This is a genomic window from Mesorhizobium sp. B2-4-7 (genome assembly GCF_006442685.1).
Classification (GTDB): domain Bacteria; phylum Pseudomonadota; class Alphaproteobacteria; order Rhizobiales; family Rhizobiaceae; genus Mesorhizobium.
Genome location: NZ_VFVH01000015.1, coordinates 57,672 through 115,342, shown reverse-complemented (window position 1 = coordinate 115,342; position 57,671 = coordinate 57,672). Strand labels below are relative to the sequence as shown.

The 57,671-nt window shown below is 59.3% G+C and carries 47 protein-coding genes and 3 pseudogenes (1 of these 50 only partly in view); 23 read left to right on the top strand and 27 right to left on the bottom strand.

The annotated features are described in order from the left end of the window. Positions 1–22: 22 nt before the first annotated feature. From FJ946_RS29050 to FJ946_RS29020, 7 genes and pseudogenes are all read right to left on the bottom strand, one after another. Positions 23–301 (bottom strand): helix-turn-helix domain-containing protein, encoded by a 279-nt coding sequence (locus tag FJ946_RS29050; protein WP_140501090.1) that lies wholly within the window; start codon positions 299–301, stop codon positions 23–25. Beyond that, positions 270–545 carry a BrnT family toxin gene (locus FJ946_RS29045; protein ID WP_140501088.1) on the bottom strand — a complete coding sequence of 92 codons (276 nt, stop codon included), beginning with the start codon at positions 543–545 and terminating at the stop codon, positions 270–272. Before FJ946_RS29045 ends, FJ946_RS29050 begins: the two co-directional genes overlap by 32 nt. Then, a pseudogene (locus FJ946_RS31390) lies at positions 457–832 on the bottom strand (hypothetical protein); the annotation flags it as partial. The gene FJ946_RS29045 and the pseudogene FJ946_RS31390, both read right to left, overlap by 89 nt. Before the next feature lie 40 nt (positions 833–872). Next, on the bottom strand, positions 873–2,552 hold the full coding sequence (locus FJ946_RS29035) for a VWA domain-containing protein (protein ID WP_140568173.1): 1,680 nt from the start codon (positions 2,550–2,552) through the stop codon (positions 873–875). Positions 2,553–2,640: 88 nt separating this feature from the next. Then, on the bottom strand, positions 2,641–3,603 hold the full coding sequence (locus FJ946_RS29030; protein WP_140501084.1) for a GlxA family transcriptional regulator: 963 nt from the start codon (positions 3,601–3,603) through the stop codon (positions 2,641–2,643). Between the two features lie 55 nt (positions 3,604–3,658). Next, complete coding sequence (gene folD, locus FJ946_RS29025) at positions 3,659–4,558, bottom strand: bifunctional methylenetetrahydrofolate dehydrogenase/methenyltetrahydrofolate cyclohydrolase FolD (protein WP_140501082.1); 900 nt, start codon at positions 4,556–4,558, stop codon at positions 3,659–3,661. A gap of 240 nt (positions 4,559–4,798) precedes the next feature. Then, positions 4,799–7,393: a GumC family protein gene (locus tag FJ946_RS29020; protein ID WP_140568172.1), complete on the bottom strand. Its 2,595-nt coding sequence runs from the start codon at positions 7,391–7,393 to the stop codon at positions 4,799–4,801. Between the two features lie 199 nt (positions 7,394–7,592). Between FJ946_RS29020 and FJ946_RS29015 the strand changes: the two genes are divergently transcribed. Further along, on the top strand, positions 7,593–8,888 hold the full coding sequence (locus tag FJ946_RS29015) for a lipopolysaccharide biosynthesis protein (protein WP_140562182.1): 1,296 nt from the start codon (positions 7,593–7,595) through the stop codon (positions 8,886–8,888). Positions 8,889–8,934: 46 nt separating this feature from the next. Here the strand turns inward: FJ946_RS29015 and FJ946_RS29010 are convergent, their stop codons facing one another. Genes FJ946_RS29010 through FJ946_RS29000 form a run of 3 tightly spaced genes read right to left on the bottom strand, consistent with a single transcriptional unit; the run spans position 8,935 to position 11,824 of the window. Then, positions 8,935–9,864, bottom strand: coding sequence for a DUF6492 family protein (locus FJ946_RS29010; protein ID WP_140558574.1), 930 nt, complete (start codon positions 9,862–9,864; stop codon positions 8,935–8,937). After that, positions 9,861–10,655: a WecB/TagA/CpsF family glycosyltransferase gene (locus FJ946_RS29005; RefSeq protein ID WP_140568171.1), complete on the bottom strand. Its 795-nt coding sequence runs from the start codon at positions 10,653–10,655 to the stop codon at positions 9,861–9,863. The genes FJ946_RS29010 and FJ946_RS29005 overlap by 4 nt, the downstream gene beginning before the upstream one ends. Next, positions 10,652–11,824, bottom strand: coding sequence for a glycosyltransferase family 4 protein (locus tag FJ946_RS29000; protein ID WP_140568170.1), 1,173 nt, complete (start codon positions 11,822–11,824; stop codon positions 10,652–10,654). Before FJ946_RS29000 ends, FJ946_RS29005 begins: the two co-directional genes overlap by 4 nt. Before the next feature lie 171 nt (positions 11,825–11,995). Between FJ946_RS29000 and FJ946_RS28995 the strand changes: the two genes are divergently transcribed. Genes FJ946_RS28995 through proC form a run of 3 tightly spaced genes read left to right on the top strand, consistent with a single transcriptional unit; the run spans position 11,996 to position 15,184 of the window. Then, positions 11,996–12,994 carry a glycosyltransferase gene (locus tag FJ946_RS28995; protein WP_140568169.1) on the top strand — a complete coding sequence of 333 codons (999 nt, stop codon included), beginning with the start codon at positions 11,996–11,998 and terminating at the stop codon, positions 12,992–12,994. Then, complete coding sequence (locus FJ946_RS28990) at positions 12,963–14,309, top strand: O-antigen ligase (protein WP_140568168.1); 1,347 nt, start codon at positions 12,963–12,965, stop codon at positions 14,307–14,309. The genes FJ946_RS28995 and FJ946_RS28990 overlap by 32 nt, the downstream gene beginning before the upstream one ends. 59 nt (positions 14,310–14,368) lie before the next feature. After that, positions 14,369–15,184, top strand: a complete 816-nt coding sequence (gene proC / locus FJ946_RS28985) for a pyrroline-5-carboxylate reductase (protein WP_140568167.1) — start codon at positions 14,369–14,371, stop codon at positions 15,182–15,184. Between the two features lie 94 nt (positions 15,185–15,278). On the opposite strand, the gene FJ946_RS28980 is transcribed toward proC, so the two are convergent. Then, positions 15,279–16,592, bottom strand: coding sequence for an NAD(P)H-dependent oxidoreductase (locus tag FJ946_RS28980; protein WP_140568166.1), 1,314 nt, complete (start codon positions 16,590–16,592; stop codon positions 15,279–15,281). Positions 16,593–17,178: 586 nt separating this feature from the next. Between FJ946_RS28980 and FJ946_RS28975 the strand changes: the two genes are divergently transcribed. From FJ946_RS28975 to FJ946_RS28965, 3 genes are all read left to right on the top strand, one after another. Then, positions 17,179–18,585 (top strand): PTS transporter subunit IIC, encoded by a 1,407-nt coding sequence (locus FJ946_RS28975; protein WP_140501059.1) that lies wholly within the window; start codon positions 17,179–17,181, stop codon positions 18,583–18,585. Positions 18,586–18,659: 74 nt separating this feature from the next. Then, positions 18,660–19,121 carry a PTS sugar transporter subunit IIA gene (locus FJ946_RS28970; protein WP_140568165.1) on the top strand — a complete coding sequence of 154 codons (462 nt, stop codon included), beginning with the start codon at positions 18,660–18,662 and terminating at the stop codon, positions 19,119–19,121. Positions 19,122–19,138: 17 nt separating this feature from the next. Continuing rightward, complete coding sequence (locus FJ946_RS28965; RefSeq protein WP_140501055.1) at positions 19,139–19,426, top strand: PTS sugar transporter subunit IIB; 288 nt, start codon at positions 19,139–19,141, stop codon at positions 19,424–19,426. Between the two features lie 20 nt (positions 19,427–19,446). On the opposite strand, the gene FJ946_RS28960 is transcribed toward FJ946_RS28965, so the two are convergent. After that, positions 19,447–20,835: a multicopper oxidase family protein gene (locus FJ946_RS28960; RefSeq protein ID WP_140501053.1), complete on the bottom strand. Its 1,389-nt coding sequence runs from the start codon at positions 20,833–20,835 to the stop codon at positions 19,447–19,449. A gap of 847 nt (positions 20,836–21,682) precedes the next feature. Here FJ946_RS28960 and FJ946_RS28955 point away from each other — a divergent pair. Together FJ946_RS28955 and FJ946_RS28950 are read left to right on the top strand one after the other, a co-directional pair. Then, positions 21,683–22,372 (top strand): hypothetical protein, encoded by a 690-nt coding sequence (locus tag FJ946_RS28955; RefSeq protein WP_140568164.1) that lies wholly within the window; start codon positions 21,683–21,685, stop codon positions 22,370–22,372. Between the two features lie 53 nt (positions 22,373–22,425). Further along, complete coding sequence (locus FJ946_RS28950) at positions 22,426–23,811, top strand: hypothetical protein (RefSeq protein ID WP_140568163.1); 1,386 nt, start codon at positions 22,426–22,428, stop codon at positions 23,809–23,811. 713 nt (positions 23,812–24,524) lie between these two features. Here the strand turns inward: FJ946_RS28950 and FJ946_RS28935 are convergent. Continuing rightward, positions 24,525–24,746, bottom strand: coding sequence for a hypothetical protein (locus FJ946_RS28935; RefSeq protein ID WP_246673022.1), 222 nt, complete (start codon positions 24,744–24,746; stop codon positions 24,525–24,527). Beyond that, a complete protein-coding gene (locus FJ946_RS28930) occupies positions 24,743–24,955 on the bottom strand; it encodes a hypothetical protein (RefSeq protein ID WP_348640510.1) in 213 nt (70 codons plus the stop codon). Before FJ946_RS28930 ends, FJ946_RS28935 begins: the two co-directional genes overlap by 4 nt. Positions 24,956–24,958: 3 nt before the next feature. On the opposite strand from FJ946_RS28930, the gene FJ946_RS30900 reads away from it, so the two are divergent. The 3 genes from FJ946_RS30900 to FJ946_RS28920 all read left to right on the top strand — a co-directional run bounded on the left by FJ946_RS30900 (position 24,959) and on the right by FJ946_RS28920 (position 27,076). Continuing rightward, positions 24,959–25,141, top strand: coding sequence for a hypothetical protein (locus tag FJ946_RS30900; protein WP_181167628.1), 183 nt, complete (start codon positions 24,959–24,961; stop codon positions 25,139–25,141). Positions 25,142–25,405: 264 nt separating this feature from the next. Further along, positions 25,406–25,873 carry a hypothetical protein gene (locus tag FJ946_RS31380; RefSeq protein ID WP_246673023.1) on the top strand — a complete coding sequence of 156 codons (468 nt, stop codon included), beginning with the start codon at positions 25,406–25,408 and terminating at the stop codon, positions 25,871–25,873. Between the two features lie 21 nt (positions 25,874–25,894). Beyond that, positions 25,895–27,076 carry a hypothetical protein gene (locus FJ946_RS28920; protein WP_140568161.1) on the top strand — a complete coding sequence of 394 codons (1,182 nt, stop codon included), beginning with the start codon at positions 25,895–25,897 and terminating at the stop codon, positions 27,074–27,076. 620 nt (positions 27,077–27,696) lie between these two features. Here the strand turns inward: FJ946_RS28920 and FJ946_RS28915 are convergent. Together FJ946_RS28915 and FJ946_RS28910 are read right to left on the bottom strand one after the other, a co-directional pair. Further along, complete coding sequence (locus FJ946_RS28915) at positions 27,697–28,068, bottom strand: hypothetical protein (protein WP_140568160.1); 372 nt, start codon at positions 28,066–28,068, stop codon at positions 27,697–27,699. Continuing rightward, positions 28,065–28,250 carry a hypothetical protein gene (locus FJ946_RS28910; protein WP_140568159.1) on the bottom strand — a complete coding sequence of 62 codons (186 nt, stop codon included), beginning with the start codon at positions 28,248–28,250 and terminating at the stop codon, positions 28,065–28,067. Before FJ946_RS28910 ends, FJ946_RS28915 begins: the two co-directional genes overlap by 4 nt. 294 nt (positions 28,251–28,544) lie before the next feature. On the opposite strand from FJ946_RS28910, the gene FJ946_RS28905 reads away from it, so the two are divergent. From FJ946_RS28905 to FJ946_RS28895, 5 genes are all read left to right on the top strand, one after another. Continuing rightward, positions 28,545–28,937 carry a hypothetical protein gene (locus FJ946_RS28905; RefSeq protein ID WP_140568158.1) on the top strand — a complete coding sequence of 131 codons (393 nt, stop codon included), beginning with the start codon at positions 28,545–28,547 and terminating at the stop codon, positions 28,935–28,937. A 444-nt stretch (positions 28,938–29,381) separates the two neighbouring features. Beyond that, positions 29,382–31,061, top strand: coding sequence for a DUF262 domain-containing protein (locus tag FJ946_RS28900; protein WP_140568157.1), 1,680 nt, complete (start codon positions 29,382–29,384; stop codon positions 31,059–31,061). 362 nt (positions 31,062–31,423) lie between these two features. Further along, the gene (locus FJ946_RS31010) at positions 31,424–31,756 is read left to right on the top strand and encodes a DUF4011 domain-containing protein (protein WP_210240102.1); all 333 of its coding nucleotides are present in this window, start codon (positions 31,424–31,426) and stop codon (positions 31,754–31,756) included. A 125-nt stretch (positions 31,757–31,881) separates the two neighbouring features. Then, positions 31,882–32,226, top strand: coding sequence for a hypothetical protein (locus FJ946_RS31005; RefSeq protein WP_210240101.1), 345 nt, complete (start codon positions 31,882–31,884; stop codon positions 32,224–32,226). Then, positions 32,223–34,112, top strand: coding sequence for a DUF3320 domain-containing protein (locus tag FJ946_RS28895; RefSeq protein ID WP_210240100.1), 1,890 nt, complete (start codon positions 32,223–32,225; stop codon positions 34,110–34,112). The genes FJ946_RS31005 and FJ946_RS28895 overlap by 4 nt, the downstream gene beginning before the upstream one ends. Positions 34,113–34,724: 612 nt before the next feature. Here the strand turns inward: FJ946_RS28895 and FJ946_RS28890 are convergent. Beyond that, the gene (locus FJ946_RS28890) at positions 34,725–35,633 is read right to left on the bottom strand and encodes a hypothetical protein (protein ID WP_140732306.1); all 909 of its coding nucleotides are present in this window, start codon (positions 35,631–35,633) and stop codon (positions 34,725–34,727) included. Positions 35,634–35,916: 283 nt separating this feature from the next. Between FJ946_RS28890 and FJ946_RS28885 the strand changes: the two genes are divergently transcribed. Both FJ946_RS28885 and FJ946_RS28880 read left to right on the top strand, forming a co-directional pair. Then, complete coding sequence (locus tag FJ946_RS28885) at positions 35,917–37,617, top strand: ATP-binding protein (RefSeq protein ID WP_140567801.1); 1,701 nt, start codon at positions 35,917–35,919, stop codon at positions 37,615–37,617. Further along, positions 37,610–39,022 (top strand): UvrD-helicase domain-containing protein, encoded by a 1,413-nt coding sequence (locus FJ946_RS28880; protein WP_140567798.1) that lies wholly within the window; start codon positions 37,610–37,612, stop codon positions 39,020–39,022. Before FJ946_RS28885 ends, FJ946_RS28880 begins: the two co-directional genes overlap by 8 nt. Positions 39,023–39,271: 249 nt before the next feature. Here the strand turns inward: FJ946_RS28880 and FJ946_RS28875 are convergent, their stop codons facing one another. Next, positions 39,272–39,550 carry a hypothetical protein gene (locus tag FJ946_RS28875; protein WP_140567795.1) on the bottom strand — a complete coding sequence of 93 codons (279 nt, stop codon included), beginning with the start codon at positions 39,548–39,550 and terminating at the stop codon, positions 39,272–39,274. A gap of 298 nt (positions 39,551–39,848) precedes the next feature. Continuing rightward, a pseudogene (locus tag FJ946_RS28870) lies at positions 39,849–40,100 on the bottom strand (damage-inducible protein); the annotation flags it as partial. A 272-nt stretch (positions 40,101–40,372) separates the two neighbouring features. Between FJ946_RS28870 and FJ946_RS28865 the strand changes: the two are divergent. Together FJ946_RS28865 and FJ946_RS28860 are read left to right on the top strand one after the other, a co-directional pair. Continuing rightward, entirely contained in the window at positions 40,373–41,617 is a 1,245-nt protein-coding gene (locus FJ946_RS28865) for a PAN domain-containing protein (RefSeq protein WP_246673024.1), read from the top strand. A 173-nt stretch (positions 41,618–41,790) separates the two neighbouring features. Then, a pseudogene (locus FJ946_RS28860) lies at positions 41,791–42,564 on the top strand (NYN domain-containing protein). Between the two features lie 322 nt (positions 42,565–42,886). On the opposite strand, the gene FJ946_RS28855 reads toward FJ946_RS28860, so the two are convergent. The 3 genes from FJ946_RS28855 to FJ946_RS28845 form a co-directional block, all read right to left on the bottom strand. After that, the gene (locus FJ946_RS28855) at positions 42,887–43,156 is read right to left on the bottom strand and encodes a hypothetical protein (protein ID WP_140567793.1); all 270 of its coding nucleotides are present in this window, start codon (positions 43,154–43,156) and stop codon (positions 42,887–42,889) included. Positions 43,157–43,254: 98 nt separating this feature from the next. Beyond that, complete coding sequence (locus tag FJ946_RS28850) at positions 43,255–43,782, bottom strand: hypothetical protein (protein WP_140567790.1); 528 nt, start codon at positions 43,780–43,782, stop codon at positions 43,255–43,257. Positions 43,783–44,286: 504 nt separating this feature from the next. Next, positions 44,287–44,916, bottom strand: a complete 630-nt coding sequence (locus FJ946_RS28845; RefSeq protein ID WP_140567787.1) for a hypothetical protein — start codon at positions 44,914–44,916, stop codon at positions 44,287–44,289. 1,465 nt (positions 44,917–46,381) lie between these two features. Between FJ946_RS28845 and FJ946_RS28840 the strand changes: the two genes are divergently transcribed. Further along, positions 46,382–48,079, top strand: coding sequence for an AAA family ATPase (locus FJ946_RS28840; RefSeq protein WP_181167611.1), 1,698 nt, complete (start codon positions 46,382–46,384; stop codon positions 48,077–48,079). Here FJ946_RS28840 and FJ946_RS28835 read toward each other — a convergent pair. Beyond that, the gene (locus tag FJ946_RS28835; RefSeq protein WP_140567782.1) at positions 48,069–48,545 is read right to left on the bottom strand and encodes a helix-turn-helix transcriptional regulator; all 477 of its coding nucleotides are present in this window, start codon (positions 48,543–48,545) and stop codon (positions 48,069–48,071) included. The genes FJ946_RS28840 and FJ946_RS28835 overlap by 11 nt on opposite strands. Before the next feature lie 216 nt (positions 48,546–48,761). Here FJ946_RS28835 and FJ946_RS28830 point away from each other — a divergent pair, with 216 nt between their 5' ends. After that, positions 48,762–49,922 carry a hypothetical protein gene (locus FJ946_RS28830; protein WP_140567779.1) on the top strand — a complete coding sequence of 387 codons (1,161 nt, stop codon included), beginning with the start codon at positions 48,762–48,764 and terminating at the stop codon, positions 49,920–49,922. A gap of 174 nt (positions 49,923–50,096) precedes the next feature. Here FJ946_RS28830 and FJ946_RS28825 read toward each other — a convergent pair whose 3' ends face one another. The 4 genes in view from FJ946_RS28825 to FJ946_RS28810 are tightly spaced (at most 5 nt apart) and all read right to left on the bottom strand, a layout consistent with a single transcriptional unit that may run on beyond the window. After that, entirely contained in the window at positions 50,097–52,775 is a 2,679-nt protein-coding gene (locus tag FJ946_RS28825) for a DEAD/DEAH box helicase family protein (protein WP_140567776.1), read from the bottom strand. Between the two features lies 1 nt (position 52,776). After that, positions 52,777–54,453: a site-specific DNA-methyltransferase gene (locus tag FJ946_RS28820; protein WP_140567774.1), complete on the bottom strand. Its 1,677-nt coding sequence runs from the start codon at positions 54,451–54,453 to the stop codon at positions 52,777–52,779. Continuing rightward, entirely contained in the window at positions 54,431–55,780 is a 1,350-nt protein-coding gene (locus tag FJ946_RS28815) for a hypothetical protein (protein WP_140567771.1), read from the bottom strand. Before FJ946_RS28815 ends, FJ946_RS28820 begins: the two co-directional genes overlap by 23 nt. A 5-nt stretch (positions 55,781–55,785) precedes the next feature. Then, positions 55,786–57,671, bottom strand: the 3' portion of a protein-coding gene (locus tag FJ946_RS28810; RefSeq protein WP_140567768.1) for an SNF2-related protein. It continues 844 nt past the right edge of the window; the window shows 1,886 of its 2,730 coding nt (coding positions 845–2,730); its start codon lies off the right edge, out of view — the gene reads right to left on this strand; it ends in the stop codon at positions 55,786–55,788.

Sequence of the window (57,671 nt, the reverse complement as noted above, 5' to 3'; positions counted from 1 at the left end):
CGAAACTCCTCGGTGACGCCAGCTATGCGACGGCCTTCGCCACCATGTCCGGATGCTGACCGATCACGCGCACATAGGCGATAGCGAAATCCGGCGCGGTTGCCCGCGCCTGCTCCCAATCGCGTAGCGTGCCGACCGGAACCCGGAAGCGGCTGGCGAACTCGGACTGCGACAGGCCAAGCCCGGTCCTCGTCTTGCGGATCAGGCGGGCGCGCTGGCCCCGGTCCATCGCCCCAGCCGTCACGTCGAAGTCATCGGCGTCAGCCGGGTCAGCAGGTAGCGAGATATGCTCGTTCTTCACCCTTGTTGCTCCTTCTCACTGAGATGAAGCGGGGCTGTTCACCCCGCCAGACGAAGACGCCGGTGAACAGCTTCTCCCCGACGATGCCGACCACCTTGAACCGTTCCTCGCCGTCGATCTCTCGGATGGAGGGGATAATGAGATGGTTGTCGTCCTCAAAAATCCGATCGCCAAAGGCCAGCGGTAATTTGTGCTTTTCGCGATTCGCCGCATCCTTGGCAGAGTCGAACCTGTCCTGCGTCATGGGCTACAATCATACGGGATTTCCGTATAGATCGCAAATCCCTTTTCACTCGTGAAATGTCGAGGGTTTTAGGAGCGCGACAAACCCACAGAGGAAAGGCGCTTAAACCGCTCGGTATGGTAACTGGAGCCGCTGGGTAAACCTTCGCTCGGCCGGCTAAAGCGCCGGCGATTTCGGGCAGCACATTCATCGCATCTCGTCCATGGTCGAGCTTTCAGCACGGCCGGAATGTCGTAGGTGTCGTTGATTGACTTGACGGTTCGCCAATCGAGACCGGCCTGGTAGGCCGGCTCGTGGGCCGCCCCTTCTGTTGCTGACAACCAAACCCTACTGAACCGTGATCTCGGCCCGTTCGCCAGCCTTGACTGTCACCGGCATCTCCTTGTCATGACCCTCATCCGACATATGCCGGACGACGACATAATCGCCGGCGGGGATCGTCTGCTGCCAGTTGTCGCCGTAGTTGAAGCCGAGCGATTTGCGCTTGCCATCGATGTCCTTTTTCGACGAAAACACCTCAATCGAATAAGCGCCGGGCGCCGATATTGCGAGCACGCCCGCATCGAGCACGACCTTCACGTCCTGGCTGTCGCCGGGCTTGATGCTGAAAGGCTGCTCGACGACGGCGAGATCGAGCGTTGTCACCGCCACATAGTCGTCGGGCGGCAGCCAGAACTTGCTGTCGGCCCCATAGGAGTGCTCGACGCTGTCGCGGCTGCCGTCGATCTTCTTCTTCGCCTTGACGATCTCAAAGCCGATGGCCGAATTGTCGGCCTTCTCGCCGCCAGACGTATAGTAGGCATTGAGCATGGCCTGGCCGACGCCGACCACGACGTCCTTTTCTACGGTCTGCCCGGCGGCGAGCTGGATTGTTTCCGTCACCGTGCCGGCACCGATCTGCACCGTCACCTTCTGTTCGCCCGCCGGCACGATGGCCTGGGTGTCGCCGTAATGGGTGGTGCTGCCACCGGGATAGGCGAAATCGACGCGGGCTTCGCTGCTGATCTCGGCACCCTGGCTGGCATGCGGGTGAATGATCAATGTGCCGGCGTTCAGGATAAAGAGCGGTTTTTGGACCTGGCCGGCCTCGATCTTGACCTTCTGCTCGACCTTGGCTTCGTCGTCGCGCGCGACGACGATATAGTCGCCGGGATCGAGTTTGCCGCTATAGCTGCCATATTCGGTGGTGACGGACTCGCCGCGCGAGCCGTCGGGGTTGGCTTTGTAAATCTCCCAGGCATTGCCGTCGGTGATCGGCTCGCCGCCTTCGGCCATCACCACGGTCGGCTGGAAATTGAAAGCAGGCCTTGCAGGCTCCGGCGCAGGCGCTGGCGCTGGCGCCGGTTCGGTTGCCGGCGCCGGCGCGGGGGGCGGTGACGGCGCCGGTGCGGCGACGGTTTCGACCAAAGCTTGCCGCAGCGCCTTCTCGTCGGACGCCTGGATGTACTTGCCGCCGGTGTTGTCGGCGAGGCAAGCGATCTGCTTGCCTTCGTCGGCCGTAAGGCCAAAGCCGACAACGTCGGCTGTGAAATCGACGCCGGACGATTCGAGTTCCTTGCCAAGCGCGCAAGGATCGCCGCCACAGGTCTCGAGCCCGTCGGTGATGAGAACGACGGTCGCCTTGTCCTCGGTGTATTTCAGCGCTTCGGCCGCCTGCTTGACGGCTGATGTCAGCGGCGTCTTGCCGAGGAATTTCATGCTGTCGGCCGCGGCCGAAATCGCGCTCGCCGAGCCGGCCTGCGGCGGTACGATCAGCTGGATGTCCTCGCAACTGCCTTTCTTGCGATGGCCATAGGCCATGAAACCGAGTTCATCGTCGGCGGGAACCGATTGCAGCACGCTTCTCAGCGACTCACGGGCGATTTCGAGCTTGGGCCTGCCGTCGATCTGCGCCCACATCGACCCTGAAGCGTCGAGGATGATGATGACCTTGTTCGCGGCAAAGCCGAATGTCGTCATCGACAAAAGGAGAAACGCCGCAGCGACGCTCCGTGCAAGTCCCGCCATCAAAATCTCCTGAGTAGCCGCCCGTCCGCCGGCTGAAGCTATTTGAGCCCACCCTGGGACACAAGCCCGGACGCGGCTTGTCCGCGGCTTAGTAGGTGGTGCGGCGCTCTTCGGAAGGCGGGCGGCCAAACTGCAGCCGGTAGCTCTGGGCAAAATAGGAATGCGAGGTGAAGCCGGTGGCGATCGCCACATCGAGGATCGGCATGTTGGTCTGGCGCAACAATTCGCGCGCCCGCTCCAACCGCAGCCGCATGTAGTAGCGGCCGGGCGTGACGTTGAGGTGGCGCAGGAACAAACGCTCCACCTGACGCACCGAAAGGCCGGCCGATTTGGCGAGCTGCACCGCCGAGAGCGGCTCGTCGAGATGGTCGGCCATCAGCTCGACGATGCGCCTGAGCTTCTCCGACTTGCCGGTGAGATCGCGCTCCGGCCCGACGCGCTGGCGGTCGCCGGCCGAGCGGATGCGCTCGTGCTGGAACTGGTTGGCGACGCCATTGGCGAGGTTCGAGCCGAAGTCGCCGCGCACGATCTCCAGCATCAGGTCGATCGAGGTGGTGCCGCCGGCGCAGGTGTAGCGCTTGCGGTCGATCTCGAAGACGTTGCCAGTGCAGTTGATGTCGGGAAAGCGCTCGACGAAGCCGGCGCGGTTCTCCCAATGGATGGTGCAGCGATAGCCGTCGAGCTGGCCGGCCTCGGCCAGCAAATAGGATCCGACCGACAGCGCGCCGAGCGCATTGCCGCGCCGGCCCCAGCTGCGCAGCGCCGCCAGAACCTTGCTCTTGCCGGGAAACTCCGTGGTCAGCCCGACCGAGACGAAGAGGATGTCGACCGGCGGAAGGTCGGCAACCGCATAGTCGATCTTGAGCGGCAAGCCGTTGGACGCCATCACCGGATCGCCATCGGCCGATACCGTCGTCCAGCCGTAGAAATCGCGGCCGAGCAGCCGGTTCGCCGAACGGAACGTGTCGATCGCGGCGGCCAGCGAGAACATGGAGAACTTGTCGACCAGCAGGAATGCGAATTGCCGGCCGCCTTGAACGGGATCATTCATGACCGGCCGTTCCAAGGGAATAGTTGGGTTCGGCAAAGCTGCTGCTTTCTGGTGGTCAGAAGGAGGGCCGTTTCAACCCGGCCGCAAGGTAGGCGGAGGCTAACGTATTGGCCATCAGCATGGCAATGGTCATCGGCCCGACGCCGCCGGGCACGGGCGTGATGGCGCCGGCGGCCTTCGCCGCTTCGGCATAGGCGACGTCGCCGACGAGGCGGGATTTGCCCTCCCCCTTCTCCGGGGCCGGGATGCGATTGATGCCGACGTCGATGACGGTTGCGCCGGGCTTCACCCAATCGCCCCTGATCATCTCCGGCCGGCCAACGGCGGCGACGAGAATGTCGGCGGTGCGGGCCAGCCCCGGCAGATCCTTCGTGCGGCTGTGCGCGATGGTGACGGTGCAATTGGCGGCGAGCAGGAGATTGGCCATCGGCTTGCCGACGATGTTGGAACGGCCGACGACGACGGCATTGAGGCCCGACAGATCCTTGCCGCGCACGCGCTCGATCAGGAGCATCGAGCCGGCGGGCGTGCAGGGAACGAAAGCGGTGTCGAGTTCGCCGGTGCCGAGCTTGCCGACATTGATGAAATGGAAGCCGTCGACATCCTTCTGCGGCGCGATCGCCTGGATGACCTTGCCGGCGTCGATGTGGGCGGGAAGCGGAAGCTGCACCAGGATGCCGTTGATGGCGGGATCGGCGTTGAGGTCGGCGATGATCTTGAGCAGCGCCTCCTGGGAGGTGTCCGCCGGCAGCGTGTGCTGGACCGAATGAAAGCCGCATTCCTTGGCGGTGCGGGATTTGGAGGCGACGTAGACCTGGCTCGCCGGATCCTCGCCGACGATAACCACGGCGAGGCCGGGCTGGATCTTGCCCTTGGCGACAAGCTCCGCGGTCAAGGTCTTCACCGTCCGCACCACGTCTTCGGCAACGCTTTTGCCGTCAATCACTTCGGCCATATGAATCACCCCTCGATACGTTCCGCCAAACCGGCCGCGTCTGAAAATGCGGCGCTTTGGATCCTTTTCTCAATCGTGTGCCGAAGCCTGCATGACCCGGCCAGCCGGGCTGCGTCTCCGGCAAGACACCGCGCGGCATTTTGACGAAAATTCGAACACGCAATCCCGTCAAAGCGCCGTCCGATGCCGTTTACGCGAAACCGGCCCGCTTTTGTTCGACACAGGAGACTATCTTGTGGCTCAGAAATAGCGGCGGCCGGCGCGGCTCTCGGTAAGCTCGCGAACAGCCTCGCGAAATTCGCGCAGGCTGGCGCGAATTTCCTCGATCGACGCCTGCTCGGCGCCCTTCTCGGCGGCGGCGGGCTGCTCCAGCGGCGCGGCGGGATAGGCCGACGGCTGAGCCGGAGCGGGTGCGGCCGGGTAGGGCATGGGCGCGCCATAGGGCGCCGCGGCCTGGGGATGGCCTGCCGCCGACCGCGTCTGCCAAGGCTGCATGTGCGGATAGACCAAGGGCTGCGCATAGGGATGGGACGAGGCCGGATACATCGCCTGCTGCGGCACCAGGGGCGACCGCAATGGCGGTCCCATGGGCCGCGTATAGCCGGCGTCCGCGTCTGGCTGAAAAGATGGCCGCGGATAGTCTGGAGCTGGCGGGCGATGTCCAAAGGCGGAATCCGGAGCCGGATAGTCGGGAAATGCCGGAGTGCTCGCCGGCCGGCCCTCTTCGGCGACAGCGGCCGATGCAGATGCACCGGGAAACGCATCGTCCTGCGCCTCGGTGGCGGGCTTGCGGGACACGGCTTTGCGCAGCCTCGACATCAGCAAGCCGATCCGGCTTGGACCCTCGGTGGCAGCGGCTCCGGGCTGCGCGGCAAGCGGCGGCACTGATGCTGGTGGCGGCGGCGGTGATTGCGGCGGCGATGCTTGCGGTATCGGCGGCGCCGGCGGAGGCGGCGCCCGGAATGCCTGGTCATCGAGCGGCGCCCGGCGCTCCTCTATCTTGCGGTCACGGCGGGATCGTGACCTGGCGGTCTCACGCAGGCTTTCATAGGCGCCGCGCATGGCGCCGAGACCGACGCCGGAGGCAAAGCCCAGCAGCAGGCCGGCAAGCGCCACCACGGCGCGCGACGGCCCGTTCGGCTCCAGCGGAATGGAGGCGGGCGAGATTACGCTCATATTGGCGGTGTTGATATTCTTCTGCTCGCCGGTCTCCTTGGCGCGCAGGAGATATTGCTCATAGACCGAGCGCTTGGCCGAGGCCTCGCGTTCCAGTTCGCGCATCGAGACAAGGTCGCTGTTGACGTCGCCGCTGCGCACCTTCATCTGCGCCAGGCGGGAAGCAAGGTCCTGTTCGAGCTGGACCGAGCGTTTCAGGTCAACCTGCAGCGACGACGCGATGCGGCTGAGTTCGGCGAGGATGCGTTCGCGCGCGCCGGTGAGCTGGGCCTCGAGCGCCTGGCGCTCGGGATGGCGCGGTCCGAGCCGGACCGCTGCCCGATCAGCCTCCTGCTTGAGCGTTGCGTATTGCGAGCGCAGATCGCTCATGGAGTTGGAGTTGATCTCTTCCGGCAAGGTGCCGCTGAGCACCGAATTCACGTTGACCTGACGTGCCGAGGCCGCGCGGGCGTTCAGCTCCAGCGTGCGGGCGCGGGCGACGGAAAGCTGCTCGTTGAGCTTGAGCATCTGGTCGTCGCTGATCAGATGGCCCTGCGCGTCGACAAGATCATGGGTGGCCCTGAAATCCTCGACCTTGCGCTCGGCGGCTTCCACGCCCTTGCGCATCTCGTCGAGTTTCGCCGTCAGTTCGTTGTTGGCCCGGCCGGCAGTGTCGGACTGGATTTCACCCGAAGTCTGCAGGAAGACCTTCGTCATCGTTTCGGCGATGAGCGCCGATTTCTGGGCGTCCTGCGTGGTGACGCCGATGGTGATCACGGAGGTCTTGCCGCCGCGCTCGACCGAAACGCTCTCGGCCAGGTTGACGATGGCAAGGGAAAGGCGGCGGGATTGGTCGACACCGCCCGGTCCGTCCTGGCGCAACAGGATCGAGCGGATCAGCGATATGACGCTCAGGCCGCCATTGCCTTGGCCGTTGAACTCGGGGTCGTCGACAAGGTTGAGCTCCTGGACAACCTTGTTCAACACGGTGCCGGAGGTCAGCAACTTGATCTGGTTCTCGACGTTGACGAGCGCCGCGTCGGGCATGACCACCGCCTGGGTGAGATCGCGATCCGTAAGCTTCAGGTCGCGCGGGTCGACGATCAGTTCGGTGGTGGACTCGTATTTCTTCGGCGTCGACAGGGCAATCGCAACGCCGAGCGCCGCGCCCAGTACCGTCGTGGTGATGATCAGCGCTTTGGACCTGGCGACGCCGCGAACCACCTGCATCGGATCGATCAGGGGCTTCCATTGCTGGCTGTCGGCATCCTCGCCAGGAGATGCTCCCGCTTCGCTCGCGCTCAGCGGTTCGGATGTGCTGCGCGGGGAATCAACGCTCGAGGCGATCTCAGGAACCGTCTCTTCATACGGCATCGCCGAGTCCGAACCGCCGATACCGGCCCCATGGTGCGAATGCGAAATGCCGGCGGACGCCGGAGCCGGCTCGTCGCCCGGCTGCAAGCGTTGCGTTGCGGCGGATGCGGAAGGCGCCGGATTCATCTTCGCCTCGCGATGCGAACGCGCCAGGCGATGACGTGTGGCGGCATCCTCGCGCCATGACGGATTTGCCCGATCCCCTAGCGAGACCAGCGATGCCTCGTCCTCACCGCGCACGGCTTGGCCAAGCGCCAGCAAGGATCGCTCGCGCCTCCAGTCCTCACGATTTTCCCTGTCGCCCATTGTCGCGGAGCTTACTTTCAGCCGCCAGACAGCGGCAGTCGGCCATTTGTTAAGCCACGCTAAACAAGCATAGGAAACAAAAGGTTAATTTTAGGCGGCCGAAAGCATTGCTTGATGCCGGCTGCTTGGAATTTCAGCAGATGCAGGAAGATTTCAGAAGGGCACGTTAAACTTTGCCGCCTATGCCTTTCCCTGACCTATGACTGAGGCCAGCGACATACCGCAGAGGCGGCCCCTCGCCCGGATCGGCACCTTCGTGGCCGAAAGACGGGGGATGGTTCGCGACTATTTTTCAGCGATCAGCGGCGCCGGCGGGCGGCTGGTGTTTTCACTCGCCTACTTCATCGCCTTGGCCAATACGCTTTCCATCGCCGAGTTCGGCATGTTCGCCACCGCCTCGGCCGCCGGAGTGATGCTGTCGCGGCTTCTGGCCTTCGGCTTCATCTCGGCACTCTACCGCACCGCCACCATCCGCCCCAACCTGATTGGCACCTTCACCGCAGGCTTCCTGCTGCTGGGCATCGTCTCGTTGCCGCTGCTCGCCGCGGCCTCCTACATCGTCTACCTGATCTTCTTTGCCAGCACCGTGCCGCTGCCGGTGTTCGCGGCAATCGTCTTTGCCGAGGCGCTTCTGTGGCGGCCGGTGGAGGTGGCGCTGATCGTCAACAACGGTCTCGGCAAATTCGGCCGTGCCGCCGTGCTGGCGATCCTGGCGACGGCGTTGCGGGCAGCCGGCGCGGTGCTGTTCATGTTCTGGGCGCAACACAGCGTCTGGGTGTGGTCCTGGTTCTATATCGGCGCGAACGCGGCCTCGCTGCTGGTCGCGTTCGGCCTCTTCTATCCGCGCCAGCGGCTGCGGCTGCGCGGCGAGCTCTATCTCAGGCGGCTCGCCGATTCGATCTACGTCGCCGGCGCCGAGGTGTTGTTCTACCTGCAGATGGAGTTCGACAAGCTTCTGGTGCTGGCGATCGGCGGGCCGCACCTGGCCGGCATCTATGCCATCATCATGCGGCTGGTCGACCTGACGGCGATCCCGATCCGCACCTTCTCCATGATGCTGGTGCAGCGCATGATGCGTGCCCCGGAGCTCTTGTCACGGCTGGCGGTCAAGAGCGGCATCGAAGGCGGCGTGTTCGCGGTCTCGACGCTGGCGCTGCTGGTGCTTGCCGTGGTGCTGCATTTCTTCCCCGGGGCGCTCGGCAAGAACGTCTCGGAGGCCGCTCCCCTTGTGGCGCTTGCGATCGGCGTTCCGGGACTGCGCAATCTGGTCGAATACCAGGCGGAGCTTCTGTTCGCGCGCGGCCAGACGCTGGTGCGGGCGCTCAATCTCGGCCTGCTCGCCGCTCTCAAGGCGCTGCTGCTGACCTATGTGCTGACAACAATTGCCGACACATCGAAGCTGGTGCTGTCGCTCAACGTCGTCTTCCTGCTACTCTATCTCGCGTCGATGCTGCTGACCTATTCGGCGCTACGCAAGCCGGCGAAGGCGATCTGATCCTTCATCCGGGCAGTCTTTCCGAGAACCGGTTCGCTTTTCAGGATCAGGATCGGTCGAGCCCGATCAGCCGGCGGATGCGGCCGGTATCGGTGCCGATGAAGGACTGCATGCCGATCGCCACCTGTTCGGGCGCCATGGCGGCAACGAAGCGACGGAATTCATCATCCGACAGCGCCTCACCGGTCCAGTGGACGCGGCAGAATTCTTCCGAGCCATGGAAGTGGCCAGCGCCGTCCAGCAGATCGTCGACATAGCGGCCATAGATCATGCATTCGGAGAATTTGCGCGCCGAGCCGACGACCTCGACCCAGTTTCGGCCATGCACCTCCTCGATCCGACTGCACATGGCCAGCACGGTGTCGCGGCGCCAGGCGATCAGCGTCGAAATGTAATCGTGAACCGAATTCCTCGACGGATCGATGCCGAGCGCGGAGCCGGCATTGCGCGACCATATGCGATGCTCGTCATGACCGTCCTGCGCAAGCACGCCGTCACGGCGGAACAGCCGCGCCTTGCCGTCGCGCCAGAACGCGCCGCAATCGAAAGGCTTCAGGAAGGCGACGTCGGAATCGCAGAAGACCAGGACGTCCTGGCATGCGTGCGCCGCAACGGCGATGCGGCGCAGTTGCTGCACGTGCCAGCCGCGGAGCGGCTGCGTCTTCAAGCTGAGCCAGACGCGCCGCCGGAACAGGCTGAGCGGATCGTCGAAGACATGCAGCCAGCGCGGCAGCAGCTCACGTTCGTCGACGACGGAACGGTTGGCGCTCTCCAACCGTCGAAACAATTTGACGTCGCGGCCTTCGACCAGAATGTAGTGATGCGCGACGCCCGTGACGTGCCGGTCGAGGGTTTCGCAGAGCAAGCGGCAACGCTCGAAATCCGGCGCATAGCTTGCCGTCACCATGGCTGCCGTCGGCGTTGCCCGAAGCAGTCCGGGTTCGGCGATCGCGCCCGGAACGAACCTCTCGTTCAACGGACGTCTCCGGCGGCTTGGGGCCGGTTCAACAATTTCTGTTTGAGGACCCGCCACAGGAACAAGGGGTTGCCGACCACATAGCGGCGCCAGAGCCGTCCCGGCTCGACCGCCAGCCGAAACAGCCACTCCAGCCTGAGGCGCCGTATCCACAAGGGCGCGCGCGGCACGGCGCCGCTGAGAAAATCCAGCAGCGCGCCGACCGCGACCGGCAGCGTGCAGTGGCGCTCGTCGATGTGCCGTTCGATCCACAATTCCTGGCGCGGCACGCCCATGGCGACCAGCAGCATATCAGGCCGCAGCGCGGCGATGCGTTCGATGATTTCCGGCTCCTGCGCAGCGGAGAAGTAGCCGTCATGGATGACCACGAATCTGTGCTGGACGGCAATCGCCGCGAGCTTCTTCGACGCCGCCTCGGCATTGACGCGCGTCGCGCCGAGCAGCCCCACGGTCAGCGGCCGGGTCACCGACCGCAGAAAGGCCGGCACGAAGTCGGTGCCGTTGAGATTGTCCGGGAACGGCGCGCCATAGAGAAGCTGCGCTGCGAGATCGACGCCGATGCCGTCCGGCAGGATGAGAAAATCGTCGAGCGCCTGGGCGAACACCGGATCGGTGTAGGCGAGATTGGCGTTATGGGCGTTGAGGAAGCTGACCTTGGTGAAGCGTCGTTCCACGATCAGCCGCGTCAGCAGGGCGATCGCGTCGTCCCAGCGAATGGCGAGCACGGAGATGCCGAAGATCGTCTTCAATGTGTCGGGCCCGAACGAGGCGCGGGCGGCGTGCATGTTCATGCAAACGCCTCCTGCATGACCGGACCGAGCTTCTCCAGGCCAAACCGAATGGCGGCGTCCAGCGCCTTGAGCTGCCGGCGGTGGAACGCGCTACCGTCGACGTCCGTAATATCGGCCGCCGCGGCCTCCAGCGCCTTGGCAAAGGCGACCGGATCGTCGGTGACGGCGCAATTGACCGGGCGATGGTCGATGCCGCGCAGCGCGTGGCTGGTGGCAACGGCGGGCAGGCCGAGCTCGAACGTTTCGATCGTCTTCAATTGCACGCCGCTGCCGGCGGTGCTGATGAGCGGGATGACGGCGCCGCCGCGTATGAAAGCCTGGGCGTCCGGCACGCGTCCGACGAAAGCGACGCCGGGATGCGTCGAGGCGATGTCAGACGGGATGCTGCCGGCGATCCTGATGCGGAAGTCTGGGCGCAGATGCGGCACCACCTTGTCCAGGAACCAGCCGAGCCCGATGCGGTTCGGCTGCCAAGTCCAGGTGCCGATCAGCGCCGCGTCGCACTCGATCTTGCGCCGACCGCTGTGCGCCGGTGGCCTGGCGCCCGTCACCAGCGGCAGCACCGCCGAGCGGTCGTCGGAGGCCGCGCCAAGTGCCGAACGGTCTTCCTCGGCCAGCGTGAAGACGAAACGCGCGCGGCGGCACAGACGCTCTTCCACGCTCTCGAGCAGCCTTGCCTCGCGGCGGAACAACAGGCGCTGGAAGATGCCCGGGGCGGCAGCGGCATTTTCCCGCGCCGAAAGATGCTCGACATTGTGGGCGACGAAGATCGAAGGCCGCTCGTCGAAGAGCTTTTCGAAGGCGCCGGCGAACTGCACGGAATTGAGCACATAGCCGTCGAAGGGGCCGGCGCGCTCGATGGCGGCGAGGACTTCGGCATCGGAGACCGCACGCACCTTGGCCGACGCGAAGGTGAGGCCCGAAAGCATCGCCTTGCCGACCCAGGCAAGCTTTTGCAGCGCTGAAGCATTTTCGGTGCGCACGTCGACGGCACCCAGCACGATGGTGTTTTCAGGATCGGCCGCGGCTTTCCCCGGCCAGATGAAGCCGATGACGGTGACGCGCGCGCCGGCGCGCCGCAAGGCAGCGATGATTGCAGCATTGGCGATCTCGTAGCCCGATGCGAGAGCGCCATCGGGCACGATCGATGTGGCGAACAGCAGATGCATCTCACCTATCCTGTGGTGCAGCCGGTAGCAAAGCGCGGTGAACCCTTGATTAAACGCGCGCGCATCGACGACCCAAAACCTCGGCTTGAAGAGCCACTCCGTGAAAGGTGATTAACGAAACGTTATCGTCATGGTGCTAACAGAACTCGACCCACCATGCGGCTGACACGGATGATCCCTTTGCCATCGGACGGTTCGGTATCGATCGCGGGACGATCCCCCCGGCTTGACACGGAGGGCGTCGAAGCCGTCGTCACCTTGCCGACCTTCAAGCGGCCGGACCAGGTCCTGCAAACGCTGGCGTCGCTGCGGGCACAGCAGACCGGCAGGCGCTTTGCCGTCATCGTCATGGAGAACGAGGCCGAGGCGCGTGCCGGCGCCCAGGCGTCGCTGCCGCTGTTCGAGCGCGGCGACATACCGGGCATGGTGATCATCGCGCATCAGCGCGGCAATTGCAGCGCCTACAATGCCGGCTGGCAGACGGCGATCCTGCATTTCCCGAATTTCAGGCACCTGCTGGTCATCGACGATGACGAGATAGCCGATCCGCACTGGCTGGAACGGATGTGCGCGGCGGCCGAGAGCCTTGGCGCCGATGTTGTCGGCGGTCCGCAAGTGCCCGACTTCGCCGATCCCGCCCATGCGCGCTGGGCCAAGCATCCGGTCTTCGCGCCGCCCTACCGCAAGACGGGCCTCGTGCCGGCACTCTATTCGTCCGGCAATCTCCTGGTCGGGCGCAACGTGCTTACCGCCATGGGGCCGCCGTTCCTCGACCTGAGATTCAATTTCATGGGCGGCGGCGATTCCGACTTCCTGAGCCGGGCGGCGCAGCGCGGCTTCGCGCTTGGCTGGTGCGCCGAGGCCAGCGTGACCGAGACCGTCCCGGCCCGGCGGGTCGAGGCCGACTGGATCCGCGCCCGCAGCCTGCGCAACGGCGTGATCTCGACGCTGGTCGAAAAGAAGAAACGCGCCGGCACCCCGCTGGCCGGCGTCAAGGTGTTGCTGAAGAGCCTGGCCCTGCTTGCCGCCTCGCCATTTCGCGGGGCCGCCAGGCTGGCACGGACAGGATCGCCCGCGGCCGCAATCTACCCTGTCCATGTGGCGCTGGGCCGCGTGCTGGCCGAATTCGGATATGCCAATGAGCAATACCGCCAGCCTGAAAAGAACTGAGCGCGCGCCGCTCGGCGCCGCGTTCACGCGCGACGGCGTGGCAACCGCGATCGCGGCGTTGCTGTTCACCGTCGTCATGGTGTCCTTCCGCCCGTTCCAGCCCGCGGGCGCGGAACTCACCGGCGAAGGCGGCGACATCGTCAACCAGCTCGGCTTCGGCTCGCTCGGCGCCGTTTCCGTCTTTTCGCTGATGGCTTTCGCCGACCCGCGCATCGTGCGCTCGCTGCTCAGCCCTTCCTGGATGCTGATGCTGGGCTTCTTCTTCCTGTCGGTGGTGCTGGCGACAGACCCGCCCTCGGCGATGCGCGCCGCCTCCTTCACCATGATCGGCATCCTGACCATGGCGACGATCCTTGTGCTGCCGCGCGACGCGGATTCCTTCTCGAAGGTCATCATCTTCACCGCGGTGGCGGTCATGGGCCTTTCCTACCTCGGCCTCATCGCCTTTCCGCACGAGGCAATGCACACGGCCGATTCGCAGGAACCCGAACATGCCGGCCTGTGGCGCGGCGTCTTCACCCACAAGAACATCGCCGGCCCGGTCATGGCCTGCTTCAGTTTCGCCGGCCTCTATCTCTTCCGGCGCGGGCAGCGGTTCTGGGGCGCCGGAATTTTCTTCGCGGCGATGGTGTTCATGCTGCACACCGGATCCAAGACCACGGCCGGCCTGGTGCCGTTCTCGATCCTGATCGTCATGTTTCCAAGCCTCATGGGCATGCGACTCGGCACGCCGATCCTGTTCGCGCTGGCGATCATCGCTACCGCGGTCGGCACGCTGGGCATCGTTTTCCTGCCGCCGGTGAAACAGCTGGCGGCGATCTATTTTCCCGGCCTGACCTATACCGGGCGCACCACGCTCTGGGAGTTCGCCGGCGAGATGCTGGCGAAGAAACCGTGGACCGGCTACGGTTATGAGAGTTTCTGGGGAACGCCGCTGCTGCTCAACCAGGATCAGCCCTTCGACCGGCCGTGGGATATCAGGACCATCGTGCACGGCCATGACGGTTATCTCGACATCGCGGTGCTGATGGGCATTCCGGCGCTTTGCGTGGCGGTCTACACTTTCCTGATCGCCCCTTTGCGCGACTACATGCGCATTCCCTTGCGCAAGGAAAACATCTATCTCGGCGACTTCTTCATGATGGTGGTGCTGTTCGCCGCGCTCAACGCCTTCCTCGAAAGCTTCTTCTTTCATCGCGGCGATCCGGTGTGGCTGTTCTTCGTGCTCGGTGTGCTTGGGCTCAGACAAGTTTCGCTGCGTCCGGTCGCGCTGCGTAACGCCGGTCGTGGCGCGCGATTGGGCCACTCCACCTGACAGGGCTTCCCCGTTGATCCGCGAGCGTCTATGTGAAGCCTTTCCTCGGAGGGCTTTCGATGACGATCAGGCTTGTTCTCGCCGGCTGCGGCAATATGGGCTACGCCATGCTCTCGGGCTGGCTGAAATCCGGAAAGCTTGCACCGTCGGCCGTTTTCGTGGTCGAGCCCAATGCCGACCTGCGCCAGCGCGCGGCCGCACTGGGATGCGGAACGGCTGCCGACCCCACCGATATTCCGGCCGGTGCCGTGCCTGATCTCATCGTCATCGCCGTGAAGCCGCAGGTGATCCGCGACGTCACCGCCGCCTACAAACGTTTCGGCGATGGGCGCACCACTTTCGTCAGCATTGCCGCGGGCACGCCGGTCGCCACCTTCGAGGAAATCCTGGGCGACCGCGCGCCTGTTGTGCGCTGCATGCCCAACACGCCCGCTGCCATCGGCAAGGGCATGATGGTGGTGTTTTCCAATCCGCTGGTTTCCGACGACACCAAGCGTTTCGTCGCCGACCTCTTGTCGGCCAGCGGCGAAGTGGCCACAATCGACGACGAGGGCCTGATGGATGCCGTGACCGCCGTCTCGGGATCTGGCCCGGCCTATATCTTCCATTTCATCGAAGCGCTGACCGTCGCCGCCGAAAAGGCGGGCCTGCCGGCGGCGACCGCCAAGCTGCTCGCCATGCAGACAGTTTATGGCGCTGCCTCGCTCGCTGCCGAAAGCGGCGAGGAGCCGGGCCTGCTGCGCCAGCAGGTGACCAGCCCCAACGGCACGACGGCGGCCGCGCTGGCAGTGCTGATGGGCGAGGACCGGTTGACCAATCTCCTCACGCAAGCGGTGGAAGCGGCGCGGCTGCGGTCGATCGAACTGGGGAAATAAGGCCGTCTGGTCGCTTCAGCCTTTCGCGGCGCCGATGCGCCGCAACAAGGCTGTGAGCGTCGCGCACTGCGCCGACGTCGATAAACTGGTCGTTTCAGGTGCCCCACAGCATCTCATCCTGCAGCCGGCGCAGAGCGAACAGTCTCGTCGTCCGGTCGGGTGCGGCGTTGTCGGCCGTCAACAGCTCGCCTTTCCTCACCGGTTTCAGCACCTTGCCGCCCTCGAGCAGGCCGACCGGCACGGCACGCCGGGCGCGAGCGTCTTCGACGGTCATCGTCCAGGAGCGATAGCAGGTCTCGCCGATCGCATCGAAGGTTTCGCCGGCGGCCAGATCCCGCTTGGCGACGGCGCATACCTCGGCGACCGGCCTTGGCAGCGGCACCATGTCGGGCTTGCCGAAGAGCACGATGCGGGCCGCCGTCAGCGGCACTTCCAGCGAGGTCAAATGGTAGGGTCGGAACAGGCTGTAATAGGGACCGTGGCCGATATGCAGGTCGTCCATGCGCTCGACGATGCGCGGGTGGGTCGCCTCGACGATGACGAAGACACCGGGTGCGACACCCTTGCCGATGGTGTAGTCGACAACGCCCTTTTTCGTGAGCAGCCCGCCATGCTCGCGCGGAATGAGCACCTTGACGAGGTCGTCGCGGTCGGCCTTCGGGCCGTGCATGCCGGGCACATCGGGCACCAGCCCGGTGGCGTTGGCGATGGCGCACATCTCGACCATGGTTTTCGAACCGTCGACGAACTCGACCAGCATGCGCGGGTTCATGTTGCGGCGGATCGCTTCCTCGCGATAGTCGTCGGGCACGGCATCGTGGTTAAGCGGGTTGTTCTTGCCCTTGCCGGCCGAGACGATGGTCAGGCCCAGTGCGGAGGCGAACTCGATCAGCTCCATGCAGCTCGAGGGCTCGTCTCCGGCGCCGACCGAATAGACGACGCCGAGGCGATCTGCCTGCTGCTTGAGATAGCAGCCGATGGTGACGTCGGCCTCGACATTCATCATCACCAGATGCTTGCCATGCTGCATCGCCATCAGGTCGAAGTCGGCGGCGACGCCGGGCTTGCCGGTGGCGTCGATGACGACGTCGATCAGCGGATTGGTGACCAGCATCTCGTTGGAGGTGATGGCGATCTTTCCCGACTCGATCGCCGCGGTGACTTTCGAAGTGGTATCGGCTTCGACGGCCATCGCTTCGTCACCATAGGCGATGCGGATCGCTTCGCGCGCCGTGTGCGGACGTCTTGTCGAGACCGCGCAGACCGAAATGCCGGGCATCAGCATGCCTTGCGTGACCAGATCGGTGCCCATTTCGCCCGAACCGATGACGCCGATGCGTACCGGGCGGCCCTCGGCGGCACGGCTGGCGAGATCGCGGGCGAGCCCGGTCAAGGCGACATTGGTCATGCGGAGATGTCCACAGCTTCCTGGTTCGCGTCGGATTAGCAGGGAATAGCTCCTCCTTGCCAACGAAACTGGCCTCGGCCCGTCAATTTCCCATGAAATCGCGCAGGACAGATGCGCTCGCCACGGTTCGGTTGGCCCAAAGACTGGGCTCCGAACTCGGCGACAAAGACCTGACGACTGCCAGTCCGCTGTGCCGGCAGTTTCTCCTGATAGGAATTTTTTCCTGACTGGGTGAGGGCAACTATGCTACATATTTGCCCATGGTGCTGAGTTGCGCCAAGGGCCCGCCGCACAGGCGGGTTTTTCCGTTCAATGGTCCGTCAAGAGCGCACAGGCGAAGGCTCCGTCAGCCCGGATGCCTTGGGTTCAAAGACTTGCCAATTGACATTGCCTTGAACTGCCTCAATAAAACATTCGTTCGCCAGCGAAGGCAAATGTTCATCCCGCATCACCGAGCGGGACGCATTCCGCCTCGCGGGCAGAACGGGGAGTGCCTTTGCGCCGAGGTTGGCGGCAAAGGCGTTGGAGGTCAACGGAGCATCATTTCGAACCCGGGGGTCGGGCTCGGTGCTCCAGGGGAGGACAAATGGATACTATTCTTGCGGGCCTCAAAGGGGCCATCGACACGCTCGGCGCAACAGTGCTGCTGCCGATCGTCATTTTCATCATAGCCGTCGTTCTGGGCGCAAAGGTCAGCAAGGCTTTTCGCGCCGCGGTCACCATCGGCGTCGCCTTCATCGGCATCAACCTCGTGCTTGGCCTGATGTTCACGTCGATCGGCGACGTCGCCAAGGCCATCGTCACCAACACCGGCATTCATCGCGACATCATCGATGTCGGCTGGCCGTCGGCGGCCGCCATCGCCTTCGGCTCGTCGGTCGGCCTGTGGGTCATCCCCGTCGGCATCCTGGTCAACATCGTGCTGTTGCTGACGCGCATGACGCGCACGCTCAATGTCGACGTCTGGAACTTCTGGCACTTCGCCTTTGTCGGCTCGCTGGTCGTGGCGGCGACCGACAATCTGGCCTACGGCATCGCCATCGCGGCGTTGGTCGCGGCGCTGTCGCTGCTGTTCGCCGACTGGTCGGCGCGCGCGGTGCAGCAGTTCTATGGCGTGCCCGGCATTTCGGTGCCGCACCTGGCCTCCGCGCAGATCCTGCCGATCGCCATCATCCTGAACTGGATCATGGACCGCATTCCCGGCATCAACCGCATCAACATCAACACCGAGACCATCGAGCGCCGGTTCGGCGTGTTCGGCGAACCTGTCGTGCTCGGCTTGATCATCGGTCTCGTGCTCGGTGCCATCGCCTTCTACAATGCGGGCGATCTCGGCACGGTGCTCGCCAAGGTGCTTGGCACCGGCATGACCCTGGCAGCCGTCATGCTGCTTTTGCCGCGCATGGTGAAGATCCTGATGGAGGGCCTGATCCCGGTCTCCGACGCGGCGCAGGAATTCGTGCGCAAGCGCACCGGCGACCGCGAGCTTCTGGTCGGCCTGGACTCCGCCATCCTGATCGGTCATCCCGCCGCGATCTCGTCATCGCTGATCCTTGTGCCGATCGCGATCATCCTGTCGGTGATCCTGCCGGGCAACCGCGTCATCCTGTTCGCCGACCTGGCGGTCATTCCCTTCATCGTCGCCATGACCGCGCCATTGGTCAAAGGCAATGTGTTCCGCATGGTGGTGATCGGCACGGTGACGCTGGCGATCGGCTTCTACGTCGCCAACGCGCTGGCGCCGCTGTTCACAAGTGCTGCCGTCGCCTCGGGCTTCAAGCTGCCGGCAGACGCGCTGCAGATCACCTCCGTCGTCGACGGCTTCCTGTGGGTGCCCTATGTGATCATCGAGGCGATCCAGGGACTTGGCCTTACCGGCATCGTCGTGATCGCCGTGGTCATCGCCGCACTGTTCGTCCTCTATCGTCGCAACACGCTCGGCTGGGAGCGGGCAGCGGGCGCCGAGGACGAGCCGGCCGAAGGCACGGCCTGAGCCTCGTCGCGCCTGACGTTTGAAATGATCGTGCGCCCTCCCCGGGCGCACGATTTTGCCGACGGAGCAAAAACATGTCTGACAGCCTCATGCAGCTTCTGGACCCCGAAGCGATCGTGCTCGGATCCGATGCCTCGACCAATGAGCAGATCATCCGCATCCTGGCCGGCCGGCTCGAGACGCTCGGCTATGTCAAGAACTCCTATGCCGACGCGGTCGTGCGTCGCGAGTTGACCATCCCGACAGGACTGCCGCTGGAGCGCCCCGACAATGTCGCGGTGCCGCACACCGATCCCGAACATGTCCTGAAGCCCGGGATCGCTTTGGGCACATTGAAGCACCCCGTCGTCTTCGCCAACATGGAAGACCCCGACGAGAAGCTGCCGGTCGGCTTCGTCTTCCTGCTTGCCATCAATGACAAGGACAAGCAGATTGAAGCGCTGCAGGCCGTCATGGCCACCATCCAGAATTCAGATGCATTGGACGGCCTGAGGTCGGCCACGACGCTAGACGACGTTCGGGCCGTGCTCGGCTGAACAAGGAGAAGAAAGAGATGTCCAGACAGAAAACAATTCTCTTTGCCTGCGGCACGGGCATAGCCACCTCGACCGCGGTCAACGTCGCCGTCACCGAGGCGATGAAGCAGCGCGGCCTGACCTTCAACGCCCAGCAGGCGAAGGCGACCGAAGTGCCGGGGCTGGCCGACAGCGTCGACTTCATCGTCGCCACGACGCCGATCTCGGCTTCGGTGACCAAGCCGGTCATCAAGGGCCTCGCCTTCCTCACCGGCATCGGCAAGGACAAGGTGCTCGACGAGATCGAGGTGCAACTGCGCAAGTAGGCCGCGGCACGCGCTCGGTTTCAGGTCACCCTGACGTAGCTCGTCATGCCCGATTTCTGATGCTCGATGATGTGGCAGTGCAGCAGCCAGTCGCCGGGATTGTCGGCGACGAAGCCGAGGCTCACCTTCTCGTTGGGCTGGATGAGATAGGTGTCGGAAACCAGCGGCTGCACGGGCCGAGTCGAGGATGACAGCACTTTGAAGCTCATGCCGTGCAAATGCATCGGATGCGATTGCGGCGTCAGGTTCTCCATGTCGATGACATAGCTCCTGCCAAGCTTCAATTCGGCCAGCGGCGCGGTCGGATCCGGCGTGTCACCCGGCCACGGCACCTTGTTGATGGCCCAGAAACTGTAGCCGAGCGAACCGCATATGCCGTCGCTCGGAATGTTCTCGGCCGTGGCGCTGAGCGCCAGCGAAATATGCTGGGCAGCGGAGAGATCGACCTCCGCCACCGGATTGGCCTCCAGCGGCGCGACATCACGAATGTCGCGCTTCAGCGAGCTGCCAGCCGCACGCAAGGTAGCCAGCACCTTGGGCTTGGTGCCCCTGACGTCCCGCAGGCTCATGACCGCGCCCTCCGCGTCAGGCATGCGGATGGCGAGTTCCATGCGCTGTCCCGGGCCAAGCAGCAAGGCATCGGGCGAAAAACGCTGCGGCACCGGATTGCCATCCAGCGCGATCACCGTCGCCTCCGCGCCGTCGACGCGAAAGGCATGGATGCGCGTCGCGTCGGTGATGGCGACGCGCAGCCGCACCAGCCCGCCGGCTGGCGCGTCATAGTGCGGCTGGTCGAGCCAGTTGGCCGTGCGCACCGTGCCATAGGTGCCGGTTCTCGCGGCATCGCGCGGCCGGAACTGATCGATGAACTGGCCATCGTCGCCGAGGCGCCAGTCGCGCAGATTGAGGACGATTTCGGCATCGAATTTCGGATCACCGGGATTTTCGACCACGATGACGCCGGTCAGGCCGTGCCCCATTTGCTCCAGCGTGTTGCAATGCGGGTGATACCAGAAGGTGCCGGCATCGGGCGGCGTGAAGGCGTAGTCGAAATGATCGCCGGTATAGACGTAGGGCTGGACCAGGAACGGAACGCCGTCCATCTTGTTGGGGACCCGAACGCCGTGCCAGTGGATCGTCGTCGGGTCGTCGATCGCGTTGACGAGCCGGGCGGCGAAGGGCTCGCCCTTTTTCATCCTCAGCACAGGCGGCATCCCGGCGCTGCCATAGGTCAGCACGTCCCGGGTCGGACCGATCTCCATCAGCCTGGCCTGGATCCTGGCCGTCCGCAGCACCACCGGCTCGGGCGTGGCGGCGGCCCAGCCGCCAAGCCTCCCCATCGCGACGAGCCCGCCCGCACCGGCAAACGCTGTCGATTTCAGAAGTCGACGGCGTGTGATCAAGGTCATGCTGCGCTCCAGCGGGAAAGCCCTCGGAATCGCCGACTTGAATCACGATCGGGCGACCAGCGCAAATGGCGATATCGGAATTTGCGTCCCGATGAAGCCGCGGCCAGCGCCGTCTGCGCGGACGGCGCTTCGCCCTGCGACTCTGATCGGGACGACGGCCGCACCAGGTCATGCTTCAAGGCACTGACCGGAGCGGACTCGCCCGGCTCGCCAATGCCGATGTTTTCAACCGTCCGATCGGGCGGGTGGGGGGCGGAAGGGCGCCAAGCGGTCGCCCGCTATGGGCCGGCGCTCGTCGCGGAGGAAAGCAAGCAGGCCGATTTGCTCCCGCCATGAAAGCGCGACGAGAACCAACCTTGCGCGAAATCTCGGATTCAGGTGCCGGATGCGCCTTTTTTTGCCCGTTCGTGCCGCAAGGGCTTAAGAATGGGACGGATGGCGCTGAAAATGTCGGGCAGTCTGGTGCTGCGAGAGAGGATTGAACTCTCGACCGATTTAATTATTTCAATGGCTTACACGGCAATTTGTAACATTGTGCCGGCCGGTGGAATAAGCAAAATTTGTGCCCCGGCAGCACACACAACACCGCAGCGGCCATGCGTATGTGGCCCTCTATGGCCTGAGAGCCCTGCGGTCCTCCTTCATATGCAGGCGGTGTCGCCGGCAACATAGATTGCGTCGACGGCTGTTGTTCCGTCCCTGCCCGCGCTAGGCAATACGATCAGCCCTAATTGGGCTGAACCTACCGGCTTCCTCATCCCAAATCCGACAGATGGACGTGACGATTAGCAATCGCTAAAGTAGCTGTCGCCTGTTTCCAATTATCCGTGCGACAGGAGGCAATTCGATGGCCTTTCACGCAGAGCGACCAAGGGGTGTGTCAGAAACATCTCTCACGATCGAGATGACGAGCGAGTTTTCGCCCGGCTTGCCGAATGCCGGACCTATGCTGAGTGAGGAAGACACCTACTTCAGCATCGAGAGAATGGACGCCTTGGGCAGTTCGTCTCTTTTGGGTGTTGCGGCTATCGGCGTTTTGGCAATTCCGGAGATTGGCGTCGTTCTTGCGTTGACTGCAGGAATGGCTCTTGCCTCGTCGGTGGCTTCTACGATTGTCAACTTGGCCGGATCCGATGACCAACGCCGACAACTCGAACAAGTGAAGGCACTATTCAGCGGACCTTCTGGCCTGACGGGTGGGGTGATCGGCCAAGCGCTCAATGGGGATACAGGAATGATGACGGGAGCCCTGATCGGAGGGTTGGGCGACTTTTGGAATACATTTAATGTAAGTGAAGACACTTGGCTTCTCTATCGCCTAGCGGAAGCTCGCGGCGTTTTCGATGCGGCGTCCGACGTGCGGAAATTGGTAGAACGCTACCGCTTTACCCACGAATCTCCTGACAGCGACTTTGAGCGAAACGTCCCGACCGGCAAAAGCGTAATCTTTGACACGCCGCCCAATTCGAGGAGCAACTACGATACAGATCATGACACAATCCCATACGAAGACCTGCCTGAACATTACATAGCCTAAGTTTCGCATTTTATTGGATTCTGACCGCAACCACTCCGCAAAGGAGAATTTAAATGGATACCTGGCTTGAAACTAAAGCGAGGTTGACAAAGAAGTTTCCCGCTCTTCTTTCGTCGATTGAAACAAAGCAAGGCGGAAATAAGTATGCCGATAACGGAGACCGGATTGTTGATCAAATCATATTTGATGAATTATCTAAGAGGACTGTAATCCCCCCCTATGATCCGTATTTGGTCGAGAATTTGATCAACTCGTCTGTAAAACTACTAGATCGCTGTGCAAACTATAGGACGGCTCTGTATGACATTGAAGGCACTGCATGCAAGCAAGCACTCGACTACCAATTGTTCAATGACCAGCTTCCTTTTCTGGAAACTATAGAACTTGCTGCCTACGTTAGGGACCAGAACGAAAAACTGCATGATGGCAACAAAACGGCATCGACTTTTTTTTCTGGGGAAACTGGTCCCCTGAACAAGGGTTTTTCAGCAGTGGCCAGCGCAACCGCCGACTCTTCCAAAATAGCGTTCGATGGTGAGGCTCTTCGGCAAGAAGCTGTCAAAAAAAAGTGGGAAAAAGCGGTCGCATACCAGAAAGAACTTGAATCAAGGCATAGCGCAAAAGGCCACGCTCTCAATTTTGGCGAACGATTTGACAATATTAGAGTCCTTCTAATTCAGGATATTTGTATGGCATATGACAAGTTGCGCTGTATAGAAGTCGGCGCAAAAGAAATTTTCCGATCTGCTCCTGTCGTCATTACTGCATTGCCGCCGCCTTCTGTTGATGACTATCTAGGAAAAATGGTATATTGGATCAGAGCTCTCATCGATGAGCTGGAAAAGGGCCTGGCAGCCGAGTTCGAGTTCGTTCACGTAGTTCATCTGCGCACACCGAGAACGCCTCACAAAGGAAACGCAAAACAGCGCATCACTACTTCCGATTGGAACAGAATCATGGCTCCAAGAGGAACGGGACTGTTGACATTTAACCTCGCTGATGATCATCCGGAGTTTCCGAGTGCATTCTTCTCGCATTTACGTTTAATTGGAATAGGGGTTGCTTACAGCAAAGACTTTATAGAGGGCGGTCGCATTAACTACAATCGGCTATCTGCTATAGTTTTTCCGCCCACGGGAGCAGAATTCTTTTCGGTTCCTGGTGCTCCGAGGGCACCTATAATCCTAGAGACAGTCTCTACCATTGACAAGGATTTTGCGTCTCGCACAGATACTCCAGATTCAATCCAGAATATCGATCCCAGAGGGACATGGAGTATTCTCGTCAGCCCAAATGTTGGCTTCTGTGATAATCGTCCGCATTTGATCCAGTCGGAGACAGGGACGTTAACCGAGCAGGTGACTGACATCAAGTTGGTGCTCAGGTTGCGGGCGATTGCCTCAAGCGCTGCGGAGCAGTGGTCGGGATTTGACTATTAAGGCGTCCCTAGCTACCGATCCCAGCTCGGCGAGTGGTCTCTGTCTGTCGTTGCCGGCAACGCCAAGGCGATCTTCCACCTGGTCGACCAGGCTGGCCTCGAGGGGACGGTTTCGAAGCGCCAGGATAGCAAATCCGTAGCGGCCCGTCGACGAACTGGCTGAAGGCGAATGCTACACGATCGACGAATATGATCTTCTCGGCGTCAAGCGCGAGGCGGGCAAACCAGCCTTTGCCCTGATGGACGACCGGGCGACAGGCAAGTATGTGGACTCGGCCTTCATCAACTCGCGGGGCGCGATCCGTGACAGGCTTTGGAAACGCGTCCAGGAACACGCCGGACCACAGCCGAAGGGCATGAAGCGGCCGGCGACGCAATGGGTCATGCCGGGGTAGATCGGCCGCGTGAAGCACTTGCGCGGCGAGGAAGACTTGCGGCACGCTTCGCTGCAGGATTTCCGGGAGGAGTAGGGCGGAGCCTGATCATGCCTATTCGACGAAAAGCTACGGAGACCGGTATTTTTGACTCCTCCGAATTGGCCTTGTTAGGACGAGTTTTCGAGCAGCTTAAGGCCGGCGGCCAGCCAACGGATGCCAGGGAAGCACTCGTGTCTCGGATCATCGCGAATTACATGGCCGGCGTGACTGGATGAGGCGGAGTTGATATCGCTTTCCAGGCAGCCTTTGGGCCGCTAGAGCATTCGGCCGGCGCGGATCATGGCGCGAGCGATGGCAAGCTGCGTTTCCGTCCTGGCGTTTCTTTCTGGGTCATGTTGTCGGCGGCGATCATCCGCTTCAGCGCCCGCAAGGTCTCGCCTCGCGTCCAGCCCACCTCAAGCATGCAATCAACTATTGCCTGGAAACCCGGCTCCATCGCCTCCTGCCAGTCGATCTCTCGATCGGAGTAGTCCCGTGTGTGCCTTGGTGGATTGATCATGCAGTTCCGTCCACGCCGCTATCCTCATCGAGCGCATAAGGCACCGGCAAATAGGCGCTGGCAACAAGCCAGTCGCCGATGATCGTCCTGATCAATTCGGGCTTGGGAATGCCTATCTCCGCGGCAAGCCCAGCGAGCGATTCATCGACCTTCGGTTCCAGATCGATTCCCGGAACGTTCCTGAGCATCAGCGCGGCCCGCCGGAGCATGATTTGAACATCCGCGCGCGAGACGTCCGCAATTGCTTCGGCGGCGCTCTCAAGGTCCACTGCAAACTGATGCGGGTAATCGGCCTATCCCTCCTGAAACAACTTGATCGGCTCAATGAGGCCGGCGTGGTCGTTGGGCTGTTTGTTGATGGCTGCGGCATTCACCTCTCGGCCAACACGATCTAGGGCTGCTCGGATTCGGTGGCGATGATCGGCTTCATGGATCATGTCTTCATTTTTCCAACAGTGAACAAAATGCGAACATAAGAGCCAAGGCCTCTTGACGAAACAGGAATATGTTCCTTATTCCTGAATGCCATCTGAGCAGGAAAGGGCTATGGGAAAGCGCCAGAACGCGCCGGCCGGCGAAGCTATGTCCGAATTGGAAAAGGCTGCTCAGCAGGCCATAGCTGCAGCCGGCGGCGACGCCGCCTCCGACGCCGGCCTGGCATGCTGCTGATCCACTACAACAGTCGTCACGTCATAGAAAAGATCATCACGCCCGGCGAAGTGAAGATTTCAGCGCAGACGATTGTCAACGGCAGTGTTCACGCCGGCCTGGACGTTTCCCTAGGTGATCTTCGCGAATGGCACATGCTGCGGGCCTGGTGCAAAAACTGTTCACACCATGCCGAGATTGAGCCAGCCGGTCTAATTCGAAGGCAGAGAGGGCGCTTTTCTGCACGAGTTGCGATAGAGGCGGCCCGGTTCGGCTGGAGATTCACAAGCTGCCCCGGAATTGAAGGCCAAACGAACACATTGATGGCGACACTCACCGATGTGTCGACAGACTTAGCGCTGATGGATTCCCGGGCTTGCCCATTCAGCTGCCGTGAGCGCGGCTTCCTAGCGTTTTCCATCAGACAATCCTGGCACGGTGAAACGACTCGCTTTTTCTCCCTTTCTCAGCTTCACTGAAGAGGGAGCGGGGGATGAGAGATGGCAACAGTAATTAGGCGCGCTTCGTGCGCGCTGTTTTCTGCATTCATCTTCGGCGCTGCATTGTTGATTGCGGGGTGCGCCACCCCTTACATCCCGCCGAAGATTCAAGAGCCGGGTCAGACCAACCCATCCAGCTTTGGCGGCATTATGAGTTTTGCCAAGCAAGAAGACCTGCGGGTAGTCTGGGTGCACGGGATGTGCACTCACGATGAAAGCTGGGCGGATAATCGCCACGCTCTTCTCGAGCGGGCAATCGCTATCGGATCGTCTAGACGAAACACAGTGTATGGTCCCGAGCGCGCTGCCCGCGTCACATTCAACCACAGTGTGAATGGACATTCGCTCGAACTCCGTTTTCTCGTCTGGTCACCGCTCGCGGCCGGCGCAAAAATCGCTATTGGGCTCGACCACAATGATGAACTGAAGCGTGCCAGCCTGAACAAGACCCTCAAGGAAGGCTTGATCGACGACTGCTTTTCCGATGCGGTGATTTACACCGGCGCGTCTGGCGATCCGACCAGATCGTGGATCCGTTCAGAAGTTTGTGACGCTCTGGGCGGCCGTATTTCAGCCGCAGGCCGCTGCCTGATCGACGACAGCAAGCCCAGGCGGAAAACCATCCTGATAGCCGAGAGTTTGGGAAGCAAGATGCTCTCCGATGCGATCGTCTCGATATGGCAAGCCACGCCGGCATCGGAGCAGTCACGGATTGCCCAGCGCCTTGGCGATGTCCAAATGGTCTTTCTGCTCGCAAACCAGATCCCTCTTCTGAACGCCGCAACCTACTCTCAAGGCACAGCCAGGATTGTTTCAGACAAATCGACGGATCGAGCCAACGGATCGCTCCTCGACGTGTTCGCCAGCGCGCGAGCTCGAAAGAACAAGGCGTTCATCGCCGAGCCGGCCGGTCAGATCCGTTTTGTCGCTTTCACGGATCCAAACGACCTGTTGAGCTATCGGCTTTTCCCCAAAGCGTATCTGCCAAAGGACATGAAGATTACCAACGTCATTGTCTCGAACGATCAGATATACCTCGGATTGTTGGAGCGCCCGGACACCGCCCATTGCGGTTACGGCTGGAATCCGGCGGTGATTGCGACGGTCGCACAGGGCTACGATGGCAAACGCCTTGGATCTATCCCGGTCAATGTCCCACACTCATGCGGGCTCGGTGGGTAGCAGGCCGGGGTCGCCAATCGAAGCCTGACCAGACACTGACGGCAATCCACTTCACCGCTCCGCACGCCCAGGAAAGCAGGCCGCCAAGGTCGATAGGTGACAAGATGGGCGGTCACGACGGCGCAGGCCAAGACGATCAAGCTTGCTGGTCTCATCGACAAGACATGCAACAGAATAGCGATCCCGAGTTCTGGCGCGTTTAACGCGTCGAAAAGAAGCGGCGGCTTGAGGTTCAGGAAAGCTGAATCGACGCTGTGGAAGCCGTCGGCCGAATGGGTTTCGATGCCGCTCGATCTCCCAGCGACCCGTGAAACCGGGCTTGTCGTCGAAACCGTCGCTGCGCGAGGATTGAACTCTCGACCTCTATAATGAAATCAACAGCTTATCGTGCATTTTGTAACATTGTGGCGGGCGACAGTATGGACAACCTAAATCACTACCTCGGCTATGTTGCCGGACATTGCTGCATCGGCCTGCTGGTGTGCCTCCACATCTGGGGCTGCGTCGCGGGCCATTAGGATCCTGGCGCCCCAGCCATCGTTATCCTACTGAACAAAATTAATAACTTAGAGAAATTTCAATTTCTTGATGTGGTGTATTCTAGGTCACCTGCTTAGGTGTTACTCGGCCGCGCCAGGATCGATAGGAACGGCCCCAATAAAGTCGCCGTCGAGGGGTTGGAACTGGCGGTGGAACTGGCGAAGCGGCGTGGCCCATACCTTTCCGCTTTTCCAATCCGCAACCCGATAAAGAACAAAAGGGGTGCCGGCAGGATAGCGATATTGGCCAGCCCGTATGATCACCTCGACGCGGACGGCAAGTTGCCCCTCAAGCTTGTCGGCCTGAAAGCTCGACACAAGCCGCGCCTCTAGATCGTCTCGCGTGATGATCAACGCGCCTTCTAACGCGCCAATATCCTCGTAAGTCGGTATGACGCCGGTTACGTGGTAGATCCGTTCGGTCTCCGGGTCGATGAATGCCTTGCCGATCAAGAACGAACCGCCTCCTCAGCTTTCTCTTTGCGGAGACTCTTATTCGTTCTGTTCGCGCCGATCACATTGCCAATTAAACCGCCGAAGATCACCACAATCCCGACACCAAGCCACCAGACGGCGAATGCTGTTCCCATAAGCGCGAGTCCCATTGGAGGAACAAGAATGATCGCGAGGATCACCGCGACTATCGTTCCTCCCGTCGTCCAACGCCGCGTTGTCGTGCTGAGTGTGTGTTTTCTCACCGCGCGACCTAGCTGACGCGACGTAGAAACATAGCGGTTACCCATATGATGCCATACCCCGCCGAGAATTCGGCAAACCCATAGAAGCTATCTAGCCGCCAGAGTCGAGAATGTCGCAAAGGTCGGCACCAAATCTCGTAGCCTGGCCGGTATCCTAAGCGCGCCAGCACTCTTGACACGCGAGCCCGAGACATAGACCGTCCCGCTCGGGCATTACTTAGGGGCGCAATCTTGAAAAAACTAATAGTTGTAGCGGCGGCGCTTGCGCTCGCCGGGTGTCAATCGTCTGCTGAAATGCAAAAGAGCATTGACCAATCCACTGCACCATCAGCCACGCTAAAAGCCGCTATCGTCCACGACGCAAGAGATTTTCTCGCCGACCCGTATTCAATCCGAGACGCTGAAATTTCGGATGTCCAACGAAACCCGAAAACGGGCATCGAATGGGTTTGCGTGAAAGCAAACGCTAAGAATGCCATGGGTGGATATACAGGGAGACAAACAATTGAAGTTGACGCTCGCGGTAGCATGCTCGTCGGCAATCTACCTAATAGCTCAGCCTGCTCCAACCCGTCATTGAAGTGGCAACGCTTCATGGAGCTTGAGGCTCTCAAGAACCTTTAACAAGCAACCATTCGAATGCGCCAAGCCCGAAGATCAGGACGAGAGCAAGCAATGCCAGACCGGGTTTACCCTACGCCTGAGCCCATTCGAAACAGTAAGACATTGTCGCCGAATGTTGATTAGATTCGCGAACGCAATTTATTGGTTTTGCTGCGCCATTGCCGCTTGCTCGCTACTTTTGGCCGTTGTAGCGGCGCTTGGGAGCGGTGGAACGCAGACCAAGATGTAATAGGTGGAATCTCGCTTGCCATCGGAGTTTGGGGATGCGGATGGTTGATCCGCTATGTTGTGACAGGCAATAGAAGCTCACGGTTCTAGAAGATAGGTCAACGAAGCGGACTCTGCGCACTATTTCGGCCCGGCGCCCGGTTGAAATCGTCGTGAACCGAACTCTGAAGTTGTATTAACGGGTGACGAACGCTAATTCCGGGGAGATAAAAAGGCATGACGCGACATACGATAGAGGCCAGCGAAAAGCCTGTCCTCGACATTTTCTGCGACAAATACCTTTTGCGCATACCTTCCTATCAGCGGCCGTATGCCTGGGCGACGGACCAGGCGAGCGAACTGCTTGATGACATCGTGACAGCCTGCGGCGATACAGGCAATGTCGCTGACGCTAGCCCATACTTCCTGGGAAGTATCGTTCTCATCAAAGATCCCCAGAGGCCCGAGGCGGACGTCGTTGACGGCCAGCAGCGCCTGACCACATTGACAATCCTGCTTAGCGTGCTTCGCGATCTTTCGGACCAGAAGATTGCGACTGCCATTCACAATTATGTCTGCCAGACCGGAGATCCCATCAAGGGAACATCGGACGTTTTCCGACTGACACCACGAGAGCGTGACGCCGATTTCTTTCGTGCGACCATCCAGCTCGAGGGCGGGACCAGCTCTTTGCCGGACGGACGCCAGTTCAAGGATGCGCGAGCTCGTATGGTGGAAAACGCGACGTTTCTCAGAGAGCGACTGAAAGACCTCTCAGATGACCAACGGCGCCGGCTGACAATGTATATCGCACAGCGCTGCTACCTCGTAATGGTCGCCGCATCGGACCAGGACTCCGCGTTCCGCATCTTCTCAGTCCTTAACTCTCGCGGTCTCGATCTTTCTCCGGCAGATGTCCTCAAGGCGGAAATCATTGGCGCGCTTCCGGTCGCTACGCAAGAAACTTATACCCAGAAATGGGAAGATCTCGAGGACGAGCTCGGGCGTGCGCGTTTCGCGGAATTGTTCGGACATATCCGCACAATCCATCGCAAACAGAAGATGCAGGGCACTCTAATTGCCGAGTTTCGCGAGTTCGTTCCCACGCGCAAAGAGCCTGCGAAATTCATAGACGCTGAGCTCACCCCCTATGCTGATGCCTATGAGGAGATCACAGATCGTTCGTTCTCCAGTTTCAAAAATGCAGATGAAGTCAACCGGCAACTGACTCATCTTTCCCGTCTCGATAACTTCGACTGGCAACCCCCAGCCATGGAAGTTATCGCTCGCCGTCGGGACAATCCGGACTTCATCCTTCGCTTCTTGTCGGATCTCGAGCGCCTCGCGTATGGCCTATTCCTAATGCGAAGCGATCCGTCAGAGCGCATTCGCCGCTACGGGAGATTGCTTAGCTCGATCCAATCCAGCGAGGATCTGTTTGCCGATAAGTCACCGCTGCAACTTAGTGACTATGAAAGAAAGGAAGTTAGCAAAGCCCTTGGGGAAGATATCTACACAGTAACGCGCATTCGCCTTCCGCTGCTGCTTCGTCTTGACGAGCTCCTGTCCGGAGGAAGTGCCGTTTACAGCTCACCAGTAATCAGTGTGGAGCATGTGCTGCCACAGAATCCGGCGGTCGGAGGCCAGTGGCTATTGGACTTCCCCACCGAGGCCGATCGGCAGCAATGGGTTCACAAGCTGGCAAATCTCGTGCTGCTAACCCGCCGAAAGAACTCACAGGCCAGCAACTTAGAATTTATCGATAAAAAGGAAAAGTATTTTTCAACAAAATCTGGTGTTTCAAACTTCGCTCTGACTAGCAAGGTTCTCGCTGAATCTGTATGGACGCCCGATATCCTCAAGAAACGTCAAGCCGAGCTGATCGGCGCGATTGAAAAACTCTGGCGGTTGGTCTGAGGCCTGAAAAGAACCGCCGCACGCTCATTGCTGAACTTTGGCGCTACACGCACGCGGAGGACTGTTCTATCAGGCCCGGAGCAGCAGCATCAACAGTGCCCGCGAGAGGATGATGAAGCGCGCGTGCTGGCTATTTCGCTAGCCTACAAGCGACATCGATTGTCGAATGCAATTCACCTGTGATCATCCTTGCAAACTCTTGATTCCAACAGCGACAACAACCTAGGCTAGATCAGACAAAAAGAAAAAGGGGCTTGGGATGGCTAACGCCTTAATGATGTGCGCGAAGCGCGACCACAACTGTGCTGTTGGCGGCGCCCGAATATTTTCGATCCGCAATCCTGAATTTCGCGATCAGACTAATGCTTAAAGTCAATACAAAGGCGATTTCGAGGGTTCTGGAAGCGGCCAGGCGCAAGCTCCTCGAAACCGGAACGCGAAACCGGCTGATCCACGTCAACAGGGCCAATCAGCGGGCGAACTGTCTGAACGTGATCAACGAACGCTCGGACGACATTTTCGCGCTCCTGCGCATTCAGGGTAAGCGCATGCGCTTCAAGGCGATGGGCAAGGACAAGGCGGAGGAAGGGCATGAAATGCTGCTCGCCTCGCCCGACGATGATCGCGAAGCCGGTTCCGAAAGGTATGGCGACACGATGACATCACCACGAACCTGCCCCTGCAGGAGCGGCTGAGGCAGGATTTCGGGATCATCCTGCCGGAGATCGAAGAGACCGGAGGATGGAGCCCGGCGCCGTATTTTGCGCTTGTGGCAGAAACGGTTTCAGCACAATCGGGCTGGTCAATCGATGCCGACGGGATGCAGATCGGCTTCTTCTCCTTCGCCAAGCTCCTCATGCACCGTGACCTCGACCAGGCGAATTGGTCGGATGGCACGCTCGCCGAAAATGATTTGCTTGCCGGACTTCTGGCAGACGGGTTCGAGGCGGATACCCCGCTCTTTGGACCCGGGGACAGACTCGACGATCACCTTGATCCGGCCCAAATCATTCAGGTGATCGACGCCGATGCCTCGCAGACCAAGGTCATCGAAGAAGTCCAGAGAGGTGCGAGCTTGGTGGTGCAAGGACCGCCGGGAACCGGCAAGTCGCAGACCATCACCAACACCATTGCAGCGGCGGCCCACGACGGCCCAACAGTGTGACGGTCGACCTTCTGGTGATTGATGAGGCATCCCAGATTCGCCCCGAAGATGCGTTAGGCGTCGTCGCCCGTGCCCGTCAAATCGTGGTGGTGGGTGACCAGAAGCAACTACCCCCTACTTCATTCTTTGACCGTTTGGTCGACGATGTTGAAGATATTGAAGACGAGGACGAGGACGCACCGCTCGGTGCCACCGCAGCCGACATGGAAAGCATCTTGTCGCTGTGTGAGGCACGCGGCCTGCGTTCACGAATGTTGGAATGGCACTATCGGTCGCGCGATCCATCGTTGATCCGGGTGTCGAACGCCGAATTCTACGGCGATAACCTTGTTCTGCCACCATCACCGCTGCAACTCGACGATGACTACGGATTGAAGTTCCGACGCGTTCCAGGGGTATATGCACGCGGCGGCAGCGGACTTGGTCGCCAGGGCACCAATCGGATCGAGGCACAAGCGGTCGTGCGAGGGGTGGCGGAGCACGCCCGAGCATGGCCAGACCTTTCTCTCGGAGTCGTCGCCTTCTCAAAGGCGCAGGCCGACATGTTGACTGAGCTGCTCGAACTTGAGCGCCGTGACGATCCTGTTCTGGAGGCCTTCCTGCGCGAGGGTCGACATGAGGATGTGTTCGTTAAGAACATTGAGAACGTTCAGGGTGACGAACGTGACGTCATCCTAATCTCAGTGGGCTATGGACCTCAGGAGCCCAACGGGCCGCTCGCTTATATGTCCTTCGGACCAGTGAATGCCGAAGGTGGCGAACGGCGACTAAACGCCCTCTTCTCCCGTGCGCGAGTTCGCTGCGAGGTCTTCGCTTCATTCGACCCAGGCTCCATCGACCCGACGCGCAGCAAACGTGACGGTCCGCGGGTTTTGAAACGCTTCCTCGACTTTGCCAAGACCGGAATAATGGAGGAGCGCGTGGCAAGCGCGCTCGATGCAGACAGCCCGTTCGAGGAAGATGTCGCCGCACCAATCCGCTCACTCGGCTATCTGGCCGATCCACAGGTCGGGACAGCTGGGTTCCGGATCGACCTTGGGGTGCGTCATCCCGATCGTCCGGGGCAATATCTGTTGGCGGTGGAATGCGATGGTGCCGCCTACCATGTAGCCCTGTGGGCACGTGAGCGTGATCGTTTGCGTCAGGATGTCCTGGAGAACCTCGGTTGGGGTTTCCATCGCATCTGGAGCACCGACTGGTTCCATCATCGTGCCCGTGAGATTCAACGGCTGTCTGCAGCACTTGACCGGGCGAGGCTGACGGTTGAGGACGGCATTCGCGTGCGTGGTGCAAATCACGGGGCTTTCCGGCCTGCTCCGCTCGTGCAGGACATTGCGGAGCAATCGGTCGAAATCGACCACCTTACCTTGACGGCTCCGGCCTATGTCCGCGCCGAGCTTTCTGTGCGGTCCAGCCTTGAGCCGCATGAGGCTCCCATTGCCCAGCTTGCTGACCTCGTTGTGAAAATCGTCGGGATCGAAGGGCCTATCCACATCGACGAGGTGGCGCGGCGCATTACTTCTGCTTTCGGCAAATCGCGGGCCGGCAATCGTATCGTCGAAGCGGCCGGGCGCGCCGCGCGTCTCGCTACGCAGAGAGACCACGCGCTGAGATGGATGGGATCATTCCTTTTAACAGAAGAGCAAGCCCAAAACCCACCGATCCGTTACCGCTGTGCAGAAACCGGCAGTCTGCTTAAGGCCGCCTACCTCCCACCCCTGGAAATAGGCGCCGCAGCTCAGCGCATTCGTTCAGAAAGTGGTGGCATGCCACCGGGGGATTTGACCCGCGCCGTCGCGCGCCTTCTGGGATTTCAGCGGGTTGGTAATGATTTAGCAGAAGTGATCAACAGTGCTTTGATGACAGAATCGAGCGCTTTGATGTGAAACATCAGCTTCACTCATCCATTCTAGCGGCCATCTCACGGAATGACTATTCCACCGACGTCAATGGCCTTTGAGTAGAAATTGCGACCACGAACGGCCGCACACCAGCAGCTCCATATAGGCTTGTTCCGGAGGGCGGACGACGCCAGTGAAAGATTTTCAGGGCTGGTGCCGCGATATCGGCATGCGACTCCGCTTTCGCGGAGAAACATTGTGACAGTTTCGATTGTGTTGGCAGATTTTAGCCTGCCTGCCAGGTCCGCGTAATCGCGAGTATGTATGTAAACGGCGCGAAGGTGAAAAATGCCAAAACGGCCAACTCGATCGTTCCGAGAACACCTGGCTCATTGTAGCTAAGCGCCAAGTAATAAAGGACGATACTGCAAACTGACAGCGCGGCACAGGCCAACGTTGGCAGCTTTGACGTCTCCCTGGGGGATTTTCCAGAGGCAGTTTGTCTGCCGAGTGCATAACCAGCCGCCATAGCAGTAGCGCTGACAAGGTGAAGCGCTTCATAGCCGGCCGGAACGCTCATGCTAACGGTGGACATAGCAGCGCCACCTGCGGAAAGGGCAGATGCTACGGAGAAGTCTTCAAACGACATTGGAACGCCTATTTTATGACGGGGATCGTGACGGAACCCGAGGCAATTGGCTTCCTCTCAGAGTCGAACAATATCATAGGCCCATTAACGCTACCTGAGGCCATACTATTGATATCGAAGTTCTTTATAGACCCCTTGGTAAAATAACCCGGTAATTTTAGTGCTGGATCTCCCGAAAAGTAGAGCGAATCACTCCAGCTTGGGGAGAAATCGGTGAACTTGCCACTTGTGAATTCCGCCCCATTTTCCTTTGCGGCCTGAATGAACCTCGCCAAAGTATCGCTGGACCATGACGAGCCAATCCCCGGGATCGAGACGTAGACGTCTGACGGCGCGTCGAGATTCATTGCCGTGATGCGATTGTTTTCGACCTGATAAGAGAATCCAACGTGCACTTCGCGCACGACGCCGTTCGCCTCAGCATAGGCTGTATCAATGGCGCTCTCGAAATAGCCATCTGATTCTTGCGCAGTCTCCACCTTTCTAAAAACCGTGGCGCGCTGACTGGTATTGTGATTGCCGTAGATGATTGGAGCGTCATCATCGATGTCGCTATCCAATATTTCTTTAACCCAATAGCGGTTGCAATAAACTTCGCCCGGCGGCAATGGTTTGGCGTAGTCAATCCGAATATCCGCTTTCCTCCACATTGCATTTAGAGGGCTTTGCCCCGTGTTGCGGATAAAATTCCAAACTCGATTCCGGCCGTCTATCCGATCTAGGTCCGAACCCCAAACAAACTTGCCGTCTCCGCCATCAACCTCGTCCCCGATCGCTGGGGGCAAGCCTTTGTCAAAGCCATCAAGCATGCATTTGCCAAGCGAGATCGTCGGCAGCGTAGTCGTAGCGAGAAATGCCATCGCACAATGCTTCACAAAATATGCCATAGACTGGGCCTCCCTTGCGAAGAAATACATCAGTCAACTCTACAATGGAAGTCGAGTGGTGTGTGTTAGTTGTTCGGACCAAGGGTGCTCCGGAGCTTTGAGACGCAAATTGTATCGCCGCCGACCCCGCAAAATCGGTGTTTCGGCGGCCCGCATTGGGCGCCAGACGGGGATCTCGTCTCGAATGATCGCGCTCAATACGACAATATTGACCGTAGTCTTACAAATAATTGTGCGCTCAGAGTCTGCTTCTCTGGTGGAGCTTGACCACTCCAGATACTAAGGCTTCTCGAAGCCTTGGGGGAAGGAATAGTTGGCCCGTATCCGTCACATCGACATCCGCAACTTCCGATGCATCCAAGCACTGTCGTGGTTCCCCTCTGCCGGCCTAAACTGCCTGGTTGGCCCTGGCGACTCCGGGAAGTCCTCAATTCTTGATGCGATTGACTGCTGCCTTGGCGCACGCCGCTCGATCCAATTCAGCGACGCGGATTTCTACAGATTGAACGTCGAGATACCGATCTCGATCACGATCTCCATCGGCGAACTGGATGACTCGCTGAAGAGTATCGAGAGTTATGGCAGCTACGTTCGGAGTTTCAACGCGGCGACTAGAGAGATCGAGGACGAGCCCGAGGCTCAGGCTGAGACGGTTCTAACCATCAATTTGCAAGTCGGTAGCGACCTGGATCCAGTTTGGACATTGGTGTCGGATCGTGCAGAGGGGCGCGGCCAGGCTCGCTTTCTGACCTGGGCGGACCGCACACGAATCTCGCCAACGCGAATTGGTGCTTTGGCAGATCACAATCTTGGTTGGCGTCGTGGTTCAATACTGAACCGCTTATCCGAAGAACGTGCGGATACCGCCGGTGCGTTAGCGAAGGCTGCACGTGACGCGCGGGCTGCTTTCGGCGATTTGGCTGGGGAACAGCTTAGTGGGACGCTGCAGATCATTGCCGAGGTCGCGAAGTCACTTGGGATCGCCGTCGGCGACAACCTGAAGGCTATGCTCGATGCGAATTCAGTATCGTTCAGCGGCGGAACAATTGCGCTTCATGAGGCAGACGGCGTTCCACTTCGATCCCTCGGTGTCGGATCGACGCGCCTCCTGTTGGCGGGCTTACAACGCCGTGCAGCGCAGAATGCCACTGTCATACTTATGGATGAGTTGGAATACGGTCTGGAGCCCCATCGCATCATCAGACTTCTGGGGTCCATTGGCGCGAAGGAGGCGCCGCCTCCACTTCAAGCCTTCCTGACAACGCATTCGCCGGTGGCATTGCGAGAGTTGCGCGGCGACCAGCTTGTTGTCGTTCGAAAACGTGGATTAGTTCACGAGGTTCAACTTGTTGGCGGGGACCCTGGCATTCAAGGAACGATCCGAAGCTCGCCGGACGCATTTCTTGCCTCCTCTGTTCTCGTGTGTGAGGGGGCGAGTGAGGTCGGCCTGTTGCGAGGCCTTGACCAGTATCTAGTTTCTCAAAACGCTCTCTCTATGACAGCCGTTGGCGTTGCTCTCGTGGATGCGGGAGGATGTGACCACATCTACCGGCGGGCGAACGCGTTCAGAGCATTGCATTTTGAGGTCGCGGTGCTGAGAGATGATGACAAGCAGCCCGATGCGGCGACGGAGGGAGCTTTCGCCGCGGGCGGAGGTTCCCTCTTTTGCTGGCGTGCTGGGCGGGCTCTTGAGGATGAACTATTCGCAAGCTTGAGCGACGAGGCCGTGCATCAATTGTTGGAGCGCGCCGTGTCGATACATGGTGAGGAGGCTATTGGCGCAAATATCGGGTCAGCGTCCAGCGGACAGATGAATTTGTGGCAGTGTCGTGGTGCCGTGACGCACACAAGCCGCCAAATCATGGCACTCGCTTCGCGCCGTAGCGGATGGTTCAAGTCAGTGACCTGGATGGAGGAAGCGGCGCGCGACATTGTCGGCCCGTGTCTTGCCAATGCCGAGCCCGGCTTTCAAACTATAGTAACTGCGATCATGCGCTGGATCTTCCGTGCCTGAGATCGATCTTTTGGCGATAAACCGTGGCGCGGTTACTGCCCCGGCAGGATGTGGGAAGACGCACCTCATCGCAGACGCGCTTGCCCGGCATTCCGACGCGAAGCCCATTCTCGTGCTGACGCATACCAACTCGGGTGTCGCCGCATTGCGCGGTCGCTTAGACCGCGCTGGCGTGCCCTCAAAAGCCTATCGACTTTCAACCATCGATGGTTGGGCGTTGCGGCTACTAACGATCTTTCCCAAACGTGGCGGCCACGACCCTCAGATTTTGCAGGTGAGCAATCCGGCTGCCCACTATCCTGCCGTTCGCGATGCGGCATGGAGATTGTTGCAGGCCGGGCATCTGAGTGACGTGTTGGCCGCAACTTACCACCGGCTCATTGTCGACGAGTATCAAGATTGCTCGGAAAATCAGCACGCCATTGTGCTCCACGCTGCAGCGATCATTCCGACTTGTGTGCTTGGCGACCCTATGCAGGCGATATTCGCCTTCGGTGGCAACGTATTGCCCGATTGGAGCCGAGAGGTATGCACTGCGTTCCCGCTTGTGGGCGAACTAGAAACACCGTGGCGTTGGATAAATGCAGGAGAGGAGGTTTTCGGTCGATATCTGCTTGATGTTCGCCATGACTTGGTGGCCGGACGACAGGTAGACCTGACTCGGTCGCCTCCGAATGTGCATTGGGTCCAACTTACTGGCGGGCCTGGAGATCACGAACTTCGGCTCCGCGCCGGGTGGACATCCGCGGCTGGGCTGGATGGCAAAGTGTTGATCATCGCAGACTCACGATCGCCGCAGAGTCAGCGCGATTTCGCGGGACAAACGCCAGGCGCTGTCACCGTCGAGAATGTAGACATGCGCGATCTGGTCACATTCGGAGAAGGGCTCGATCTCACGTCGCCCAACGTGTTGCATCACGTCGTGGGCTTTGCCTCAAGCGTTATGACCGGGGTTGGTGGCGCGACCATGATGCAGCGTGTGACAACGCTACGAGAAGCGAGGCAGCGTCGGGAGGCATCCGATGCCGAAAAGGCTGCCATCGCCTTCGCGGAGGCCCCCAGTTACCGACGGGCGGCAGACCTGCTTGTGGAGATCGGCAAGCAGAGCGGTGTGCGAGCTCATCGCCCTTCGATCCTACGCGGTGCCCTCAAAATGTTGGAAACATGTGGCGGGTCTGAGAACATCGCACCTGCTGACGCTGCCATACGCGTGCGAGAAATGTCTCGCCTGATCGGACGACCGCTAGCGAAACGCACGGTTGGGAGCACTTTGCTGCTGAAAGGATTGGAAGCGGATGTTGCCGTCGTGCTTGATCCATCGGCAATGGATCGGAAAAACCTCTATGTCGCCATGACCCGAGGCGCCAAGCAACTGGTGATTTGCTCCCGCACCAATATGATTTGACGCATCAAGCGGCGGCCGCGTGGCTGCGCGCCTTGGAAGATGGTGTCGGCGAGAACCAACCGAATAGAATCTAGGTCTAAAGGCGGAGCGTGAGCACGAACAGCAGGGCCGCGATCGAGAGGTTCCGTGCAGGGGTGCACATGCACGGGCGGTAGGCCGCTTCATCTTTAAGCACAGATTACACGACGCGCGAGACGCTGGCAGGGCGCTGGAACCGCCTCCAGGATCGCGCCGGGGACCCAATAGATTTCAATTCACACGCTTTTGCTCGGCATATTTCGGCTTCCAGCGCAGCGCTTTTTCGGTCTCCCTCTGGAGATGCTTTGAGAGTTCGACGGCCATATCGCCGTCCTCGATTCCGCTGGCGATCACCTCGGCGCCAAGCAGCGTGTAGGCATACACCGTAGCTTGAGGCGACAGCGTGTTGAGGAGCCCGGCTATCTTCCTAGACACGCGTTCGATGTCAGGCATCTCCTTGCTGATAATCGCGTTCACATAAACCTGCTCTTCGTCGGTTACAGAGAACATTGCATTCAACTCCGTCAGAGGTATCGCTCGTCCTCGCTGCATGCTCGAAGCAAAACCAACGCGACTGCTGGCAGGGGGCGGCAAAGCCCAGCCAGCATCCCCGCCGCTGATGCCGGAAGCCACTTGGCGTGACGTGCTTCGGCCTGGGCAGCCTAATCTCCTCGTTCGTAGCCTACTTGCTATCGTGGGCAAACGGATCGCGGCCCAGTTCATCGCCTGGCCCCAACGGGCGGCCCGGATTAAGGTAGCCGGCGATGTCATAGCCTTCCATCATCCAGTCTTGGAACTCTTCGTCGTTCACTCGATCTGGATGAAGACCAGCCTGGGCAACAGCTGGCGCAAACAAATCTTGCCGCGTCACACACCAGAGCACCTTGGCATGCGTCCTAGCCGCAACCCCAGCCGCAAAGAGCGCTGCTGCGGCGCCATCGACGGCACCATTGCCGCCGCCAGCGACCTCATGAAGCGCGCCGAGTGCCAGGCCGCCTCCAAGCAAATGACGGTCAAGGTCGCTAATACCAAAGGGCAATACCGTCCGGGCTTCTACGATCGACGTTCAAAGCTGGTGGGGACGGGACCCTCGGTCCTCGGTCAAGCTAGATCGTGCGCTCGTCCCAAGGACACGGTCGGTGGGGCGGAGACATACCGAAATTGACAGCCGGATCACCAGCGCAATTAGCGTTCTGACGACCGTGTTAACCGCCACTCAAGAGATCTTGAATTGGCCCTTGCTACTTGGGTCTGTGCGGTGTCTTCATATCGAAAATTCGCCGTTGGGGGGCGAAAGTGGTGCGATCGTTTTCATATTGCATGAGCCGGATTATGCCGGTCGCTTTGTTGTTGGCGGTTCAGTTGTGCTCCGCTCAAGCTGCGGTGCAGTCGTTTGGCCCATTTTCGGTCGATGACGCCCATTCGGACATTATTTCCCTCAACGGCGAGATCGATGTCGGCGCTGCGCTTAACTTCCGCCGCGCGGCGGAAGCCGCACCCAACGCTAAGCTGGTCATTCTGAACAGCCCTGGTGGCGTCGTGCAGATGGCCCTTCTGATCGCTGACGACGTGCACGAAAAGAAGCTTGCCACTTACATCCCAAAGGGAGCAGGCTGCTATTCCGCGTGTGCATATGTTTTCCTAGCTGGTGTCGAACGCCAGGTCGAAGGAGAGCTTGGCGTCCATCAGATCTCATCTGACTCTACGGATCTTGTCAGCGCTCAGCTTTCCATCGCGGATATCATTGACGTTCTTAATCGTTTCGATACGCCGGTCGAGGTCCTGACGACGATGTTCAAGACACCTCCGAAGGATATGCATGTCTTCACTCCTGACGAAGTCGCACGCTATGGGCTTGATCGGAGGCGAGACAGTCCGAAAACCACGGGCCCGAACGAGGGAACCCGTCTAGCAGCAGCTTCGGAGCCGCCTTCAGTGGCGACGGCCCCTCCCTCGGTGCCCACAGGAGATAAGACGAATACGGTCGACGGCCCTCCGCTATCCAAGCTGTCTTCGATCGAGGATTACACCCGCCGGCCGACCCGAATGGCGGTCTTTACCGGCCTGGACCTTTACGGCGATGACATCAGCTCTCAGCGAACAAGCGACGCTGCCCATTGCGCGAGGGCATGTCTATCCATGGGCGGCCAGTGCAAGGCATTCACATTCAATGTCGACCCGCGTGTGACGGCAGGTGCAAACTGCTTTCTGAAGGCCAGCCAAGGTAGAGCCGACGGCAACTCGGCCGCAATCTCTGGGAAATTTCTCAGCAGCGCCGACCCAGATCCTAATACATTCTCGATGGGAATCATCGACCCGAAGACGGCCTTGTTCGAGAACGTCGACCTGCCTGGAGGAGATCTGTCACGGAGACCCTTTGGAAGGAGCGTAAGCGCGTCGCAGTGCAGATTGGCCTGTGTTGCAAACGATCGTTGCATTGGATTCACCTACATGAAGCGCAAGAGCCAATGCTGGCTAAAAGGCGCAGTTGGCGCGCCGAGATATGCAGACGGCATGATCAGCGGCCTCAAGAAGATGTCGACCTTTGCGCCTGCGTCGATCATCAGCCTTGAGTGAAATTTCGCTCGACCTGCAATTGAAAAATACTACTGTCCATCTGTGGCTCCGATCACAACCGAGCATAGCCGTTGACGGCTTGCCTACCGGATCTTTCCCAAGCATCGTGCCGGCAATATCACTCTCTGAGGGCTTGCATTGCCAAGCATCGCCGAATTCCAATTGGAGGCCCCATGCCCACAGAACAGCGCTCCGCTCGCTTGGCTGTCTTGATCGACGCCGACAACGCATCTGCGAAAATCGCCGATGGACTGTTTGAAGAGATCGCCAAAATAGGCGAGGCAAGCGTCCGGCGGATATACGGTGACTTCTCAAGCCCTCGCTCCAAAGCGTGGGCCGACATACTATCCAAGCATGCCATCATCCCCCAGCAGCAGTTCGCATAAACGACCGGGAAGAATGCGTCTGATATCACCCTGGTGATCGACGCCATGGATTTGCTCCATAGCGGCCGGTTCGACGGCTTCTGCCTGGTGTCGTCCGACAGCGACTTCACGCGCCTCGCAGCACGAATTCGCGAGCATGGCGTGGATGTCTTCGGATTCGGTGAGCAGAAAACGCCGGAGAGCTTCCGGCAGGCTTGCCGACGGTTCATCTATACAGAGAACCTCCTTCTTGAGACGACCACTGCAGGCGCCAAGGCTGGGGACACGAAGCCTTTGGAGACACTGGCGCATGCTTCGCGCATCCTCAAAAGGATCATGTCCGAGAATGAAGGAGAGGACGGGTGGATCTCTCTCGGACAGCTTGGAAACCTCCTCGCCAATCTTGCACCCGATTTTGACCCACGAACCTACGGTTCCAAAAAGCTCAGTGATCTTGTCCGCAAGATTGAAACATTGGATGTGAGCCAGTCAGAGACAGGCCACCCTCGTGTGCGCTTGAAGCCCGCCTCTTCGGACAGACTTCGATCGCCTGACGTCGGGCGAGGTTCTGGTCACTGTTAGCGACGTATCGCGAGCGAGGTCCCCGAAGAAACTTGGGCACCTAACCGCTGCACGAGACCGCGGCACATATCGGTGCTCTCTGTCTGCCATCCCTGACGTGCCTGGAGTAAAACCAGGGCGCGGCCTAATCCGCCCCCTTGTATTGTTGATCTGCACCCGATCAGGTAGACGAGACCGGGCGAGCTTGCCAAGCCATTGATGTAGCCTTCCAGGAAGATCACTCGTATCTGAAGCTCCACTCGTGGCATTGTTTCTATGCGCTTCTTCAACCGAAGTTTTTCGGCGGAGTTCGATTGATCCTCCGGAAGCTGCATTGAAGCACCTACCATCCAGTGTTTTTAAGCAACCCCAGCACAGGCAGATCTTCCAGGCTGTTAACTTCGGCGATCAATCGCTCAAGCACCTCAAGGTCAAAGGAAGACATTTTCTCTTGGGCCGCGGCGACGAGGGAGTGTATGGCTTCCGCATGTCCTCGCATAGGACTGCAGTGCCGAAGCTGAGCGCTAGAGTGGCGTCGGATAGCTGTGACGTGCGCTAGCAAAGCTTCGGCGAATTTGAGCTCATCGCTAAATTGATCAACGGTATCGGTCACGCTACGGGTTTCCTTGTAATCGGCAGGAAATGCCCCTGCCGTTCGCTACATCGCCGGAGTGAGATCGGCTGCAATCGAAGATCACTCCGGCGAAATTTCTATTCTTGGTCGAGACGCTCGGCCTTTACCTGTGTTGACGGAAACACGTAGCGAGCTGGCGCCCTCAATTGGGTCTGAATCAGCTTCAGACGATCGATCTCCGCGAACGACTCCTTCAGCGCTTCCACGTCGCCCCTTGGCAGGTTCGCACTTGCCTCCAGGGCGTCATCAATTGCCCTGGCTATCTCAGCAAGCTTGTATTCATTGATAAGAACCGACAGTTCGGCGGCGGCGTCGAGGCAAGCGCAAAATATGCCTACGGCACGTTCAAGCGCCGTGACCGGCTCGTCGCGATCATACTCGGACTTGAACTTCTGAATTTCAGTTCTCAGAAAATCAGGACCAGAAATATGGACTCCGTAAGCGTCTAAGCTGGCATCAAAGGGAAAGTCTCGATCCCCTACGAAGTCTGAGAATGGCCGCTTCAAATAGCTGGGGTTCGTTGGCGTAGCCTTCGCCGCGGCTAGCTCGGCGGCCTTTTGGCGTTCGCGGTAGCGCTTCTGTTTTTCGGCGGGCGTCAGGACCACGATCGAATCTCTCCGGCGGCAGGCACGGTTCCGGTAACATAGTGACCGTTACTATGTCAATGGAGATGCGGCGAAAAGCTCCGCTTTTGGCCAATCGCCATTGTGCTTGGAAGCGCGTCGGCACTAGGTGAATCAGTAGATAGCTCTTTGGCTAGATCGCTACTTCGAGGGTGTCCGCCGGCTTCTGAGCTAGGTCGCAGGCGAGCTCACTGGAGAGCTGCGCGCTAGGACGCAGCTCTGGCGGGCACCCCTGACGGCGTGGCGAGTGAATTCGGCGGCCGGCGACGGATGCAGTCTTGCGACACCTCCTGACGTGCAAGACATCGGCTAGTCCTTGGACCTCAGTCTTGCTCTAATAAAATCAATAGCTTAAACGGTATTTCGTAACACCGTGACGCCCAACAGAATGAGCTAGGTGGTGGCCGCTCGACGTGCTGTAGCGGACCAATCCTCGTCAAGAGGTGCCTAGGATTTGAATGATCAATTTGTGATCGTTTCGCTCACCTATGCCTCGGGCGCCACCGTCCAAGCAGCCGAGCAAATGGCTACGCAGCGCCAGTAGGCGTCCTCGTCTCGCACAATGCCCCAAGGGTTTGAAGAGGTCGATCTCGGCGGGTCGGGGTGCAGACCTTTGAGGTTGAAGAGTATGTCCATTGCTAGACCCCTCGCGAACAAGCGGTAGTTGTCAGACTCCGGCCGCGCATTCCCGTGGAGCTCATTAAGATGCCCTTGCAGCCAGTTAAGCAATTGGGAGATCTTGCCAGTCGTCGGCTTAGTCCAATTCAGGATGTCTCGATCAAGCGCTCGATGAGCGCGCAGGGCGTCTCTGAAAAAGCGAGACTGCGCCTCGATATAGTGTGACGTCTCCAGCATTTCCTCGAAGGCCGGATAGTCGCGAAAGAGAATTGGCGCGGTAGCCATTGGGTGCTCCCCTGCAGGCGGGCCGGCAGACTGGCGAGAACTACGAGCGATGGCCATGGCCAGACGATTGTCCAGACTCGACATCTGCTCCCGCTCCCTCTCCAGGCGTTCGAAGATCGGCAGATAGGCTAGGCCGTGCTCACCCTGCGCCTGCATTAGAAGGGCCACCGTTCGGAGCGCATGGTCGATCTGCTCAAGGGTGATTTCGGTCATGGTCCCTCCCCTCGACCAGCCATTTCTGGACGCTTCGGCCGTCGGCGCGAACTCTGTAGCGGGATTCTCGCCGGCCGTCGCCGGCTTAAAGCCGACGTATCATTGGCGTTACGCAGACTGCCGGCTCCGCCGAAGCCTACGTCTAGCGCGACAGGCGAGAAAATCGGACTTTCGCCTGAATTCTCCATCTGCAAACACAGCTTATTCAAATGAGTGAGTGACCGATCGTAGCGAGGCCCTGCTGGTGGGTCGAGCGCGGCTAACAGGCGCCTCACCGGCGCTACACCATGCGATTAGACGCCCGGTTCCTTTCGCTTCTAAACTCACCAATTCCAAGACATCGGATAGTTGGATTTCTCTCCGCGGTCTCTCAGAGAAGTCAGCCGCGAATAATCGATCATTGAAAGCGAAGAGCCAGGAACCTCAGCATTCACTATCACATCCCACCTCTGCACCAGCCTCTCTACGATCTACGTCTCGGCAGCTTGGTGGTCTCTGCGTGCGTTTCCCTGCCTCTTTAGCTAATTCGATCTCTACGCCGGTGCTATTAATCTGATGCTGGTCAAGCTGTTGGCGTTCATATGTCTGTTCGACCAGCGGTGACCGCCAGATAGCTTCCGTGATGTATCTCGCTCACCGCTCCGCTGTAGGTGCTGTCGGCGTCTGATGAGCTTCGCTGTCTGTTTTGGTGTTCGAGCCTTGGAAGTCGTCTCAGGTTGCGTTTGTCAACGTAGTGCTCAAAAAGTGGTTTTGAGGGTCTGGCAGTCAACTTAGTGTAAACTTAGCGTCAGGCGCGCTCTTACGGTTTAAGAGAACGCATTACATTCTGCTTGACGGAATTAGGCCGCGAACTGTCGATATCGAGTCGCCAAGTTGACATTGTCAACTTCCCGCTCCTTCAAATTCTCCTAAAAAAGAGACCGGACCTCAGCGTTCATCGCCCAGGACATGCGGTTTCGGGCCCGACCTCCCGGACTGCCCTCCCACTGAAAGTGGAGCATTGTCGGAATTTTGTCTGCCGCAACAGGAGGCATCCCCACCGCTGTCCAAGGCGATCCTAGGACTTCGCTCTATGGGGCATCCCCTCAAGCGAATAAAGTCAATTGGTTCCCCGAAACTGAGGCGAGTCTAGCCAGCTTCCTCTCATGGCATCCAAAACCGGCACGCGATTGCCTTTGGCGGTGCACTCGCTCACGTGCGCCTGCAGCGGACTGACCGAACATGCGCCCATGCTCGCAGGTCCGCGCTCGAGGTTGATGGTAATAGTGCAAAATCAGCTTGCTGCCGGCAATTGCTCGGATGGGCGGAATGTCGCCATCAGTCTAGGCAGCGCTTCTCGCCTGCATAAGCTGATCTACGCGGATTACCCCAACAACCCCTGAGATTCATGTTCATGGGTGTGGATACGGCGGGTGCGACTCTGAATAGAGTGTCCGGACCGAAAACAGCGTCGGGACCGAGTCGCATGGCAATCGACTACAAGCTCTCCAAGCTCGTCATAAAGAACTTCCGCGGGATCGCCGATCTGCAGATGGAGCTACGCGATAAATTTCCATCAGTGCTTATTGGTTCGAACAACGCGGGCAAATCCACCATCCTCAACGCGATAGCGCTCGCGCTAAACAGTGCCGCTTTCTATCAGTGGTCACCTGAGGAGACCGACTTCTATAGCGACCGGAATGGGACCCGCGCGACAGACTTCACGGTGCAGGTCCATTTCGAGGCCGATCGGGACGAGGGCTATCCGGCCGTCCACGGCGTCGGCAAGGTCTTCGTGGTGCATGGCGTCCAGGTGAAGGGCAAGATCACCAAGGGAGGCCGGATTAGCCACAGCCGCACGCTGCTTGATGCTGACCTAAAGCCCATCGTGATCTCTACCAGGTCGCCGCTGGCCGGGGCGGATAAGAAGCGGTTTTCGGATCATGGCGTCGACTATCGACCCGTGAACGCACGTATTGACGATATCTACGAGCATGTGCCTGAGGTCTGGTTCTTCCGGCCGCAGAACATCGAGGCGTCCTTATACGTCTGGAAGACCGGGCCAATCCAGAAGTTGTCGCGGCTGCTGGCCCAGCGCTTCCTTGTCGACAAGTGGACGCTCAAAGTTCCGGGGGGCCAGCGCGAGATGCCGGCTTCCCTTCAGAACGCCTACGGTTTCTTCAGGCGGGCGGTGGAGGCATTCCCATTCTGGGTAGATGACATGAAGCCCACTCTCGAGCGGATCTTCGGTCGTTACGTCGGTTCCCACGCCCAGATTGATCTAAAGCCGAGCACCCAGGTGATCGAGGAATGGCTAGCGCAGCAGCTCGCCGTCTCCCTGGCCACCGACCCTGACAGCGCGCCGACGCCGCTTCGCAGCATGGGCGACGGCTGGCAAGCGGTGATCCGGCTGGCCGCCCTCGAGGCGTTGGCCGAATACAAAGAGCTAATGCGCGAGCGCGTGGTCTTGCTGCTGGAGGAACCGGAGACGCATCTCCATCCTCATCTACGGCGCCGAATTCGGAAGGTGTTAGGCGAACTCGCATCAAAGGGTTGGACGATCGTTATCAGCACGCACTCGCCAGAGCTCATCAGCTTCGACGAGAAACAGGTCATCACTCGGCTGGTCCGTAAGGAAGGCCAGGTCAGCGAGGGCACCGTTCACACCGACCGGATCGATCTTGAGGCAAAGCTGCAGTCGAAGCTCGACGAGCGCGGCGCCCACGATTTCTTGTTCGGCAACTGTGCTGTCTTCTGCGAAGGCAAAGATGATGGTTTCGCTACACGCCTCGGCTTTGACAAGTCCAACGTGGATTACGACGGGCGGTCGGTCAGCATCACCCAGTGCGGCAGCGTGGGATCAATCCCCGCCTTTGCGCAAATATCTAGCCAACTAGGTATCCGCTGGTGCGCGCTGACCGACGAGGATCTGCAGCCAGATGGGACGGTGAAGCCGATGACCGAGAAGGTTCGCAACAACATCGAGAAGCACCGCGGCGAAGCCGACTTGCAGCTGATGTGGCCGGGTGATCTCGAGACCTGCTTCGGGGTAGCTACAGGCAAAGCTACGCCCGAGGTCGTCATGGGCAAGCTCTCTGACGACGCATGGGCAGCCAATCATCCTGAGTTCAAGACGACCCTGGCCAGCGTAGCCGCTTGGATAGACCCTGCGATCAAGATTTAGCGCACAGTGATCGGGTATCGACTTGGCTTTTCAACCTCATTCCGCTGTCTTCGTGCTGCCCGCCATCAAAGAGGGCGCGTAGGATCTTTCCAAACACGACCGATAACTTCGGATCGGTTCCGTTTGACGATTTGCGGATCGCACCAATGATCTCCTGCTCGTTTTCTGAGAACTCACCCACGATTTGCTGAAAAGCCGTCCGGTCTTTTTCATTGCCATCCTGCGTCAGCGCCAAGATAAAAAGCTTTCGAGGATCGGTCTCTAGCGCCTTGGCGATGCTCACGACGCGATGAAGCGGCACCTTAGTTCTCCCGCTCTTGAGCATCGCTATAACGTTGTCGTTCACAAAACCGATCTCTCTGGCTATGTCCCGTTGGCTCTTACGGTGGCTCAATTCGTAGATGCGCTTGTCCAAAAATTTCGCAATCTCGGATTTGTGGGATGTGCCGCTGGTATGGCTTTTCATGTGTTTGCTCCTTCTATAACTCATTGATATTGCTTTAGATATATCAACGAATGCTAGGGGAAGTTCAACTCCCGTCAGCAACTGACATTCATGCATGGTTACCCAAGTCGCCGATCTGAAGTGCTCAAATTCGCGCGACACGTCGCGTCGCCATTACGACTCGGATAATGGGCCTCCGGTGTGGTCGATCGGCCGCTCGATGGGTGGCCGCCACAGATGAACTACTCGACCAACGTCGTCCTTACGGGGATCAAAGACCCGACGCGCCAGGTCGTGCTGGAATACAGCGCAACTCCAACGACAGCGACCCAGCGGCGGTTGGCCGGCAAGACGGTTGTTCACCCGGTGATCGATCTAGGGGACTACACGTGCCGAGCGGTCATTGACTGGGTCGACATCGACTTCTGGTTCGAGCGCTCGACGCAGTTTCAGTTCGTCCAAGCAGTGGTCGAGCCCATCATCGGGCGCACGCCCCACGTAGAGCCGATTGATCCGGAACCTGGAAACGTCAGCACCACGTTTCGAATACGCTTCCAAGAACCGCAGCTGAAGCTGCTAGCCAAGTGCGAAGACGAGCTGGACAAGAAATTTAACCTGCAGATGCACGGGGTAATTCGTTCAATCGAGATCAGCGTGGATTTCAAACCCCTCACTCCCTCAGCCGACAAGACTGGGAGGATGGTCGGCGTCCTGGCGCGGCATCTGTTTCCGGACCGGGATTTCATGACTTTTGGTCTCGACAGACCGCGCTTCTTGTGGAGCCGGGAAAAGCCGAATTATTTGATGGCAACAAATAGCCTGATGTCTTCAGACGCTGACCAACCTGCTCCGATCGATGCGACGTTCTACGTAGGCAGGCAAAATGGACACGTCAGGTGGCGTGTGATGGGAAAGACAATCGACAACCAGAACATCGAAGCTGGAACCTGGGACGAGCTACCCGTCAGCGAGCACCGAGCGAGGATCGAGGTGACCCTGGATCGACAGGAACTGATCGACCTTGGGGTCGACCACATCCATGGCCTGCAACGATTCAACTTCGCCAAGCTTCAAGGCCGCTACTTCCAGTTCATGGTGCCGACCTTCGAGAGCGACTTCGCCAGAAGGCACCCTGCCCGCAAGGCGCTTGAGGTCGACCGCTGGAAAAGGTTCCTCAACGCCGGCATCGTCGGTATGATTGCCATGGAGGGCGCGAGACGGTCGTTCAGGCAGGCAGCGAGGCCGGCTCTCAAGCAGTTCCTGCGAGCTAAGAGGCAGAAGATCCGTCCCCTGACCAGGCTCGGCACCGGCTCTTCAGGTAGCTTCCTCGCCTACGAGGATCTCAATGGGCGGGCGGCGATAGCCCTGGAGAAGCTGAGGCACAGGAGGGGTGGGTGAGGCTGCTGGAAGTGGGTCTATACAGACCAAGTTATTAGGTCGCGGTAGCCCTGGTTGGATCGAGCCCATCCGCCGAAAGCAGCTGCTCACATCTGGATACGCTGATAGCCAGAGTTTCTGGTGGGAAAAACCTGCCAAATCGGAATCGCGACTACCGGCGGGTTCCGGCGTTTATCAGGCCAGCCTGTGCTTCGCCATCAGTCCGGAAAAGGTCGCGCTCTCGATGACCGCGCTTTCCGGCACGATCGCGTAGCCCCAAGACTTCGATGCTGTGTCGGTCGACATCTGATTGGCGTGCTTCACCCATTCACAGGCCGCGCGAGATTTCTCCTGGACTGTCTGATCGCCCATCTCACCGTCGGCTTTGATCTCGACGATTAATTTCTGCGCCGACAGCTCAATGACGAAATCCGGCTCATAAGCCTTGCCTGATCGATACTCGATCTGGAATTGACCAGGGCCTGGCTTCACCCAGCGCAGCACGTCTTTCTCGAATTCGCTGTCGATCAGGGCGGCGAAGCGGCGCTCCGTATCAGACTGGAATCTATGAAAGTTGTATGGGCTCTTGCGTGTGCCCTTGAAGACGTAGCTTCTGGTGTCCGATAGCGGCTTTGCGGCTGACGTTATGTCGAGCATCTTCGCGATGCTGGTTATGCTGATGCTCAACGGTTTCAGCGACCGAAACGACCTGACAAGCTTTGCTTGGTAGTCGGCCGGCGTCTCGCGATAGTGGCCCTTCATCTGCGCAAAGATGAACTCTGCAATCGCCTTTCCATGTGCGAGCGCGACATTCTCCACATCGTCCTCTGTCGCAAGATAGGTTCGCAGATGCGACACGGCTTGACCGGCGGTCTTATAGAGAAGGTCGGATTGTGAGTCATAGTCGACCTGATCGTAGTCGATCAGGTGCTTGACGATATAGTTTTCGACCAGGTCTTCTTTCGGTCCGGAGATCGATCGGGCTAGTTCGCGCTGGTTTTGGTCCCGTAGGTTCCGGATCAGGATCCGATCGGACAGCGGCTGATATCGAATTGTCTGCAGGCCCGTCAGATCGAAGGCGTCGAACCAGAAATTTACCTCCCGGCTCGGGATGACGACGATCTCAGGAATATCAATCGTATTCTCCGCAACGCTGGCAGTGACGATACCGACGATCTCCTCGACTCTCGGCTGAGCGACTATGCCCTCCAGCGAGCTCTGGGCAGGCTGTAGGGCGCGTCTGATGTCTGCGGCGAGTTCCTTTCGCACTTCCGGCGTCAAAAGCTCCTGAACGCCCCCCTTGAGCTGCCGCTCATATTTGCGGGTTATGAAATCGAGCGCGGACTCAACGACCTTACGATCATCGAAGTGGTCGAAGATGGCAGCTGATTCCTGCATTCCTTGGAACGCAGAGCCGCTGCCGAGCAGGGCTGCCTCGAACGAGACAGGAATATCTATCACTCGTTCGGTTTCAGCCGGAACGTCCCCACCTTTGCCGATCGTCAGCGTCTTGATCTGCACAAGCGAGTCAGCTTCCCTTGCGCGCTTGATCACCTCATCGAAGCGGCCATGTGCAATCACGGTCAGCGTATCGACCGACTCGATGCCAGTGCGCTCGCCGTAGGGCAGGCGAAGTCCGCGACCGAGCGTTTGCTCAGTTAGAATGTCGGAAGCAGACGCGCGAAGTGGGATGATCGTGTAGAGGTTGTTGACGTCCCACCCTTCCTTGAGTTTGTTCACATGGATGACGATCTCGGTGAGATTATCGGTCTCCAGCCCGACTAGGCGCTGGATTGCCTCATCGCTTTCATCACCCCGCAGATTTGAATGAACCTCTGCGACACGGCCCTTGTAGGCGCCCTTGAAGAACTCATCGCTTTCGATCCGCGCGCGTAGCGCGCTCGCATGGGTCGTATCCTGGGCGACGACCAGCACGAAGGGATGCACCCGGTTCCGGCCTGATTGACGGGCGTAAAGGTCGAGTTCGACCTTCACATGTTCATGATAGTGAATGCCGTCTTCGAGCATTATGAGCTCGAGTTGGTGGTCGTTGAAATCAGCTCGGTTGAAGTCCGCCCGCGTCGCCACGGCAGGCTCTTTCACCATCCCGTCGGCCATGGCGTTGCCGAGCCCATATTCGAAGACGACATTGCGAAACGCGGTCGACTTGGCGCCGACGGATTTCGGCGTTGCCGTCAGTTCGAGGCCGAGCGCCGGCTTCAATTCGTTTACTGCCCTCATGCCGGCACTTGCACGATAGCGGTGGGCTTCGTCCATCAGCAGGACAAGATCGGGGAGTGCCGCCAGATAGTCGAAATAGGATTCGCCGATGGTCTCGCGCATTGTGCGAATGCGCCCCTTGTCCTTGTTGATCTTGTCGACGTTGAAGATGTTGACGATGGCCTCACTGCCAAAGAGGTCTGAGCCGCGCACGCCCCGCCCCTCTTCCCAAGTATCGCCGGTGACTATGACAGGTGGTGTTTGGGCAAACTGGGCGATGCCGCGAAAAACATATTTCGACGATGCCTGTTTCGAGAAATCCGCGACCAACTTGTCGTAGATCGTCGTGTTGGGAGCCAGCACAAAAAAATTCTTCGAGTGGCCGGCGAGGTAGAGCCAAGCAATAAACGCGCCCATCAGGCGGGTCTTGCCTACACCGGTGGCGATAGCAAAGCAGAGCGAGGGAAAGTCGCGCTCGAAATCCTGCACGGAAGGATAAGCCGCCTGTATTGCATCGAGTGCCGCGGCCGAGTCATCGCCCTTTGCCAGGCCAATGCGGCCGACGATGTCGGCCAAGATGTCGAGCGACTGCTCCTGTGCTGCGCGCAGCGACAAGCGTTGCGCGATCTGGCGGCGAATGCGGTCCTCGCTCATCTCAGGCCTCGCCTTCGTCGGCGCTGAGGTTGAAAAGCGGCAGGCCTGAATCTTTCTTGCGAGAGGAGCGTCCGGGCGCCCGTGGCTCCTCCGGCTCGTCCAGTGCAAGCGGCAGGTTTTGAATGTTCAGCGAATAGTCGTCGCGGCCCCATTCGCATCTCGACAAGATCGCGGTCGGGATCTTCACCAGCGTCAGATTTTCAAAGGAGTCCGGATTCGCATTGAACGCCTTGCAGCAGATCAGCAGCGAACGGTCTGGTCCAACGTCCTCGGAAATCTTCCGGCAGGCATCATGCGTCAGGTTCTGCGTAGTGACGTAGATGAAGTCGGTCTCGGTCGAGAAGCCGTGGTTCCAATATTCGTCGGCGTTCTGAGAAGGCGCGTAGGTGAAACTCATGTGCTTGCACAGCGCCTCGGCGAGCATTGCCGCGTTGTAGTCCTTGGCGATGACCCAGTTGCCATATTTGTCGTGGATGAGAAGTGAGGGGGCGAGCCGGTAGAAACGGAACCCACCGCCACCCTTCCAACCGACCGTTTCAGTGATACCGCCGGAATCGTCGTCGTCGATTACCTTTCTCAAGCGTGGCACGACGTGCGTCTCGGCGTGATTGCCGAGTTCGACCATTATCCACCGCCGGCCCATCTTGTGCGCGACTGCGCCGGTTGTGCCCGAGCCGGCGAATGAATCAAGGACAAGGTCACCAGGATTGGTGGCAATATCAAGAATACGCTGAATAAGGCGTTCCGGTTTGGGGGTTTCAAATGACACATCCCCAGGGAACAGACTTCGAGACTCGTTCTTCGACGTCCTATTGCTTCCTACAGCCTCTTTCTTCCACAGCGTTCTCGGAACAAGATCCCCCACCTCATCTACATATTTTTTTATGCTCGGCCGGGCGTTGCCCGTCGGACCCCACCAAATTCTGCCATCCTGGTCCAGCTGATGAAGTTTTTCCTGAGAGATCCTCCAAAATCGGCCCGCTGGTGGCGTGAAAGTTCGTCCAGTTGGGCCTACGATCGAGTATAGGCCTTTCGAATAGGGCTTGTTCGCGTATGGGTCACCCGGTAGCCAATCTCCTCGCGGATCGTTGTCGGGATTTGAGTAGATGGAGTTTGCTTCGTCTGTCCGAGCAAGTTTCCGCGGAGTCCAAGATGCATTTTTCGAAAATATCAGAATATGATCGTGATCGGTGGAGAACAGCCGCGCTGAATTTCGAGGTGAGTCAGCTTTTTCCCACACTACGTTTGCGACGAAGTTCGCCCTTCCAAACACCTCGTCGCAAAGAACCTTGAGGTAGTGCGCTTCGTTGTCGTCGATGGTGATCCATAGTGAGCCGTCGTCGGAGAGCAGAGTCCGCATCATCTCCAAGCGATCGCGCATCAGGCTGAGCCACAGCGAGTGCTCCAGTCCATCATCATAGTGCGTAAAAGCGCTGCCGGTGTTGTAGGGCGGATCAATGAAGACGCATTTAACCTTGCCCGCGAAATCCGCTTCCAGCGCCTTCAGGGCCAGCAGGTTGTCGCCATGAATCAGCATGTTGTCGAAAATGTCGGACTCTGACCTACGCGCTGTCGCGTGATGCGACAGCGACGAATCTTCGATCAGGATGCGCGGCTCAAGCTTGTGCCGCTCGTCCTTGCCGATCCAGGTCAGTTCAAGCTTCTGTTTCTTCGACATTGCACTCAATCTGTTTGACATTTGCGGGTGGGGAGACGTGCTCTTCCTCGTCCTGTGGACGCCGACGCGCAAGCAAATCCTCTCGTTCATCCGGGGAAGAATGGATTGCCGACAGCTGGGATCTGACTTGCCCGTCAGGCGCGGCTTGGACTGGCGATTGGGCCGTCCCTACCGCCATTGCCATTTTCAGCTCGTCGGCAAGCCGAGTCTTTCTCAATTCTGCTTGGCGGCGGCTTCGTTCGCGATGTCTCAACGCAATTGCGCGTTTCCGTTCCATTTCTGCGAGGAATTCCTCCGGATTGCGGTTTTCTGGATGCATGCTGATCAGTGGTGAACGACCCGCAGAATCGCCGTCGCGTGCTGGTTTGGCGCGAACATCGTCGACAATCTCACCCGGCATGGCTTCTCCCAAGATAACTTTGGCACTTCTGACGATCGCGGCCAATTTCTCGTCCCGTCGTTCTTCGAACGGAATGCGATCCAAATGTCTGCTTCCAATCGTGTCACTGGCATCCTGTGATCGCCAACGCACCCGCCTATGGGCACGGACATCACGGTCAATATGAACCTGGCGAATGTGGTCGGTCGGTGAAAGAAAAGACAGTGTCGACCGCGGCGCCGGATCCCGGACATCTCGGCCATGCCGGACGTTCCAATGCATCGTATAGAGATGCTCGATTTCTCCATGGCAACAGAGAGCGTCCATAACCTCTGCCTCAAAACTGTCCCGGGCCTCTCGAATTTTCATCACCCTAGCTAGCATCCACCGCTGAGCATCCATCTGCTTTCGTTCGAGCAGATCAATCTGAGCACTCACCCGCGCCTTTTGCTCTCCATCACGAGGCTCGACCCGCAGCCAACGCCGAAGGTTGCCGATGTAATCGTCGACCTCTTCAAGACTGTTTCGGCCACGGTCCTCCAGCCTTAGAGCAGCGCGATCGAGATCAACTTCGCACTGTTCAAACATAGACAAATGCTCAAGATCGCACGCACCTAAGAAATCCCAATAGAGCGCTTCAGACGCCCATTCGAGTTCAACTGGTGGGGAGTCTTCGGGATCTCTTGGAAGTGAGCACCCTAATTCAAAGAACTTAGCGGTTAGCCATGGTGAGACTGACTCACCATCGTCGTCGATACAGGCGATTAAAGGAGCAGTCCAAGAGCTGAATGACGTTTCCATCGTAGCCCGCGACACCATTAGCCAGCCCGAACGATAACGAAGCGACCGGACCTCCCAGGCCGGGCCTGAAAAAGAATCAAGATCCAAATCGCAAGCAATCGGCAGGCTGGCGAACTCACCGTAACTCGAGCTCGGCGCCCTTCTCATGTTAGCTACGCGACCGACCAGCGAATAGTGAAAAGCAGGTTCTTCTGCGGTTGCTGGTTCAAGCTCTCGGCCACGTCGTCGAGCATGTCGGACACTTGTTTTCGCACCTCGCGGCGCCGCTCATGTTTGGAAAGTTTGAGGTCATCCATCTGGCCTTCTAGCTTCTTTATTTTGCGTCCGAGGTCGAGTTTCTGCTCCATCGAGGCATCCGGCGAACGGCGCTCCTTGCGCAGCACCTTGATCTCGGCGTCGAGCACGCCGATTTGCGCATCTAACTCGATTTCGATGTCCTTGGCGTAGTTGTCCAGCCGAGTTTCCTCTTCCTCAAGCCAGCGGAAGTTCTGTTTCTTCACTCGATCCGAGAAAGCCGAAAACTGTTCGTCTTCGATGCCCTGTAGGCCCGAAGCCTCAATGGGGTCTCGCAGTTCTTGAGCCCTTGACGGAACCATGAGCATGCGGTCGGCTGTTTCTGGAGGGATCGATACTCCGTCATCCGTCACACATGAGAGCAGGAGCTCCTCTCGTGCCGAGTTGCGCGTTCGAACCTGAGCCTTGGAGACGCGCAGCAGACCTGACTTGCCTGAAAGATTTTTGACGTCGGCGAGTTGTCCGGGAAACGCATAGTCCGCCGGGTTGAAAAGCACCGATGTCGGGCTCGACGGCTCACCTCGCGCCTTTGCCTTTTCGACAATCTCCGTCGCGAGATTCCCGTCTGAGAGCCGAAAGAACTGCCAGTCGTGGTCATCGGCGTCAGGCCACTTTGTCGTCCAGGTCTTGCCTTCGTAGTCGAACCTGAAGATTGCGTCGTGGTGGAACCTGGCGCCTGGCAACTCGGCTTGGGCCACGATGATGAGGCGCCGTGTGAAATCATTCACGGCGTTATCGAGTTCGCCTTTGCGACCCTTCAGCCGAGCGACGACATCTTGATCGAGATGCTCCAAAACCTTCGCGCGGGCCGACTGCATGTCCGAATCGATGCGATCCTGCAGCGTGGCTGTCAGGGCGTCGAACTGCTGAACAATTTCGGCCTCGGTCCGGCTAGACTGGACGATACCCAGGACGCGCTGCTCGAAGTCGACACCGCGTTCGATGGTGCCGAGAACCTCGTCGCTTGATCCGAACACGCCACTGAATAGTTTGAATTTCTGGTCGAGCAGTTCGTAGATCCGCTGCTCGGCTTGATTCTTTCGGTTCAGCATATTGACCACTGTGACGTCGATTTTTTGACCATAGCGATGGCAGCGACCAATGCGCTGTTCGACGCGCTGCGGATTCCATGGGAGATCGAAGTTGATCACGAGCGAGCAGAATTGTAGGTTGATGCCCTCGGCACCGCTTTCTGTTGCGATGAGGATCGTCTTGTCCTTGCTGCGGAAGGCATCGACAATCGCCGCCTTCATATCGGCGGTCCGCGAGCCGGATACCCTGTCAGTGCCGGCGTGTTCTTCCCGCCAAGCCTGGTAAAGAGACTTGCTGACGGGATCGCTGTTCGACCCGTTCAGAAGCGCGATCTGGCCGTTGTAGCCATTAGCGGCCAACAGCTCGCTCAGATACTTCTGTGTGCGAACGCTTTCCGTGAAGATTACGGCTTTGCGCTGGCCTCCTTTGCCTGAGATCGCATCGAGGATGCCGGGAAGCTGCGTAAGGAGCTTTTCGCCCTTCGCGTTCTGGCCAATCGACTCGGCTAGGGCCAGGAAAGACTTCAGCTCGTCCAACTCGACTGCCAACAAGGCTGCGTCAATGACTTGTTCTTCAGCCTCCTCCTTGTCCTCAAGTTCCTCAGCGATCTCCGCGATCGTCTCGATGTCGTCGGTAACGGTCTCGTCGACGCGTTGGCGTTTTTCTAAACGTTCGATCAGAGATCGGAGGTAGCCGGTGACGGCAAAAGTCG

Bases quoted from the DNA above. Each gene is read 5' to 3' on its own strand.
- FJ946_RS28965 (WP_140501055.1), top strand. From the start codon at position 19,139: ATGTCCAGACAGAAAACAATTCTCTTTGCCTGCGGCACGGGCATAGCC.
- FJ946_RS29045 (WP_140501088.1), bottom strand. From the start codon at position 545: ATGACGCAGGACAGGTTCGACTCTGCCAAGGATGCGGCGAATCGCGAA.
- FJ946_RS28820 (WP_140567774.1), bottom strand. From the start codon at position 54,453: ATGTCGAAGAAACAGAAGCTTGAACTGACCTGGATCGGCAAGGACGAG.
- FJ946_RS28950 (WP_140568163.1), top strand. From the start codon at position 22,426: ATGGATACCTGGCTTGAAACTAAAGCGAGGTTGACAAAGAAGTTTCCC.
- FJ946_RS28990 (WP_140568168.1), top strand. From the start codon at position 12,963: ATGAGCAATACCGCCAGCCTGAAAAGAACTGAGCGCGCGCCGCTCGGC.
- FJ946_RS29015 (WP_140562182.1), top strand. From the start codon at position 7,593: ATGACTGAGGCCAGCGACATACCGCAGAGGCGGCCCCTCGCCCGGATC.
- FJ946_RS29030 (WP_140501084.1), bottom strand. From the start codon at position 3,603: ATGAATGATCCCGTTCAAGGCGGCCGGCAATTCGCATTCCTGCTGGTC.
- FJ946_RS28835 (WP_140567782.1), bottom strand. From the start codon at position 48,545: ATGAAAAGCCATACCAGCGGCACATCCCACAAATCCGAGATTGCGAAA.
- FJ946_RS28825 (WP_140567776.1), bottom strand. From the start codon at position 52,775: ATGAGCGAGGACCGCATTCGCCGCCAGATCGCGCAACGCTTGTCGCTG.
- FJ946_RS28960 (WP_140501053.1), bottom strand. From the start codon at position 20,835: ATGACCTTGATCACACGCCGTCGACTTCTGAAATCGACAGCGTTTGCC.
- FJ946_RS28935 (WP_246673022.1), bottom strand. From the start codon at position 24,746: ATGATCAATCCACCAAGGCACACACGGGACTACTCCGATCGAGAGATC.
- FJ946_RS29005 (WP_140568171.1), bottom strand. From the start codon at position 10,655: ATGAACATGCACGCCGCCCGCGCCTCGTTCGGGCCCGACACATTGAAG.
- FJ946_RS31005 (WP_210240101.1), top strand. From the start codon at position 31,882: ATGCAGATCGGCTTCTTCTCCTTCGCCAAGCTCCTCATGCACCGTGAC.
- FJ946_RS28920 (WP_140568161.1), top strand. From the start codon at position 25,895: ATGGCAACAGTAATTAGGCGCGCTTCGTGCGCGCTGTTTTCTGCATTC.
- FJ946_RS28815 (WP_140567771.1), bottom strand. From the start codon at position 55,780: ATGAGAAGGGCGCCGAGCTCGAGTTACGGTGAGTTCGCCAGCCTGCCG.
- FJ946_RS28955 (WP_140568164.1), top strand. From the start codon at position 21,683: ATGGCCTTTCACGCAGAGCGACCAAGGGGTGTGTCAGAAACATCTCTC.
- FJ946_RS28970 (WP_140568165.1), top strand. From the start codon at position 18,660: ATGTCTGACAGCCTCATGCAGCTTCTGGACCCCGAAGCGATCGTGCTC.
- FJ946_RS28900 (WP_140568157.1), top strand. From the start codon at position 29,382: ATGACGCGACATACGATAGAGGCCAGCGAAAAGCCTGTCCTCGACATT.
- FJ946_RS28865 (WP_246673024.1), top strand. From the start codon at position 40,373: ATGCCGGTCGCTTTGTTGTTGGCGGTTCAGTTGTGCTCCGCTCAAGCT.
- FJ946_RS28980 (WP_140568166.1), bottom strand. From the start codon at position 16,592: ATGACCAATGTCGCCTTGACCGGGCTCGCCCGCGATCTCGCCAGCCGT.
- FJ946_RS28845 (WP_140567787.1), bottom strand. From the start codon at position 44,916: ATGACCGAAATCACCCTTGAGCAGATCGACCATGCGCTCCGAACGGTG.
- FJ946_RS29035 (WP_140568173.1), bottom strand. From the start codon at position 2,552: ATGGCGGGACTTGCACGGAGCGTCGCTGCGGCGTTTCTCCTTTTGTCG.
- FJ946_RS28890 (WP_140732306.1), bottom strand. From the start codon at position 35,633: ATGTATTTCTTCGCAAGGGAGGCCCAGTCTATGGCATATTTTGTGAAG.
- FJ946_RS29020 (WP_140568172.1), bottom strand. From the start codon at position 7,393: ATGGGCGACAGGGAAAATCGTGAGGACTGGAGGCGCGAGCGATCCTTG.
- FJ946_RS28840 (WP_181167611.1), top strand. From the start codon at position 46,382: ATGGCAATCGACTACAAGCTCTCCAAGCTCGTCATAAAGAACTTCCGC.
- FJ946_RS29000 (WP_140568170.1), bottom strand. From the start codon at position 11,824: ATGCATCTGCTGTTCGCCACATCGATCGTGCCCGATGGCGCTCTCGCA.
- proC (WP_140568167.1), top strand. From the start codon at position 14,369: ATGACGATCAGGCTTGTTCTCGCCGGCTGCGGCAATATGGGCTACGCC.
- FJ946_RS28975 (WP_140501059.1), top strand. From the start codon at position 17,179: ATGGATACTATTCTTGCGGGCCTCAAAGGGGCCATCGACACGCTCGGC.
- folD (WP_140501082.1), bottom strand. From the start codon at position 4,558: ATGGCCGAAGTGATTGACGGCAAAAGCGTTGCCGAAGACGTGGTGCGG.
- FJ946_RS31010 (WP_210240102.1), top strand. From the start codon at position 31,424: ATGCTTAAAGTCAATACAAAGGCGATTTCGAGGGTTCTGGAAGCGGCC.
- FJ946_RS28930 (WP_348640510.1), bottom strand. From the start codon at position 24,955: ATGCTCCGGCGGGCCGCGCTGATGCTCAGGAACGTTCCGGGAATCGAT.
- FJ946_RS28995 (WP_140568169.1), top strand. From the start codon at position 11,996: ATGATCCCTTTGCCATCGGACGGTTCGGTATCGATCGCGGGACGATCC.
- FJ946_RS28875 (WP_140567795.1), bottom strand. From the start codon at position 39,550: ATGTTCTCTGTAACCGACGAAGAGCAGGTTTATGTGAACGCGATTATC.
- FJ946_RS28830 (WP_140567779.1), top strand. From the start codon at position 48,762: ATGAACTACTCGACCAACGTCGTCCTTACGGGGATCAAAGACCCGACG.
- FJ946_RS31380 (WP_246673023.1), top strand. From the start codon at position 25,406: ATGCTGCTGATCCACTACAACAGTCGTCACGTCATAGAAAAGATCATC.